This window comes from Sphingomonas azotifigens NBRC 15497, from assembly GCF_002091475.1.
GTDB classification, from domain to species: domain Bacteria; phylum Pseudomonadota; class Alphaproteobacteria; order Sphingomonadales; family Sphingomonadaceae; genus Sphingomonas; species Sphingomonas azotifigens.
In genome coordinates this window covers 1-55,966 of the sequence record NZ_BCTR01000051.1, presented here as the reverse complement: position 1 = coordinate 55,966, position 55,966 = coordinate 1, and the positions used below count along the sequence as shown (strand labels likewise).

At 67.9% G+C, this 55,966-nt stretch carries 50 protein-coding genes (1 of these 50 cut by a window edge); 26 read left to right on the top strand and 24 right to left on the bottom strand.

Annotated elements, in window-relative coordinates:
• Both recO and SAZ01S_RS16375 read right to left on the bottom strand, forming a co-directional pair.
• Positions 1 to 702 carry the 5' portion of a DNA repair protein RecO gene (gene recO, locus SAZ01S_RS16380; RefSeq protein ID WP_084583353.1) on the bottom strand. 30 nt of this gene lie to the left of the window's left edge, so only the first 702 of its 732 coding nucleotides appear in the window; it begins with the start codon at positions 700 to 702; the stop codon falls past the left edge of the window.
• Between the two features lie 71 nt (positions 703 to 773).
• Positions 774 to 1,823 (bottom strand): NAD(P)-dependent alcohol dehydrogenase, encoded by a 1,050-nt coding sequence (locus SAZ01S_RS16375; RefSeq protein ID WP_084583352.1) that lies wholly within the window; start codon positions 1,821 to 1,823, stop codon positions 774 to 776.
• Positions 1,824 to 1,947: 124 nt separating this feature from the next.
• On the opposite strand from SAZ01S_RS16375, the gene SAZ01S_RS16370 reads away from it, so the two are divergent.
• Entirely contained in the window at positions 1,948 to 2,841 is an 894-nt protein-coding gene (locus SAZ01S_RS16370; protein ID WP_084583351.1) for a LysR family transcriptional regulator, read from the top strand.
• Between the two features lie 66 nt (positions 2,842 to 2,907).
• On the top strand, positions 2,908 to 3,396 hold the full coding sequence (locus SAZ01S_RS16365) for a cupin domain-containing protein (protein WP_174596136.1): 489 nt from the start codon (positions 2,908 to 2,910) through the stop codon (positions 3,394 to 3,396).
• Between the two features lie 237 nt (positions 3,397 to 3,633).
• Here the strand turns inward: SAZ01S_RS16365 and SAZ01S_RS16360 are convergent, their stop codons facing one another.
• The 3 genes from SAZ01S_RS16360 to purB form a co-directional block, all read right to left on the bottom strand.
• The gene (locus SAZ01S_RS16360; RefSeq protein ID WP_084583350.1) at positions 3,634 to 6,204 is read right to left on the bottom strand and encodes an HWE histidine kinase domain-containing protein; all 2,571 of its coding nucleotides are present in this window, start codon (positions 6,202 to 6,204) and stop codon (positions 3,634 to 3,636) included.
• Entirely contained in the window at positions 6,205 to 6,750 is a 546-nt protein-coding gene (locus SAZ01S_RS16355) for a biliverdin-producing heme oxygenase (protein ID WP_084583349.1), read from the bottom strand. It lies immediately after the preceding gene.
• A gap of 89 nt (positions 6,751 to 6,839) precedes the next feature.
• Positions 6,840 to 8,156: an adenylosuccinate lyase gene (gene purB / locus SAZ01S_RS16350; protein ID WP_084583348.1), complete on the bottom strand. Its 1,317-nt coding sequence runs from the start codon at positions 8,154 to 8,156 to the stop codon at positions 6,840 to 6,842.
• Positions 8,157 to 8,288: 132 nt separating this feature from the next.
• Between purB and SAZ01S_RS16345 the strand changes: the two genes are divergently transcribed.
• The 4 genes from SAZ01S_RS16345 to SAZ01S_RS16330 all read left to right on the top strand — a co-directional run bounded on the left by SAZ01S_RS16345 (position 8,289) and on the right by SAZ01S_RS16330 (position 10,646).
• Positions 8,289 to 8,756: an EF-hand domain-containing protein gene (locus tag SAZ01S_RS16345; protein WP_084583347.1), complete on the top strand. Its 468-nt coding sequence runs from the start codon at positions 8,289 to 8,291 to the stop codon at positions 8,754 to 8,756.
• 43 nt (positions 8,757 to 8,799) lie between these two features.
• Complete coding sequence (locus tag SAZ01S_RS16340; RefSeq protein WP_174596135.1) at positions 8,800 to 9,249, top strand: PH domain-containing protein; 450 nt, start codon at positions 8,800 to 8,802, stop codon at positions 9,247 to 9,249.
• Between the two features lie 93 nt (positions 9,250 to 9,342).
• Complete coding sequence (locus SAZ01S_RS16335; protein WP_084583346.1) at positions 9,343 to 9,798, top strand: carboxymuconolactone decarboxylase family protein; 456 nt, start codon at positions 9,343 to 9,345, stop codon at positions 9,796 to 9,798.
• Positions 9,795 to 10,646, top strand: a complete 852-nt coding sequence (locus SAZ01S_RS16330; RefSeq protein WP_084583345.1) for a sigma-70 family RNA polymerase sigma factor — start codon at positions 9,795 to 9,797, stop codon at positions 10,644 to 10,646. Before SAZ01S_RS16335 ends, SAZ01S_RS16330 begins: the two co-directional genes overlap by 4 nt.
• Before the next feature lie 8 nt (positions 10,647 to 10,654).
• On the opposite strand, the gene SAZ01S_RS16325 is transcribed toward SAZ01S_RS16330, so the two are convergent.
• The 9 genes from SAZ01S_RS16325 to SAZ01S_RS16285 all read right to left on the bottom strand — a co-directional run bounded on the left by SAZ01S_RS16325 (position 10,655) and on the right by SAZ01S_RS16285 (position 20,680).
• On the bottom strand, positions 10,655 to 10,975 hold the full coding sequence (locus SAZ01S_RS16325; RefSeq protein WP_084583344.1) for a 2Fe-2S iron-sulfur cluster-binding protein: 321 nt from the start codon (positions 10,973 to 10,975) through the stop codon (positions 10,655 to 10,657).
• An 83-nt stretch (positions 10,976 to 11,058) separates the two neighbouring features.
• A complete protein-coding gene (locus SAZ01S_RS16320; RefSeq protein WP_084583343.1) occupies positions 11,059 to 13,494 on the bottom strand; it encodes a TonB-dependent receptor in 2,436 nt (811 codons plus the stop codon).
• Between the two features lie 195 nt (positions 13,495 to 13,689).
• Complete coding sequence (locus SAZ01S_RS16315) at positions 13,690 to 14,622, bottom strand: YncE family protein (protein WP_139810113.1); 933 nt, start codon at positions 14,620 to 14,622, stop codon at positions 13,690 to 13,692.
• A gap of 3 nt (positions 14,623 to 14,625) precedes the next feature.
• Positions 14,626 to 15,510, bottom strand: a complete 885-nt coding sequence (locus tag SAZ01S_RS16310; RefSeq protein WP_084583341.1) for a sterol desaturase family protein — start codon at positions 15,508 to 15,510, stop codon at positions 14,626 to 14,628.
• 180 nt (positions 15,511 to 15,690) lie between these two features.
• Entirely contained in the window at positions 15,691 to 16,023 is a 333-nt protein-coding gene (locus SAZ01S_RS16305; RefSeq protein WP_084583340.1) for a UrcA family protein, read from the bottom strand.
• A 208-nt stretch (positions 16,024 to 16,231) separates the two neighbouring features.
• Complete coding sequence (locus SAZ01S_RS16300) at positions 16,232 to 16,606, bottom strand: hypothetical protein (protein WP_084583339.1); 375 nt, start codon at positions 16,604 to 16,606, stop codon at positions 16,232 to 16,234.
• A gap of 60 nt (positions 16,607 to 16,666) precedes the next feature.
• Positions 16,667 to 18,211 (bottom strand): tetratricopeptide repeat-containing sulfotransferase family protein, encoded by a 1,545-nt coding sequence (locus SAZ01S_RS16295; protein ID WP_084583338.1) that lies wholly within the window; start codon positions 18,209 to 18,211, stop codon positions 16,667 to 16,669.
• Positions 18,208 to 19,125: a response regulator transcription factor gene (locus SAZ01S_RS16290; protein ID WP_084583337.1), complete on the bottom strand. Its 918-nt coding sequence runs from the start codon at positions 19,123 to 19,125 to the stop codon at positions 18,208 to 18,210. The genes SAZ01S_RS16295 and SAZ01S_RS16290 overlap by 4 nt, the downstream gene beginning before the upstream one ends.
• Positions 19,112 to 20,680, bottom strand: coding sequence for an ATP-binding response regulator (locus SAZ01S_RS16285; RefSeq protein ID WP_084583336.1), 1,569 nt, complete (start codon positions 20,678 to 20,680; stop codon positions 19,112 to 19,114). The genes SAZ01S_RS16290 and SAZ01S_RS16285 overlap by 14 nt, the downstream gene beginning before the upstream one ends.
• 353 nt (positions 20,681 to 21,033) lie before the next feature.
• Between SAZ01S_RS16285 and SAZ01S_RS16280 the strand changes: the two genes are divergently transcribed.
• The 10 genes from SAZ01S_RS16280 to SAZ01S_RS16235 all read left to right on the top strand — a co-directional run bounded on the left by SAZ01S_RS16280 (position 21,034) and on the right by SAZ01S_RS16235 (position 32,589).
• Positions 21,034 to 22,113 carry a putative urea ABC transporter substrate-binding protein gene (locus SAZ01S_RS16280; protein ID WP_139810112.1) on the top strand — a complete coding sequence of 360 codons (1,080 nt, stop codon included), beginning with the start codon at positions 21,034 to 21,036 and terminating at the stop codon, positions 22,111 to 22,113.
• A gap of 13 nt (positions 22,114 to 22,126) precedes the next feature.
• A complete protein-coding gene (locus tag SAZ01S_RS16275; RefSeq protein WP_084583335.1) occupies positions 22,127 to 22,942 on the top strand; it encodes an ABC transporter permease in 816 nt (271 codons plus the stop codon).
• On the top strand, positions 22,939 to 23,745 hold the full coding sequence (locus SAZ01S_RS16270; protein WP_084583334.1) for an ATP-binding cassette domain-containing protein: 807 nt from the start codon (positions 22,939 to 22,941) through the stop codon (positions 23,743 to 23,745). Before SAZ01S_RS16275 ends, SAZ01S_RS16270 begins: the two co-directional genes overlap by 4 nt.
• A 32-nt stretch (positions 23,746 to 23,777) precedes the next feature.
• Positions 23,778 to 24,221, top strand: a complete 444-nt coding sequence (locus SAZ01S_RS16265; protein WP_439951233.1) for a CopG family ribbon-helix-helix protein — start codon at positions 23,778 to 23,780, stop codon at positions 24,219 to 24,221.
• Entirely contained in the window at positions 24,218 to 25,036 is an 819-nt protein-coding gene (locus SAZ01S_RS16260; RefSeq protein ID WP_084583332.1) for an urea amidolyase associated protein UAAP1, read from the top strand. Before SAZ01S_RS16265 ends, SAZ01S_RS16260 begins: the two co-directional genes overlap by 4 nt.
• Positions 25,036 to 25,671 (top strand): urea amidolyase associated protein UAAP2, encoded by a 636-nt coding sequence (locus tag SAZ01S_RS16255; RefSeq protein ID WP_084583331.1) that lies wholly within the window; start codon positions 25,036 to 25,038, stop codon positions 25,669 to 25,671. Before SAZ01S_RS16260 ends, SAZ01S_RS16255 begins: the two co-directional genes overlap by 1 nt.
• Positions 25,668 to 29,267, top strand: a complete 3,600-nt coding sequence (gene uca / locus SAZ01S_RS16250; RefSeq protein WP_084583330.1) for an urea carboxylase — start codon at positions 25,668 to 25,670, stop codon at positions 29,265 to 29,267. The genes SAZ01S_RS16255 and uca overlap by 4 nt, the downstream gene beginning before the upstream one ends.
• A complete protein-coding gene (gene atzF, locus SAZ01S_RS16245) occupies positions 29,264 to 31,021 on the top strand; it encodes an allophanate hydrolase (RefSeq protein ID WP_084583329.1) in 1,758 nt (585 codons plus the stop codon). Before uca ends, atzF begins: the two co-directional genes overlap by 4 nt.
• A gap of 153 nt (positions 31,022 to 31,174) precedes the next feature.
• Positions 31,175 to 32,119, top strand: a complete 945-nt coding sequence (locus SAZ01S_RS16240) for a sterol desaturase family protein (protein WP_084583328.1) — start codon at positions 31,175 to 31,177, stop codon at positions 32,117 to 32,119.
• Positions 32,116 to 32,589, top strand: a complete 474-nt coding sequence (locus SAZ01S_RS16235; protein WP_084583327.1) for a hypothetical protein — start codon at positions 32,116 to 32,118, stop codon at positions 32,587 to 32,589. Before SAZ01S_RS16240 ends, SAZ01S_RS16235 begins: the two co-directional genes overlap by 4 nt.
• Positions 32,590 to 32,599: 10 nt before the next feature.
• Here the strand turns inward: SAZ01S_RS16235 and SAZ01S_RS16230 are convergent, their stop codons facing one another.
• Entirely contained in the window at positions 32,600 to 34,045 is a 1,446-nt protein-coding gene (locus tag SAZ01S_RS16230) for a family 43 glycosylhydrolase (protein ID WP_084583326.1), read from the bottom strand.
• An 8-nt stretch (positions 34,046 to 34,053) separates the two neighbouring features.
• Positions 34,054 to 34,767 (bottom strand): acetylxylan esterase, encoded by a 714-nt coding sequence (locus SAZ01S_RS16225; protein ID WP_084583369.1) that lies wholly within the window; start codon positions 34,765 to 34,767, stop codon positions 34,054 to 34,056.
• Between the two features lie 290 nt (positions 34,768 to 35,057).
• On the opposite strand from SAZ01S_RS16225, the gene SAZ01S_RS16220 reads away from it, so the two are divergent.
• Complete coding sequence (locus SAZ01S_RS16220; protein WP_084583325.1) at positions 35,058 to 36,254, top strand: alpha/beta hydrolase-fold protein; 1,197 nt, start codon at positions 35,058 to 35,060, stop codon at positions 36,252 to 36,254.
• 101 nt (positions 36,255 to 36,355) lie between these two features.
• On the opposite strand, the gene SAZ01S_RS16215 is transcribed toward SAZ01S_RS16220, so the two are convergent.
• The 3 genes from SAZ01S_RS16215 to SAZ01S_RS16205 form a co-directional block, all read right to left on the bottom strand.
• Positions 36,356 to 36,940, bottom strand: a complete 585-nt coding sequence (locus tag SAZ01S_RS16215) for a PEPxxWA-CTERM sorting domain-containing protein (protein WP_084583324.1) — start codon at positions 36,938 to 36,940, stop codon at positions 36,356 to 36,358.
• A 289-nt stretch (positions 36,941 to 37,229) separates the two neighbouring features.
• Positions 37,230 to 37,733: a GNAT family N-acetyltransferase gene (locus SAZ01S_RS16210; protein WP_084583323.1), complete on the bottom strand. Its 504-nt coding sequence runs from the start codon at positions 37,731 to 37,733 to the stop codon at positions 37,230 to 37,232.
• The gene (locus tag SAZ01S_RS16205; protein ID WP_084583322.1) at positions 37,733 to 39,346 is read right to left on the bottom strand and encodes a Na+/H+ antiporter; all 1,614 of its coding nucleotides are present in this window, start codon (positions 39,344 to 39,346) and stop codon (positions 37,733 to 37,735) included. Before SAZ01S_RS16205 ends, SAZ01S_RS16210 begins: the two co-directional genes overlap by 1 nt.
• Before the next feature lie 189 nt (positions 39,347 to 39,535).
• Here SAZ01S_RS16205 and SAZ01S_RS16200 point away from each other — a divergent pair, with 189 nt between their 5' ends.
• From SAZ01S_RS16200 to SAZ01S_RS16180, 5 genes are all read left to right on the top strand, one after another.
• A complete protein-coding gene (locus SAZ01S_RS16200; protein ID WP_218018102.1) occupies positions 39,536 to 41,572 on the top strand; it encodes a M3 family metallopeptidase in 2,037 nt (678 codons plus the stop codon).
• Positions 41,562 to 42,644 carry a PLP-dependent cysteine synthase family protein gene (locus SAZ01S_RS16195; RefSeq protein ID WP_084583320.1) on the top strand — a complete coding sequence of 361 codons (1,083 nt, stop codon included), beginning with the start codon at positions 41,562 to 41,564 and terminating at the stop codon, positions 42,642 to 42,644. The genes SAZ01S_RS16200 and SAZ01S_RS16195 overlap by 11 nt, the downstream gene beginning before the upstream one ends.
• A gap of 116 nt (positions 42,645 to 42,760) precedes the next feature.
• Positions 42,761 to 43,135 (top strand): winged helix-turn-helix domain-containing protein, encoded by a 375-nt coding sequence (locus tag SAZ01S_RS16190; RefSeq protein ID WP_084583319.1) that lies wholly within the window; start codon positions 42,761 to 42,763, stop codon positions 43,133 to 43,135.
• 89 nt (positions 43,136 to 43,224) lie between these two features.
• Entirely contained in the window at positions 43,225 to 45,627 is a 2,403-nt protein-coding gene (locus tag SAZ01S_RS16185; RefSeq protein WP_084583318.1) for a TonB-dependent receptor, read from the top strand.
• A gap of 6 nt (positions 45,628 to 45,633) precedes the next feature.
• Positions 45,634 to 45,828: a winged helix-turn-helix transcriptional regulator gene (locus SAZ01S_RS16180; RefSeq protein ID WP_084583317.1), complete on the top strand. Its 195-nt coding sequence runs from the start codon at positions 45,634 to 45,636 to the stop codon at positions 45,826 to 45,828.
• A gap of 3 nt (positions 45,829 to 45,831) precedes the next feature.
• Here the strand turns inward: SAZ01S_RS16180 and SAZ01S_RS16175 are convergent, their stop codons facing one another.
• From SAZ01S_RS16175 to SAZ01S_RS16165, 3 genes are read right to left on the bottom strand one after another with little or no spacing between them, the layout of a single operon-like run.
• On the bottom strand, positions 45,832 to 47,316 hold the full coding sequence (locus tag SAZ01S_RS16175) for a PepSY-associated TM helix domain-containing protein (RefSeq protein WP_084583316.1): 1,485 nt from the start codon (positions 47,314 to 47,316) through the stop codon (positions 45,832 to 45,834).
• Positions 47,313 to 47,897: a hypothetical protein gene (locus tag SAZ01S_RS16170; RefSeq protein WP_139810110.1), complete on the bottom strand. Its 585-nt coding sequence runs from the start codon at positions 47,895 to 47,897 to the stop codon at positions 47,313 to 47,315. The genes SAZ01S_RS16175 and SAZ01S_RS16170 overlap by 4 nt, the downstream gene beginning before the upstream one ends.
• Positions 47,894 to 50,152 carry a TonB-dependent receptor gene (locus tag SAZ01S_RS16165; RefSeq protein WP_084583315.1) on the bottom strand — a complete coding sequence of 753 codons (2,259 nt, stop codon included), beginning with the start codon at positions 50,150 to 50,152 and terminating at the stop codon, positions 47,894 to 47,896. Before SAZ01S_RS16165 ends, SAZ01S_RS16170 begins: the two co-directional genes overlap by 4 nt.
• Before the next feature lie 324 nt (positions 50,153 to 50,476).
• On the opposite strand from SAZ01S_RS16165, the gene SAZ01S_RS16160 reads away from it, so the two are divergent.
• Positions 50,477 to 51,052, top strand: a complete 576-nt coding sequence (locus SAZ01S_RS16160) for a pseudouridine synthase (protein ID WP_084583367.1) — start codon at positions 50,477 to 50,479, stop codon at positions 51,050 to 51,052.
• Between the two features lie 117 nt (positions 51,053 to 51,169).
• A complete protein-coding gene (locus tag SAZ01S_RS16155; RefSeq protein ID WP_084583314.1) occupies positions 51,170 to 52,000 on the top strand; it encodes a 23S rRNA (adenine(2030)-N(6))-methyltransferase RlmJ in 831 nt (276 codons plus the stop codon).
• 130 nt (positions 52,001 to 52,130) lie between these two features.
• On the opposite strand, the gene SAZ01S_RS16150 is transcribed toward SAZ01S_RS16155, so the two are convergent.
• The gene (locus SAZ01S_RS16150) at positions 52,131 to 53,033 is read right to left on the bottom strand and encodes an SDR family oxidoreductase (protein ID WP_084583313.1); all 903 of its coding nucleotides are present in this window, start codon (positions 53,031 to 53,033) and stop codon (positions 52,131 to 52,133) included.
• A gap of 95 nt (positions 53,034 to 53,128) precedes the next feature.
• Between SAZ01S_RS16150 and SAZ01S_RS16145 the strand changes: the two genes are divergently transcribed.
• Positions 53,129 to 53,965 (top strand): helix-turn-helix transcriptional regulator, encoded by an 837-nt coding sequence (locus SAZ01S_RS16145; protein WP_084583312.1) that lies wholly within the window; start codon positions 53,129 to 53,131, stop codon positions 53,963 to 53,965.
• Between the two features lie 64 nt (positions 53,966 to 54,029).
• Here SAZ01S_RS16145 and SAZ01S_RS16140 read toward each other — a convergent pair whose 3' ends face one another.
• The gene (locus SAZ01S_RS16140) at positions 54,030 to 54,857 is read right to left on the bottom strand and encodes an oxidoreductase (RefSeq protein ID WP_084583311.1); all 828 of its coding nucleotides are present in this window, start codon (positions 54,855 to 54,857) and stop codon (positions 54,030 to 54,032) included.
• A gap of 106 nt (positions 54,858 to 54,963) precedes the next feature.
• Between SAZ01S_RS16140 and SAZ01S_RS16135 the strand changes: the two genes are divergently transcribed.
• Positions 54,964 to 55,935, top strand: a complete 972-nt coding sequence (locus SAZ01S_RS16135) for a LysR family transcriptional regulator (RefSeq protein ID WP_084583310.1) — start codon at positions 54,964 to 54,966, stop codon at positions 55,933 to 55,935.
• The last annotated feature ends 31 nt before the right edge of the window (positions 55,936 to 55,966 follow it).

Sequence of the window (55,966 nt, the reverse complement as noted above, 5' to 3'; positions counted from 1 at the left end):
CAGCCGCGTGCGCGCCGCGAGCAAATCGGCACCACGGCCGATCAGCAGGTCGCGGGCGAGGAAATGGCCGGTGAGGCGCAGCCCGGCGACGATGTTCTCCCAGTCGGCCGCGCCGCCTTCGGTGAGAAACTGCGGCAGCACGAGCAGGCGGCTTTCATAGCCGGTCGCGCCCGCCCGGCTCACCGCGATGCCGCTCTTGGGGCTGACATAGGCGAGGTCCTCGCCCGTCCCAGTAGCAGCGCAGCGTTCGAGATCGAGCCCGAAGCCGAGTTCAGCGAGCAGCAGCAGCTCGTAGCGCACGAGTGCCACCGCCCAGCCGCGCGCCGCCGGCGCCGCCTCGATCGCATCGAGCACGCCGCCGAGTGCAGCATGCAGCCGGGGATAGGGCAGCCCTTCGGGCAGCGTCGCGGCGGTGAGCGCGGTCACCCAGGCGAGCGCGGCGGCGGGCAGCGGCTCGCCGAACAGGGGCGCGCGGCTGTGGAGCAGTTCGACCGTGAGGCCGGCGAGCTGCTCCTCGGTGCGCGCGCGCCATTCGCCGAGGATCAGGTTGGCAGGCTGCAGCACCGGCCGCAACGCGCGCGATCGGCCCCCGCGGACATAGCCGGGCTGGACGCCGTCGCGCTCGGTCAATGCCCGCACGATCGCGCCATGTTCGCCATGGTTGCGAACGCTGAGCAGGAGGGCTTCGGCGCGAAGATGCATCGCCGCGATGTAGGACGCGCGCGACGGAAAGGGAAATGCGGGGGCGACGCGAGCGCCGCCCCAGCGGGGCCTCAGCCCATCGACGCGATGTCGATGACGAAGCGGTACTTCACGTCGCTCTTGAGCATGCGCTCGTACGCGGTGTTGATCTCCTCGGCGCGGATCATCTCGATGTCCGCGACGATCCCGTGCTCGGCGCAGAAGTCGAGCATCTCCTGCGTCTCGGCGATGCCACCGATCAGCGAGCCGGCGATCGCGCGCCGCTTGAAGATCAGTGCCGCGACGGTGGGCGAGGGGTGCGCATGCTCGGGCACGCCGACCAGCGTCAGCGTGCCGTCGCGCTTCAGCAGCGTGGTGAAGGCATCGAGGTTGTGGCTGGCGGCGACGGTGTCGAGGATGAAGTCGAAGCTGTTGGCGTGCGCCGCCATCGCCTCGGCATCGCGCGAGACCACGACTTCGTCCGCGCCCAGCGCATGCGCGTCGGCGCGCTTGCTCTCCGAGGTGGTGAAGGCGACGACATGGGCGCCCAGCGCGTGCGCCAGCTTCACGCCCATGTGACCGAGCCCGCCGATGCCGACGATGCCGACCTTCTTGCCCGGGCCGACCTGCCAGTGACGGAGGGGCGACCAGGTGGTGATGCCCGCGCAGAGCAGCGGGGCGACGGCGGCAAGATGCTCCTCGCCATGCCCGACCTTGAGCACGAACTTGTCGCTGACGACGATGCGTTGCGAATAGCCACCCAGCGTGTAGCCGGGGGCATCCGGAGTCGGGCCGTTATAGGTGCCGACGAAACCGTTCTCGCAATATTGCTCGAGTCCCTCGTCGCACGAGGCGCAATGCTGGCAGCTGTCGACCATGCAGCCGACGCCGACGACATCGCCCACGGCGAACTTCGAGACATGCCCGCCGACCGCGCTCACCCGGCCGACGATCTCGTGGCCCGGCACGCACGGGTAGAGCGTGCCGTCCCATTCGGAACGGACCTGGTGCAGGTCGGAATGGCAGACGCCGCAATAGAGGATGTCGATCTGCACGTCGTGATCGCCGGGCGCGCGGCGTTCGATGTCGATCGGTTCGAGCGGCTTGTCGGCGGCATAGGCGCCATAGGCTTTGGTGGCCATGGTTGGGGTCCCCTTGGAGATGTGAAGCGGCGGAGCCAGACGACTCCTCGCTCGAAAGATGAGCGCTCGCGACACCCACGATTAGACGCTGGTATCTGCATGCAGTGCTGAATAGGATTCAACAATGAATCGCCAGCAGCTCTCCGAACTTACCGCCTTCCTCGCCGTGGCCCGCCAGAAGAGCTTCACCCGCGCCGCCGCGCAGAGCGGGGTTACGCCCTCGGCACTCAGCCATGCGATGCGGGCGCTGGAAGAACGGCTGGGGGTGCGGCTGCTCCACCGAACCACGCGTAGCGTCAGCCTCACCGAGGCGGGCGAGCGGCTGTTCGCCACGCTCGCGCCGCGGCTCGACGAGATCGAGGCCGAACTGGCGGCGCTCACCGCGCTGCGTGACAAGCCGGCCGGGCTGGTGCGGATCAGCGCCGACGAGCATTCGCTGAAGACGCTGCTCTGGCCGCGGCTCGCCCCGATCCTGCGCGAATTCCCCGACATCCGGGTCGAGATCGATACCGACTATCGGCTGAAGGACATCGTCGCCGAGCGGTTCGATGCGGGGGTGCGCTTCGGCGACATCATCGCCAAGGACATGGTGGCAGTGCCGATCGGTCCCGAGGCGCGGATGCTGGCGGTAGCCTCGCCCACCTATTTCGATCGCGCGGGGCGACCGCAAATGGTCGAGGATCTGACCGCGCACGCCTGCATCAACCTGCGCCTGCCCACCTATGGCGGGCTTTACGCCTGGGAGTTCGAGGAAGACGGCCGCGAGCGCAAGGTGTGGGTAGATGGGGCCCTTACCTTCTCCTCGGTTTTCCCGATCCTCCGCGCGGCGCTCGACGGGTTCGGCATTGCCTGCCTGCCCGATGCGATGCTGGCGCCGCATCTGGCGAGCGGCGCGCTGGAGGCGGTGCTGACGCGCTTCTCCCCGCCCTTTGCCGGCTACCATCTCTATTACCCGAGCCGCCGCCAACCGACGCCGGCCTTCGCGCTGCTGGTCGAGCGGTTGCGCTGGCGGGGCTGAGGCGGCTGTGGCAGGGTGCCGACAAACACGCCCCAGCGTTCTCAGATACCTACAGGGAGAGATGTCGTGAAGATCCTGCCCAGCGCCCTTGCCGCGGCCGCTCTGCTGCTCGCCGCCGCCAGCCCCGCAGTGGCGCAGACCGCCGCCGACCCAACATCCTTTGCGGGCGCCAAGGACGTGCAAGCGCAGCTCAAGGCGATGCTGGCGGAGATGAAGCCGGGCCAAGGCTTCGCCTGGAAGCCGCTGGTGCGCGACGGCAGCAACATCGCCGCGATCGAGATCTGGAAGAAGCCGGGCAAGCCTGCCGTCCATCCCGACCAGGCCGAATATGCGATCGTGCTCGAAGGCGCCGGCACGCTGGTCTCCGGCGGCGCGATGCCGGACCGCGAGGTCCGCAACGCCACGCTGGTGGAGGGCAGCCGGATCGAGGGCGGCAGCACCCGCACGCTTGCGGCCGGCGACGTGATCCTGGTGCCGGCCGGGGTGCCGCACTGGTTCGGCATCACCGGCGAGCGGCTGGTGCTGCTGGGGATCAAGCTGCCCAAGGGGGAGTAAGTCCGTTTCGTCCCCGGACGGAGGGCAATCGCATATGGATTCTGGGGCAAACGGCATCACTAGAAACCTTTGTCATTCCCGCGAAGGCGGGAATCCATTGCCCTGAGCGCTCGGGGAAAGAACCGCGGCATCAGCGCCAATGGATCCCCGCCTCCGCGGGGGTGACGACGCATTTTAGCCCTATGCGATTACCCTGCCCGCCAGGGGAAGATACGCTATTTGCCGGTCTAGAAGCTTTTACCGCCCGAGCAGCCCTTCCAGCATCCGCGCCATGTTGACCGCGGTATAGGGCTTCTGCAGCACCGGCACGCCGGCATGCTCCTCGCCGAGCTGGAGCTGTTCGCCATATCCCGTGGCGAACGCATAGGGCACGCCGTCCGCGCGGAGCCGGTCGGCGATCGGCAGGCTGGTCTCCGCCCCGAGATTGACGTCGAGAATCGCAACGTCGAACTGCTCCATCGCGATCTCGTCCATCGCGCCGCCGATCGAGGCGGCCGTCGCCACCCGCTCCGCCCCGAGGCGCAGCAGGATGTCCTCTGCGTCCATCGCGATGATCAGGCTGTCCTCGACCAGCAGCACCGGCCCCCGCAGCATCGGCCGCAGCGGATCGCCGGACGGCGCGGCCACCGGCTCTTCCACGTCCCGGGCGTGCTTGGCTGCCGCCTCGCCGTCGAGCACCACATGCCGCGCCGGGATGCAGAACTCCGCCTCAAGGCCGGTCAGCGGGTAGCGGACCGTCGCCTTGCCGCCCAGGTCATAGGGCACCGAGCGCTGGATGATGGTGGTCCCGAAGCCCTGGCGCGTCGGCGGCTGCACCGCCGGGCCGCCGCGCTCACGCCACTCGACCCGGCAATCGCCCTCGGCATCGAGCCACCAGCGCACCGAAACGGTGCCGCTGTCGGACAGCGCGCCATATTTGGCCGAGTTGGTCATCAGCTCATGGAAGACCAGCGCGAGCGTCGAGAAGGCGGCCGGGCGCAGCAGCACCATCGGCCCGTCCTGCTCCAGCCGTCCCGAACGCCCGCCGAGATAGGCCGCGGCCTCGGTGCGCAGCAGCCGGCCGAGCGGTGCCGGCGCCCAATTGTCCTCGGTGATCTGGTCGTGCGCGCGGGCGAGTGCCTCGATCCGCCCTTCGAGCAGCCGGATATAGGCACTGGCATCCATGCCGGGCGCACGCGACTGGCGCACCAGCCCGCGGATCAGGCCCAGGATGTTGCGCACGCGGTGGTTGAGTTCGGCGATCAGCAGTTCCTGCCGTTCGGAGGCACGCTGGCGCTCCTCCTGCGCATCGTCGGACAGGCGCAACACCACTTCGATCAGCGAGGCGCGCAGCACCTCGGCGATGCGCAGTTCCACCTCGGTGAAGGGCAGCGAGCGGCCGCGTACCTCCTGGCTCCACAGCTCGAAGCTCTGCCGCGGCGTGAGGCGTGCGCCATGGGGGCCGAGTTCGACGGGCTTGTGCGGATCGCCGCCCCAGTTGACCGTGCGCACCAGTTCCTGGCGGAACAGCAGCACGTAATCGCGTGGGCTACGGCTGATCGGGATCGCCAGCAGCCCGGCCCCGACATCGGCATAGTCCGCCGCCTGCGGCAGCACCTCGGCAAGGTGATCGGTCGCGAACACGCGGCCCGCCGCCATCGCGTTCAGGCGGCGGGTGATCGAGGCGAAGGAGGAAGGCGGCGGGGTGATGCCGCTGAACGCCACCTTGCCGCCGATCCAGATCGCGATACCGTCGCACGGCACCACTTCGCGCAACATGCTGCCGAGCCATTCGGGATCGTCGAGCAGCCCGCCATCGCTGGCCACCGCCGCGAGCAGCCGGTCGCTGGTCGCGCGCGCCGCAGCCTCATAGGCCGAGAGCTCCTTGCGCTCGCGGCTCTCCAGCTTGAGCGCGAACATCTGGCCGAACAGCTCCGCCATCGAGCGCCGCTCGAAGCCCGGGCAGCGCGGGCCACCATAATGGTGGCAGGCGAACAGGCCCCATAGCTTGCCCTCGACGATGATCGAGATCGACAGCGAGGCCTTCACCCCCATGTTCTTCAGATATTCGATATGGATCGGTGAGACCGAGCGCAGCACCGACAGCGACAGGTCGAGCGGCGCACCGAATTCGTCGCGTCCCGGCACGATCGGCACCGGCTCGGCATGGACATCGGCGATGATCCGGAAGGGCGTGCGCAGATAGAGCTTGCGCGCCTGCTGCGGGATGTCGCTCGCCGGATAGCGCAGGTCCATGAAGCTGCCGATGCCGCTGCGCGCCGCCTCCGCCACCACCACGCCCGACCCGTCGCGCTCGAAGCGATAGACCATCACCCGGTCGAAGCCGGTCAGCGCCCGCACCTGGCGCGCGCCTTCCCGGAAGAAGTCGGCCAGCTTCTCCTTCTCGTCGAGCCGGCCCATCATCGCGCGCAGCGTGCTGGCGGTGTCGCCCGCCGAATCGGCGGTGCAGGGCTCGCCTTCGACGACGATCGTGTCGCCGATCATGTGGAGCGCGAGATCGTAGGTGCGGTCGCGCGTGCGCAGCGCCTTGATCCCGAAGATCCGCTCCAGCGCATCGTCGCCGCGCAGCAGCGTCAGTCGGTTGCGCAGGGCGTGGATCGCGTCGTCCTCGAGATAGTCGCTCGCATGGGTGCCGAGCATGTCCTCGGCCGGCAGGTCGAAGTGCGCGGCGACATTCGTGGAAGCGCGCTTGATCAGCCAGTCGCTCGAAAAGGCGATCAGGAAGCCGAAAGGCTGGATGGCCCCCAGCTGATGGATCGGCTCGCGATCACAGTTGGTCAGATCGACCTGAAAAACGCCATCGTCCACTTAACCAACCTTCGCCAGCCACTTCGTGCCGGCGGCCTCGAACCGCCCGAAGGTCTGGTTGGCGGCGGTTACGGCAGTCTCCAATGCTTCGGGGGCATATAGGAGCGCATCCAGTTTTTCCAACAATTCCGGCCACATATGCGGCGGCTGGTGGCTACCCAGATAGGCGCGCGGCCAGCTGTCCGGCACATTGCGCGCAAGGAAGCGCCCGCCCAGCCGTGAGCCTTCGAGCACGTAGAGCATGCCCGCCATCGCCGCTTGGGACGTTACGGCATCCTCGGCTTCATGCGCCGGCAGCGCGATGCCGAGCGCGTCCAGATCGACCTGGATCACGCCTGCGCGACGGCGCTGCGGCCAGTCCTGGGTGATCGCCTCCGCCCCGCCCTGGTCGAGCAATGCCTCTACCGGTAGCAGCGCTTCGGCATGCGCCGCGAGCAGCCCGGCATAGTCGTCGCGGCGGGCGAGATCGAAGCGACCGAACAGCGCGTCGACCCGTGCATGCGCGGCGCCCGTGGCCTCGCGCAATCGGCGATGGGCGGCGTTCATGCGGATAGCGATGTCAAGAAGGGAAGATCCACGGCAGGCAAAAACCGCCTGCCGCGGATCCGTTCCATTATGGCCGAAGCGGCCCCAACTTACGCCGCGCCGAAGACTCGCGCGAAGATCGTGTCGACGTGGCGATAGTGATAGCCGAGGTCGAACTTTTCCTCGATCACGTCCGGGCTCAGCGCCGCGGTGACTTCGGGATCGGCCTTGAGCAGTTCCATCAGCGACAGTTCGCCGTCGGATTCCCACACCTTCATCGCGTTGCGCTGGACGAGGCGATAGGCGTCCTCGCGGCTCACGCCCGCCTGGGTGAGGGCCAGCAGCACGCGCTGCGAGTGGACCAGCCCGCCCATGCGGTCGAGATTCTTCTGCATCCGCACCGGGTAGACGAGCAGCTTGTCGACCACGCCGGTGAGGCGGGCGAGCGCGAAGTCGAGCGTGATCGTCGCGTCCGGGCCGATATAGCGCTCGACCGAGGAGTGGCTGATGTCGCGCTCGTGCCACAGCGCGACATTCTCCAGCGCCGGGGTGACATAGCCGCGCACCATGCGGGCGAGGCCGGTCAGGTTCTCGGTCAGCACCGGGTTGCGCTTGTGCGGCATCGCCGAGCTGCCCTTCTGGCCCGGCGAGAAATATTCCTCGGCTTCCAGCACTTCGGTGCGCTGGAGGTGGCGGATTTCCACCGCGAGGCGCTCGATCGACGAGGCGATCACGCCCAGCGTGGCGAAGAACATCGCATGGCGGTCACGCGGGATCACCTGGGTCGACACCGGCTCGACCGACAGGCCGAGCTTGGCCGCGACATGTTCTTCCACACGGGGGTCGATGTTCGCGAAGGTGCCGACCGCGCCCGAGATCGCGCAAGTGGCGATGTCCGCGCGCGCGGCGAGCAGACGCGCCTTGTTGCGCTGGAACTCGGCGTGCGCTTCCGCCAGCTTGAGGCCGAAGGTGACCGGCTCGGCATGGATGCCGTGGCTGCGGCCGATCGTCGGCGTCATCTTGTACTCGCGGGCGCGACGCTCGAGCACTTCCAGCAGCGCGTCGATATCCGCCAGCAGCAGGTCGCTGGCGCGGGCGAGCTGCACTGCCAGGCAGGTGTCGAGCACGTCGGAGCTGGTCATGCCCTGGTGCATGAAGCGGGCTTCCTCGCCCACCTGCTCGGCCACCCAGGTGAGGAAGGCGATCACGTCATGCTTGGTCACCGCCTCGATCGCGTCGATCGCGGCGACGTCGATCGCCGGCTTGGTCGCCCACCAGTCCCACAGCGCCTTGGCGGCGCTCTGCGGCACCACGCCGAGGTCGGCGAGCGCCTGGGTGGCGTGCGCCTCGATCTCGAACCAGATGGCGAAGCGCGTCTCGGGCGACCAGATGTCGGTCATCGCGGCGCGGGCATAACGGGGGACCATGGCGTTCCTTCGTGTGCGGAAAATGGGGAGCCCGGCAGCCCGGGCGGGTCGCCGCCGCGCCTAGCAAGAACCGGCCGGAGCGGCAACCGAACCCGCGGCTCGGCCGTTGTTCACACCGCAAGGAGATTGCGCATGCTGACGCCCCTGTTGTTCGCCGCCGCCCTCCAGCTCACCGCGCCCGCGCCGCAGACGCCGGCGCAACCCGCACGCGCCGGCCAGTCCCCTGCCCCGGCCGCCGACCAGGCGATGCCGGGCACGAGGTCGGTGCCGTCGGATCAGCCGATGCAACGCTCGGAAACCCCCGGCGCCCCGCCCCCGGCAACCGAGGCGATGCAACCGACGCCGCGGCCTGATCCCGCCAAGCTGCCGGTCGCGGCGCAGTTCGCCCGCTTCGATGCCAATGGCGACGGCATGCTCGACAAGGCGGAATATGGCAGCTGGCTGGTCGCGCTGCGCACCGCCAAGGAAGCCGCGTTCAAGGCCGACACACCCGAGGCGATGGACTGGATCGACAGCAGCTTCACCGCCACCGATGCCGACCGGGACCAGAAGGTGAGCCGCGACGAGTGGATGGCGTTCCTGACCCCGAAAGCCGGGTGACATCCCCTTTGCGGCGATCCGCGCCGCCGCTATGATGGCAGGCATGGCGCAGCTGATCGATCGCTTCCAATCCTCCACTACGGGCTGGCTGAAGGGCTCGTTCGCCGGCTGGGGCACGCTGCTGCTGTGCCTGGTCGGCGTAGGCTTCGTGATCCTCGCGGTGCGCTGGATCGGCAACAAGTCGACGCTGTACGAGGTTACCGACGACCGGATGATCCTCTATCGCGGCATCGTCCGCAAATCGATCGACGAGGTCGAGCTCTATCGGGTCAAGGACGTGCGGCTCGACTATTCCATCGTCAACCAGATCTCGGGCATCGGCACGCTCACCATCACCTCGTCCGACGAGACGACGCGCGGCGGCCCGCTGGTGATCCGCGACGTCGAATATGCCAAGGAACGCCGCGAGAAGCTGCGCGAACTGGTCAGCAACGCGCGGCGCCTGCGCGGCGTGCGCGAGTTCGACATGGTGCAGGAGGACGTGCGGGACTGACGCCCGCCGCCTTTTTTTTTTGCGGCGGCATGTCACACGCCGGCACGCTCGCTCGTCAGGTCCGCGAACCCCGCAAGACAAGGACCTGCGACGATGACCGAACGCACCAACCCCCATGCCGCCGCGCCCGAGCTCATGAAGGCGTGGCTCGATTTCTCCGTCCATGTGGCGAAGAGCGGGCTGGAACCCTCGCTACTCGAACTGGTGAAGCTGCGCGCCTCGCAGATCAACGCCTGCGCCAACTGCCTCAACATGCACAGCTACGAAGCGCGCTGGGCAGGCGAGACCGAGCAGCGCGTCGCGCTGCTGGCGGCATGGGAGGAAGCCCCCTGCTACACGCCCCGCGAGCGGGCCGCGCTCGCCTGGGTCGACCATCTCACCCTGGTGGCGGACAAGCGCGCGCCGCAGCCGGTATATGACACGCTCGCGGCCCATTTCAGCGCGGAGGAACAGGTGCAGTTGTCGCTGGCGATCAGCGTGATCAATGGCTGGAACCGCATCGCGATCGGCTTCAACCTGTTCATGCCGGAGCTCGGCTGGAAGGCATGAGCGACGCCGCCGCCTTCGATCCGCTGCGGCCGGTGCTGGTGCGCCTCGCCTACCGCATGCTCGGCTCGCTCGCCGATGCCGAGGATGTGGTGCAGGAGGCATGGCTGCGCTGGAGCGCCGAGGATCGCGCCGCGGTGCGGGTGCCCGAGGCGTTCCTGCGCCGCATCGTCACGCGCCTGTGCCTCGACCAGCTCAAATCGGCGCGGGTGCGGCGGGAGACCTATGTCGGCCCGTGGCTGCCCGACCCGGTGGTCGAGCCGGAACTGGCCGAGGACGTCACCTTGCCGCTGTTGCTGGCGCTCGAGCGGCTCTCCCCGCTCGAGCGCGCCGCCTTCCTGCTCCACGACGTGTTCGACGAGAGTTTCGAGACGGTCGCGGAGAGCCTGGGCCGGGAACCCGCCGCCTGCCGCCAGCTCGCCGCGCGGGCCCGCGACCATCTCCGCGCCGAGCGGCCGCGCTTCCCGGTGGAGCGCGGCCACGGCATGGCGATTGCCGAGGCATTCTTCGCCGCTTCGCGGGGCGGCGACGTCGCCCGGCTGGGCGCGATGCTCGCGGCAGACGCCAGCCTGCATTCCGATGGCGGCGGCAAGCGACCCGCGGCCGGCCGGGTGATGCGCGGCGCCAGCGAAGTCACCCGCAGCTTCGCCGCCATCGCGCGGCTGATGCGGGGACAAACGGGCACGCTGCTCCGCTATGCCTATGTCAACGGCCTGCCCGGCTTCGTCACCCGCGAGCCGGACGGGCTGCTGCAGACGACCGCGCTGCTGATCGACGGCGGCAAGATCCGCGCGATCTATGTGATGCGCAACCCGGACAAGCTGCGCCATCTCGAGACCGCGCTGCACTGAGGTCGCGCTCAGCCCAGGTCCGGCGCGATCTCCACCGCCAGCCCGTCGAGCGCGGCGCTGAACGGAAGCTGGCACGACAGCCGCGAGCCGGGGCGCCGCTGCTCGGCGCTGTCGAGCAGCGCGTCCTCGTCGTCGCTCAGGGGCGGCAGGCGATCGGCGAAGGCGGGATCGACATAGACGTGGCAGGTAGCACACGAGCAGCAGCCGCCGCAGAACGCCGGCAGCGATTCGAAACCGGCGTCACGGAGTATCTCCATCACGCTCAGCCCTTCCTGCGCCTCGACGACGGTCTGGGCGCCGGCGGGCGGGGTCACCAACAATTTCAGCATGTCTTCACCGTGAACAAAGGGGAGCGAGAGGCGCCAGAGCACCTCCCGCGAAGGAATGAAGGGACGCGGCGCGGCGCCGCCGGTCAGTAATGGATGCGGAAGTCGATCCCGACGCGCCGCGGCGTCAGCACCGATCGGGCATAGTAGCGCTCGACCACGCCGGTGCGCGCCTGATTGTACGAGCTGATGTCGTTGCTGATCGCGGTATAGGCGTATTTGTTGAAGATGTTGTCCGCAAACAACCCGACCTCGAACATCTTGCCGCGAAAGGTGACCGAGGCGCGGTGCGTCATGTAATCGGGGATCACCTCGCCATTGCCGCGCAGGCCGACCCGCGAATAGATGTCGCCCATATAGGTTGTCGCCCAGGTCGCCTCGATCTCGCCGCCCTGCGGCAGCGGGTAGGTGTAGGCGACCTGCGCGCTGCCCGAATGCTTGGCCGAGCCCGGCAGCCGGTCGCCGTCCTTCGCATCATAGCGGACGCCCTGGCTGACGACGAGATTGGCGACATCCTCGGTCAGGTGTGCGTCGGTATAGGAATAGGTGGCCTGCAGGTTCACCCGCGGCACGACCTTGAACGAACCGGTGAACTCGACACCCTTCGATTCGGCCGCGCCCGCATTGGTGGTGATGCCCACCGCACCGTTCACGGTCTGGCTGGGCACCTGCACGTCGCTCCACTTCACCCGGAACACATCGAGGGTGAACTGCAACCGCTTCTCCAGCAGCGAGCCACGCACGCCGACTTCGATGTTGCGCGTCTTGTCGGGCCCGTAGACCAGCTCGTTCGGCAGCGCGCAGACATTCTGCCCCGGCGGCAGCGGCACCACGCAGGGCGCAACGCGGTTGACCCCGCCGATGCGGTAGCCGGTGCTGTAGGTGGCATAGGCCATCAGCTCGGGACTGAACTTGTACGAGGTGTTCGCCTTCCATACGAAGCCGTCGTCGCCGGTGCTGCCGGAGCGCACGCGGCTCGGCGCAAACTGGATCAACGGATAGGGCGTGCGGGTCAGCCCGCCGCCGAACAGCGGCGTGTCCGTGCCGCCGGTCGCGGTGGCGTCATATTTGAAGTAGCGCAGGCCGCCGGTCACCTGCCAGGCGGAGGTGAAATGGACCGACGCCTCGCCATAGACTGCCTTTTCCACCGTCTTGGTGTTGACGAAGGAGATATATTCGAGGTCGTCGGGCCGGTTGATGCCCGCAAAGGCGGCGAAACCCGGCGTGTATTCCTGGCGGTCGCTGGAATATTTCAGCCGGTTGTAGAAGCCCCCGATCACCCAGTTGACTGGTCCGCCATGCGAGGAGACGAGACGCACCTCCTGGTTGAACTGCTTGTACTTGCGATGGTTGTTGGCGAACGAGGAAAAGGCCGGGAACGCCTCATAGCCATAGTTCAGGTCGAGCAGCAGATCGGTATTGTCGTCGACATTCACGATCTTCTGTTCGGTATAGGCGGTGGTGCTGACCAGCTGGGCGATGTTGAACAGGTTGATGTTGAACTCGGCCGAATAGAGATCGGCATTGCGGCTATACGGCTCGAGATAGCGCCACGGCCCCTCATATTCGCCGGTGCCGAACACGCCCGCGCCATTGGCCTGACGGCCGTTGGTCTTGGTGTTCTGGTGGGCATAGGTGAGGAACAGCTTCAGGTTCGGATTGTATTCGAGCAGCAGCGTGTTGCGGGTGGTGAAGGTGTGCTCGAAATTGACGTCGTCGGCGCGCTTGAAGTTCGCCGCATAGTCCTTGAGCGTGCCGAGCGAGCCCTGCGCCGCCGTCGTCCCGCGCACCGGCTGGGGATCGGAGATGCCCGGCTTTTGCAGCAGGTAGTTGTAATCGATGAAACCCGCATTGTCGTAATAGCCGACCACCGATCGCAGCGCGACGTGATCGCTCACGATCGGCACGTTGACGGTCACGTCACCGATCCGGCCGAAGTCGCTGCTGTGCGACTGGGCATAGCCGCGGCCGTGGAGATCCACCGAGAAGCGGCTGGTATCCGGCCGGTTGGGGATGTAGCGGATCGCGCCCGCCAGCGTGCCGAGGCCGTAGAGCGTGCCCTGCGGCCCGAGCAGCGTCTCGACCCGCGCGATGTCGAGCAGCTTGAAGTCGAGATAAAGCGGTACCTCGCCCAGATAGACGCCGACCGCGTTGTTGTCGTTCGAACCGGTGACGCTGGTATCCCCGGATTCGATGCCGCGCAGGACGATGTTTCCGGTGCTCGCCGGCCCGGTATCGACGATCGTCAGGCCGGGCGTGAAGGCGGCGAGGCCGCGAACATCGTCGATCCGCTGCCGGGTGAGCGTCTCCTCCGAAACGGCGCTGATATTGATCGGCGCATCCTGCAGCGTCACGCTGCGCCGGCTGCCGGTGACGACGATTTCGTTGCCGCCCCCGGCCTGGTCCTGCGCCTGGAGCGTGGCGGTGCCGGCGCCGTCGGTCTGCGCCGCCGCGCGGGTCGCACCCAGGCTTGCAAGAATGGTTGCACCCAACAACGCCGCGCGGGAAATCGATCGTGCCACCCTGACCCCCTTGTCTTTGTCTGATCCCTGGCCGCCGACTTTTGCGGCGGGCTATGCCATGCAGACTTTGGGCAAATGGAATGCTCCGCTATGGGGCGTTTGACGTACCGCACCGCAGCATTCCCGAACGGGGACGCGCGCAAAAACGCCGCGCACCTTGGGCAAGGCACGCGGCGTCGGGAGCAGCTCGGAAGACTATTGCGATGCGGCTGTCGATGCGGGCCCCAGGCTCCACCAGGACAGGGTTTGGACGTCATGGGCGCTGGTCCACAGGCCCGTGCCGGTAAAGCGGAGCGCACCGCTGCCGCTCGGCTTGCCCAGCCGTCCGCGGATGGCGAGCGACACGGGGTCGATGGTGACGAAGGTCTGGTCGGCGGTGGTGCGCAGCCACACCGCACCGCCGCCGGTGTCGATGTCGCCATAGAGCAGATCGGCGCCCACCTTCACCCGCCCGGAGACCTGCACCGTCGCGGGATCGATCCGCGCGAGCGTGCCGTCGCCCTGCTCCTGCACCCACACCGCGCCCTCGCCCGCCGCGAGGAAGCCGGGCTGCTTGCCGAGCGTGGTCCGCCCGGTCACCTGGTTGGTCGCCGGGTCGATCCGCTGGAGCGACTGCTCGCCGCTGCTGACCGCCCACAATGCCCCCAAGCCGAAGGCGAGATAGTGCGTGCCGGGGTCGACTGCGACCGACGCGACCACCCGATTGTCGGCCGGATCGACCCGAGCGATCTTCCCGGCATTGTCGCTCGCCACCCATACCGAGCCGGCACCGGCGACGACGTTCAGTTCGCCGAGCGGATTGGCGATACCGGTCGGAATCGCCGCCACCAGCTTGGCGGTCGCGAGGTCGATGCGGTTGAGCGTCCCCTCCTTGCAGTCGGCAACCCACAGCGACCCGGCGGCGATCGCCATAGCGCCGCACGGATGGGTCATCACCACTTCGGCCAGCTTGCCGCCGCGCGACCAGCGCTCGACGCGCCCCTTGTTGGTTGCCCAGACGCTGTCGCCGTCCACCGCGAGGAAATCGGCAAAGCCAGGGACCGAGAGCACCTGTTCCTCGTGCGGTTGCGGATCGGCAGGCGCGGGCGCGGCGGCGAGCAGCATGGCGAGCATCGGCATCCAGGCCATGGCTCAGCCCGCCGCGACGTCAGTGGTGGCCGCCGGGCGCGCCTTCAGCCGGGTGAGGATCGGCTGGAACGGGAACAGCCATTGCTCCCGGATCGACAGCCGCCGCCGCGCGTCCTGGCCGACGACCGACGCCTCGCCCTCCTTGTAGGTGCCGAAGATGCGGTCGAGCAGGATCAGCGAGTTGCCATAGTTGCAGCGCGTGTCTTCGTACGGCACCGAGTGGTGCAGGCTATGGTGGCGGATCGTGGTGAACACGAAGCTGTACCAGATCGGCGGATCGGACCGCACATTGGCATGCGCGAAGCCGGAGACGACGCCCATCACGCTGACCGCGCAGAAGATCGCCGTCAGGGATACGTCGAACAGCGCGACGACGCTGAGGCTGATCAGGAACAGCTCGATCGGGTTGCCGACATAGCCCTTGGCGGCGTTTAGCTGGGTGAGGTGGTGGTGCGGCGCATGCGTCAGCCAGAACGGCGCCGAATTGTGCATCAGCCGGTGCATCCAATATTGGCCGAACTCGATCAGGAAGATCACCAGCGCGACCTGCGCCAGGAAGGGCCAGTGCATCAGCCACGGCGTGGCGATCCCCAGCGACTGCTTGAGCGCGAGCAGCGGCGTGTCCGCCAGCGTGCGCGAAACCCAGGAAATCGCCGTCGCGCCGAGCACGACATAGAACAGATCGGTCCAGAACTCGCGCCAGTTCATCCGCCAGCCGGCATGCCGCTCGAACACGAATTCGAGGCCCTGGATGTACAAGGTGATCAGCGACGACACGATCACGATCGTCCAGGGATTGGCCAGCACGGCGGCGGGCGCGAGGGCCCAGAAGCAGACGACGGCCACCACGGTCATCGGCGGAATGAGGTTCACGAGCGCTTTGGTCATGCGTCTTTCGTCCCGGTCGGTCGCGGGCGAGGCGATGCCTCCCCTTTCTGACCGGGAGCCTAGCCATGCAAACGATGCGCGCGCAGGTGGCCGAATGACGTAGCGGCCCCTAAAGCATTACGGCCGCGCGCGTCTTTTCAGGACGCACGCGACCGCAAGACGCCGTCTAAGGGCGCGGGCTCAGCGCAGCGACGCGACCTGCACGCCGCGACCCTTGTTCGCCTGAGCGACGCGCGCCTCGATCTGGCTGCGGACCTGCTCGGCGACGTCGGCGCGGCAGGCGCGCGCGCGGGCTTCGAGATCGGGGTGGATGGTGGCGAGGCTCTCGCCGCACACGGTACGCGCCGCCTGATCGATGCGGGTGGCGAGGCGCTGCTGGCCGTCGGCGGTTGCGAGATCGAGCCCGGCGAGCGTCAGGGTCGCCGAAGCCTTGCCGAAGCCGGTGTCGGTCGTGCCGGCGAAAGCGGCGGTGCTGATCGAAAGGGCGGCGGCGGCCGCGACGAGCATCTTCATGGCAATCTCCTGCAACCAAGGTTCGCCTCAGCCGGGCGGTCGAGGCGCACCTAGTCGGAAGACCGGGAAATTGCAATACAGAAGCAGAGCAAACGACAAATACCTTCAGCAGCACCAAGGCGTCCGAAGTTTTGCAACGCAGCAATACGGTATTACGCAGCAAGCTCCAAAATAATACTCGTCAGCAGGACTCCCCTGTTATTACGAATTACCGCGCCCGTACCACCAGCGCGGCAAGTTCGGTGTTGTACCCCAGCAGGCCGACCGGCAGCCGAACCGGCTCGCGTTGCTCTACCCGGCCGGCGGAATCGACCACTGCAACCGAGAGCGTGCGCGCGAATGGCGACGCCAAACTTTTTACGTTCGCGAGCGAAATCCGGGCTTTCCAGTTTCGCCCGCCACTCGCCGGCACAACGCGATCGTTGATCGTGATCGTCGCGTCAGCAGCACTGCGCGCGCCGCGAACGAGCAGGCATTCCTCGGCACCGCAGCGCACCAGTTTGGCCGTCGGGCGGGCCGCTGCATGCGCGGCGGGGGCGATCAGAAGCGAGGCAGTGAGGACAAAACGAGCGAAACTTGCCATGGGGACGAGGCTGCCGGAGCGCGCCGCGGCGCACCATGCGCCGTTTGACGTACCCCGTGGTCAGTCGATGGCGATCCCGCGCTCGGCGAAATAGGTGGCGACGGGCGCCATCGCGGCTTCGTGCCGACGCCAGCGGGCGACCGAGTCGCGGTAGATCGGGCGGCGGACCTGGGCGGCGCTGGGGGTGGACACCGCCCCGCCCTGCGCATGGAAGTCGAGGCAGCGGTCTGACCAGGCGAGCCCGCAATGGGCTAGCAGGCGGCGGGTCGCGCCTTCCTGATCGGCGACGATGTCCTCGTAGCGAAGCTCCAGGATGCGGCCGGGCAACGCCGTGCGCCAGAGCGCCATCAGCCGCTCGAACCCGGCGACGTACTCGGCGATGTCGAGCAGGTCGTAGCTATAGTCGTAATAGCGCGAGCTGATCGCGAACAGATTGCGGAAATTGGCGAGCACCGTGTCCATCGGGTTGCGGCGCAGGCAGACGATCGCGGCGTTCGGCAGCGCGCGGGCGGCGATGCCGGCATAGTGGAAATTGCCGGGGAATTTGTCGACGAAGCGCCGCCCGGGCATCCGCCGGTGGTGCGCCGCACGCGCCAGATAGTCGCGGCCGATCGCGCCGAGATCGGCGGTCGCCGCGGCATGCAGCGTTTCGGGATCGAGTACCGTGCGGCTGCGCGTGCCCGACGCGGCCTTTACCGCCAGCGGCAACGCCTGGAGTTCGCCGACGCTCTCGATCGCCGGATGCGCGGCAAGGATGCGGTCGACCAAGGTGGTGCCCGTGCGCGGCATGCCGATGATCAGGATGGGTGCCTCGGCGGGTGCATCCGTCACAGGCGCGGCGGCGAAGGCCGGCCAGCTTCCCGCCACGGCATCGACGATCGCCGCGTCACGCGCCGGATCATAGCCGAGCGCGGCGCGATGCTCGGCGTTCACCTCCAGCAGGCAGGCCAGCGCCGCTTCGCCCTGCCCGATATCCTCCAGCTCCTTGGCGAGTGCGTAGCCGGTGAGCAGCCGGTCCGCCCCCCGCGCGCGTTGCTTCGCCGCCTCTAGCCGAGCGACATGGTTACGCTCGGGCCCCTGCTTGCGCAGCCCGGCGAGCAGATGGTGCGCGCGGGCATCGTCGGGGCTGCGCGCGAGCAAGGTCTCCAGCACCGCCTCGGCGTCGTCCACCCGACCGAGAAAGCTGAGCGTCGCCGCGTGATTGTAAAGGAACTGGTCGTTCTCGGGCCCCAGCGCCACCGCCACCTCAAAATGCGGCAGCGCTGCTTCGTGGTCGCCGAGCCGCGCATAGACGCAGCCGATCGTGTCGCGCGACAGCGCATCGGCGGGCGGGTCCGCCTCCGCCGCGGCGAGCTGGGCGGCCGCATCGCCGTCGCGCCGCACCAGCGTGTAGAGCCGGGCGAGCTGCGCGCGATATTCGCCGCGCGGCGCCTCCGCCACCGCCGCCTCGACCTGCCGGATGGCCTCGCCGATCCGGCCCCGCTCCGCCGCGATCACGCCCAGCAGGAAAGCGCCCTCGGCGGAAGGCAGCGCCGCCGAGGCCAGCCGCGCCGCCGTATCGAAATCCCCCCGCTCCAGCGCCACCCGCGCCGCCGCCGCGCTCATCCGGCGAGCGTCGCCACGGCGATGGCTGTCGCCGAAGCGCGGTTCTCGACGCCCATCTTCTGGAAGATCTGCTCGAGATGCTTGTTCACGGTGCGGGGGCTGATCTCCAGAATCTCGCTGATCTCGCGGTTCTGCTTGCCGCGACTGAGCCACACCAGCACCTCCGCTTCGCGCGAGGTGAGACCATGGCGCTCGGCGAGGATGCGTTCGGCATCGCCCTCGCGCTTCTCGATCAACCGGAACAGCCATTCGCGCGCGCTGGTCTGGCGGAGGAAGCTGCACTGGAGCGCGCTGTCGCCGATTTGCAGCGTTGCCTGTGCCCCGCCCGGCACGCCCGGCTCCTGCAGCCGCCGCACGATCGCGGCGAGTTCGTCGGGAAGGTGCAGCGCGCGCGGCGACCATGCGGGGAACAGCCGCTCGATCGTCTCGGCGGCGAGCGGAGTCAGCCAGCTGGTCTGCCCCTCGCCATCCACCGCGAAGGAGGGGCGCCCGGCAGTGTCCAGCGCCAACTGGCTGCTCTGCGCGATCCGCGCATTGGCGAGGTGCACCGAAACGCGCGCCAGCAGCTCGTCGACCACGATCGGCTTGTGGACATAGTCCACCGCACCGGCATCGAGCCCGCGCACGACATGCTCGCTCTCTGTCAGCCCGGTCATGAAGATCACAGGCACATGGCGGAAGCGGCCGTCCTGCTTGATCCGCCGCGTGGTGCTGAACCCGTCGAGCCCCGGCATCACCGCGTCCATCAGGATCAGATCGGGCGTGCCATGCTCGAGCAGTTCCAGCGCCGCGAGGCCGTCGACCGCGATCAGCACGGTCATCCCGGCCTGCTCCAGCGTCGCGGTGAGGAAGCGGAGCGATTCGGGGGTGTCGTCCACCACCAGGATCGTGGCGCCGGGATCAGCGGACATCATCGAGCGTCCTTGCCAGCCCGCGCAGGTCGAACGCCTCCAGCTGCGGCCGCAGCCGTGCGACGAGATCGGCGCTTTCGGGAACGTTCCTCTCCAGGGTCACGAGGGTGGTTTCGATGCCACGGACATGCCCGATCTTCGTAAAGCGCCGCAGCTCAACAAGATAGGGGACCGCTGCATCCGGCAGCGGCAGCGGCAGCGGCGGACGCAGGGATGCCGGCTTGGCTTCCGCAGCCTCGACGATCCAGTCGAGCCCGAGCTGGCGCGCGATCATGTCGAGCAGCGCATCGAGATCGACCGGCTTGGTGAGGAAGGCATCGTGCGCGCGGCGACCGTCGCGGCCGGCATGGAATTCATGCGCATTGGCGGAGACCATCACGATGCGCAGCCCCGCACCGAACCGCGCACGCAGCTGCTCGGCGATGTCCCAGCCGCTGGTGCCCGGCATCTGGATGTCGAGCAGCACGAGATCGGGCGAACAATGCTCGGCGAGCGCGAGCCCGGCGGTGCCGCCGCTCGCCTCGAAGACGGAGAAGCCGAGCGGGCGCAGCAGATGGTTGACCACGGTGATCTGCGCCGGGCTGTCGTCGATCACCAGGATCGTTCTGCGCGGCCCCTGATAGCCGGTGACGCGGCGATAGGCGGCCGCCCCCGCCGGTGCCTCGATCGGCTCGGGGAGCAGCAGGCGGAGCAGGAAGCGGCTGCCCTTGCCGAGTTCGCTGGCGACCGTCACCTCGCCGCCGAGGATGCGCGCCAGCACGCGGGTGATGGCCAGGCCTAGCCCAATGCCCGGCTGCAACACGGTATCGGGTTCGCGGCCGCGCTCGAAGGGCTCGAAGATGCGCTCCAGATCCTCGGGTGGAATGCCGGGACCGGTATCGCGAACTTCGATCGCGGCGCTCTGGCTGCGGTAGCGCACGGTGAGCGTCGCGCCGCCCGTGTCGGTATATTTGATCGCGTTGGACAGCAGGTTGATCAGGATCTGCCGCAGCCTTTTCTCGTCCGTCCGGACATAAGCTGGCAGCCGCCCCTCGACGACATAGTCGAGCGACAATCCCTTGGCGGCCGCCTGGACGCGGAACATCTCCACCACCTGGTCGAGCAATGCGGGCAGCCGCACCAGTTCCTGCCGAACCTGGAGCACGCCGCTTTCGACGCGCGAAATATCGAGCAGGCCCTCGACGAGGTTGGTAAGATGCTCGGCCGAGCGACGGATCACCCCGCCCGCTTCCTGCGGCGGGATCGAGTCGCCGCGTTCGAGCAATTGGGCATAGCCATAGATGGCGTTGAGCGGTGAGCGGATCTCGTGGCTGACCGCGACGAGGTAGCGCGTCTTGGCGGCGTTGGCGGCTTCAGCGGTTTCCTTGGCCTTGGCGAGCGCCGCCTCGGTTTCCTGGTGCGCGGCGATCTCGGCATGGAGCCGTTCGGTCTGCGCCTGATTCGCGTCTTCGGCGGCGCGATGGCGGTCGCGCGCCTTCAGGAACAGCCGGGCAAAGGTCGCGGCAACGGCCAGCACGAGCCCCAGGCAGATCGTCCCGAGAATGCGCGCCATTGCCATGGGATTAGCCGCCTCGCCTTGAGAGTGCGACGGTATCCATCTGCGCTCCCCTCCCGCTTGCGGGAGGGGTCGGGGGAGGGGCAGAGACGGCACGGCGCTTCTTACACGTCATTCCCTCCCCCAGCCCCTCCCGCAAGCGGGAGGGGAGCGAGAGAGAAAGGCACGACGACCGCCCCCGAAACCGGGGTTGACCAGTGCCTGAATGACGCATTGCAGCATCACGATTTGGGGTGACACATGCCATGCGACATGCCTATAAGTCGTATTACTGGATTGAGCAAACGTAATATCGGATGCGACCGTCCGGCGGCTGAAATTCGCGCTTTCTCGCGCTGCGAAGATGGGGGTCGATCATGACAAAATGGGGTTCCAAGGCGCGGATCGCGATCGCGGCGGTAGCGATGCTGGCGACGGCGTCGTGCGGCGGTAGCGGCACTGCACCCAAGGCGCGGACAGAGTTCAACATCGGCTGGTCGATCTATGCGGGCTGGATGCCCTGGCCCTATGCCGAACAGGCCGGCATCGTGAAGAAATGGGCCGACAAATATGGGCTCAAGATCCACTTCACCCAGGTCAATGATTACGTCGAGTCGGTGAACCAGTTCAACGCGGGCAAGCTGGACGGCGTCACCGTCACCAACATGGACGCGCTCACCATCCCCGCCGCGGGCGGCAAGGATACCAGCGCAATTATCCTCGGCGATTACTCCAACGGCAATGACGGCATCGTCCTCAAGAACGCCAAGAGTCTGGCCGACATCAAGGGCCGCACGGTCTATCTGGTCGAGCTGTCGGTCTCGCATTATCTGCTCGCGCGCGGGCTCTCCACGGTGGGCCTCCAGCTCTCCGACGTGAAGACGGTCAACACCTCGGACGCAGACATCGTGGGTGCCTTCGCCAATCCGGCTGCCACTGCCGTCGTCACCTGGAACCCGCAGCTGACCGAAGTGGCCAAGCTGCCCGGCGCGACCAAGGTGTTCGATTCGAGCCAGGTGCCCGCCGAGATCCTCGACCTGCTCGCCGTCGACACCGCGACGCTCAAGGCCAACCCGAACCTCGGCAAAGCGCTGGCGGGCATCTGGTACGAGACGATCCAGCTGATGCAGAAGAAGGACGCCGCCGGCGCCGCCGCCCGCGCGGCGATGGCCAAGCTCGCCGGGGCCACCCCGCAGGCGTTCGACGCGCAGCTTACCACCACGCACCTCTACGGCACCCCGCAGGATGCGGTCGCGGCGGTGAAGTCCCCGGCGATCGGCGCGACCATGGTGAAGGTGCGCGATTTCAGCTTCTCCAAGGGGCTGTTCGGCCAGGGCGCCAAGTCGGCCGACGCGATCGGCATTTCGGTGCCGGGCAAGACGATCGGCGACGCCAACAACGTCAAGCTGCGCTTCGACCCGACCTATATGGAGCTGGCCGCGGCCGGCAAGCTCTGAGGCCGGCTCGCATATGCGCTGGGTGAACATCCGACCCCGCCGCCGCACCGGCTGGCTGCTGGGAAGCCTGCCGCTGCTGCTGGTGGCGCTCGTCTACCTCTTCGCCTCGGCAGCGCGGCATGCCGAGAATCCCTCGGACAAGCTGCTGCCGACGCCCGGTACCATGGTCGAGGCGATGCACGGCCTGCTCGCCCAGGCCGATCCCTTGAGCGGCCGGCTGATCTTCTGGGCGGACACGGTGGCGAGCCTCGAGCGGCTGGGGCTGGCACTCGGCATTTGCGCGCTTTCGGCGCTGCTGGTCGGCATGGTGCTGGGCGTGCTCCCCGCCGCCCGCGCCACCTTCGGGGCGCTGGTCACCACGATCGCGGTGATCCCGCCGATCGCGCTGCTGCCGATCCTCTTCATCGTCTTCGGGCTGGGCGACACCGCCAAGGTCGCGCTGATCGTGATCGGCGTCACCCCCTTCCTGATCCGCGACCTGGCCGACCACATCACCGCCATCCCGCAGGAACAGCTGATCAAGGCGCAGACGCTGGGCGCGAGCAGCTGGCAACTCGCGCTGCGCGTCGCGCTGCCGCAGGCGCTGCCCCGGCTGATCGCCGGCATCCGCCTCTCGCTCGGGCCCGCCTGGGTCTACCTGATCTCGGCCGAGGCGATCGCGTCGGACATCGGCCTCGGCTACCGGATCTTCCTCGTCCGCCGCTACCTCTCGATGGACATCATCATCCCCTATGTCGCCTGGATCTCGATCCTCGCCATCCTGATGGACGTGGCACTGGCCCAGTTGAGCAAGCGCGCCTTTGCCTGGGCGCATGGAGCCGGCCGATGAGCGCGCTCCTGTCCTTCCAGAATGTCTGGCTCGAATATGGCGACAAGGTCGTGCTGGAGCGCGTCGAGCTAGACATCGCCGAGCGCAGCTTCGTCTCGATCATCGGGCCCTCGGGGGCGGGCAAGAGCAGCTTCCTGCGGCTGGCGCTTGGCCAGGAGCGGCCGACGCGCGGCAAGATCCTGCTCGACGGCACGCCGCTCCCCGGCGAATGCGGGCCCGATCGCGGCGTGGTGTTCCAGCGCTATTCGGTGTTTCCGCACCTGACCGCGCTTCGGAACGTGATGTTCGAGCGCGAGTGTGTCGGCGCCCCGCTCACCGCCCGACTGTTCGGCGCCACCCGCCGCCGCGCCCGCGACGAGGCCGCCGCGATGCTCGCCGAGGTCGGGCTGGGCGACGCGCTCGACCTCTACCCCGCCCAGCTTTCGGGCGGCATGCAGCAGCGGCTCGCGATCGCCCAGGCGCTGATCGCCCGGCCGCGCGTGCTGCTGCTCGACGAGCCGTTCGGCGCGCTCGATCCCGGCATCCGCCAGGACATGCACCGGCTGATCCTCAAGCTGTGGGAGGAGCACGCACTCACCGTGCTGATGGTCACCCACGACATCTCCGAGGCGTTCAACCTCGGCACCCGGGTGCTCACCTTCGACAAGCGCCGCGTCGATCCGCACGCCCCGCACCGCTTCGGCGCGACCGCCGTCTACGACCTCCACCTCACCCGCAAGCGGCGCGAGGCGATCGTCGAGGCGCAGCAGGAAGTATTACGATTGACAGAATCAGTAATAACAGGGAAAGAGGAATCACTGTGAAGGAACCGTCCTCCTCCCTCGCCCGGCTCAGCATGAGCCTGCCCGCCGAACTCTTCCGCCAGCTCGATGAAATGGTGGAGGACCGCGGGCTTCCCTCGCGCTCGCAGCTGATCGCCGAGCTGATCCGCGACGAACTCGCCGAGCAGAGCGCCGCCTCGCGCCCCGAGGAGATGCTCGCGGGCACGATCACGCTGGTCTACCGCGCCGATCTCGGCCGGGTGCGCCACCAGCTGGCGCAGACGCAGAGCGAGTATCTGAAGGAGGTCATCTCCTCGCAGCACGTGTTTCTGGAGGACGACCAGTCGCTCGAGGTGCTGCTGGTGCAGGGGCCCGCGCGGCGCCTGCGCGACCTGTGCGATGCGCTGCGCAAGGTGCGCGGCGTGCAGCAATTGCGCCTCTTCACCACCACCGCGCTGCTGCCCCCGCTCCACGAGCAGGACGAGTCCGCAGCCCCTACCGGGAGCAAGGCGGCATGAGCATTCTCGCCGACCCCAATGCCGCGCGCGACCATGCGCGCGCGATGGCCGGCACCGTCGTCGAGGCGATGCCGATCCTGCCGCCACGCGCGGACGACCTGCCAGCAGGCGTCTCGGCCGACGATCTCGTCTGGGAAGAGACGATCGCCGCGGGCGGCTATGCCAGCCGCGTGCTGGCGCGCGGCACCCGGCTGCGGCTGACCGACCTGCAGGGCGATGCGTGTGTGTCGCTCCAGCTGTTCAACGCCGCGATGCCGACCGAGCGGCTCAACGTCGCCGACACGGTGAAGGTGCAGTGGAACGCCTATCTCGGTGCGGGAAGCCTGTTCCTCTCGGACATGGGCCGGGTGCTCGCCAGCATCGAGCAGGACGGCGCGGGCACGCACGACGCCTTCTGCGGCGCCTCCAACGCCGCGTCGAACGAACGCCGCTATGGCGACGGCAGCAATTCCGGGCCGTATCCGAACGCCCGCGACCGGCTGCTGCTTGGCGCCGCCAAGCACGGCCTCACCCGCCGCGACGTCCATCCGTGCGTGAACCTGTTCAAGGGCGTCCGCATCGCCGCCGACGGCACCACCGAACCGCAGCTCGGGCCCTTCACGCCCGGCCGCGCCCTCCTGCTGCGCGCCGAGATGGACCTTATCGTCGTGCTGGCCAACTGCCCGCACGTGCTCGATCCGCGCCCCTGGACGGTCACGCCCTTGCGCGCCACCGCCTGGCGCGGCCCATTGACGGCGGCGGACGATCCGATCCGCAACGCGACGCCCGAGCGGCAGCGCGCCTTCCTCAACACCGAAGACTGGGTCCGCCGCTGATGGAACAGGATATGGCGCTTGCCGGCCTCACCGGCCGGGTGATCCATGACGAGATCGTCCCCGCCCGCGCGCCCTGGCTGCACCGGGTGAAGGCCGGCGAGACGCTCCGCGTCGTCGACCTCGAAGGCAACCAGGCGGTCGATTTCCTCCTCTACGCCACCCACGACGATGCCGAGCGCTACAGCGCGCAGGACACGATCGCCGCGCAGGCCAACATCTTCCTGCGCACCGGCAGCGTGCTGCGCTCGAACGAGGGCCGGCCGATGATGACGATCACCGCGACGGCGGTCGAGTATCACGACACGATCGGCGGCGCCTGTTCGTGCGAGTCCAACACGCTGCGCTACGGCCATTTCACCAAGGCGCAGCACGCCTGTGTCGATAATTTCCTCGAGGCCAATCTCCGCGACGGTCGCGGCAAGCGCGACATCGTGTCGAACGTCAACTTCTTCATGAACGTGCCGGTCGAGGCCGATGGTGCGCTGGGCATCGTCGACGGCATCTCGGCGCCCGGCTTGACCGTGGACCTTCGCGCAGAAATGGATGTGACCGTGGTCGTTTCGAATTGCCCGCAGATCAACAATCCCTGCAACGGCTTCAACCCCACCCCCGTCCGCATGATCGTCACCGCATGAGCGTGCGCACCGTCCTGATCGCCAATCGCGGGGCGATCGCCTGCCGGATCATCCGCACGCTCAAGAAGATGGGCATCCGCTCGGTCGCGGTCTTCTCCGATGCCGACGAGGCCTCGCGCCATGTGGCGCTCGCCGACATCGCGGTGCGGATCGGCCCCGGCCCGGCAGCGGAAAGCTATCTCGACGTCGCTCGCATCCTCGCCGCCGCCAAGGAAACCGGCGCCGACGCGATCCACCCCGGCTATGGCTTCCTCTCCGAGAACGCCGCCTTTGCCGAAGCCTGCGAGGCCGTCGGTATCGCCTTTATCGGCCCGACTGCGGACAGCATCCGCGCCTTCGGCCTCAAGCACAGCGCCCGCGCGCTCGCCGAGGCGGAGAAGGTCCCCCTCGCCCCCGGCACCGGCCTGCTCGACAGCGTCGAGGCAGCGCTCGAAGCAGCCGACCGCATCGGCTATCCGGTGATGCTCAAGGCGACCGCCGGCGGCGGCGGTATCGGTATGCGCGTGTGCACCGATGCCCAAGCGGTGCGCGACGGCTATGCCGCGGTGGCGCGGCTGGGTGCGGGTAACTTCGGCGATGCCGGGCTGTTCCTCGAACGCTTTGTGCCGCGCGCCCGCCATGTCGAAGTGCAGATTTTCGGCGACGGCCAGGGCCGCGTCGTGGCGCTCGGCGAGCGCGACTGTTCGCTCCAGCGCCGCAACCAGAAGGTGGTGGAAGAGGCCCCCGCCCCACACCTGCCCGAGCGCGTCCGCGCGGCGCTGATCGAGGCGGCGGTGCGGCTGGGCCAGGCGGCCAACTACCGCTCCGCCGGCACCGTCGAGTTTCTCTATGATCCGGCGCGCGAGGACTGGTTCTTCCTCGAAGTGAACACGCGCCTCCAGGTCGAGCACGGCGTCACCGAGGAAGTGACCGGCGTCGACCTGGTCGAGTGGATGGTCCGCGGCGCGGGCGGCGACTATAGCTTCCTCGACACCCCCGTGCCTGCGCCGAAGGGCTGGTCGATCCAGGCGCGGCTCTATGCCGAGGACCCGGCGGTCGACTTCCGCCCCGCTTCGGGCACGCTGACCGACGTCGCCTTTCCCGAAGGCTTCCGCGTCGAGAGCTGGGTGGAATCGGGCAGCGCCGTCTCGTCCTTCTACGATCCGATGCTCGCCAAGCTGATCGTCCACGGCGAGGACCGCGAGTCCGCCGTCGCAGCGATGCAGGCGGCGCTCGACCGCACCCGCTTTGCTGGGATCGAGACCAATGTCCGCTGGCTGCGCGACGTGGCGCGCAGCGAGGATTTCGTGACCGGCGACGTCTCGACGCGCTCGCTGGAGACGGTGGTCCACCGCCCGCAGAGCATCGTCGTCCGCTCGGCCGGCACCGCGACCAGCGTGCAGGATTATCCCGGCCGCGTCGGGCTGTGGGATATCGGCGTGCCGCCCTCGGGCCCGATGGACGCGCGCGCCTTCCGCCTCGGCAACATGCTGCTCGGCAACGACAGCACCGCGCCCGGCCTGGAAGTGACCGCCACCGGCCCGACGCTTCAGTTCAACACCGCGACCCGCATCGTCCTCACCGGCGCCGATTTCGCCGCGACGCTCGACGGCAAGCCGGTCGAGCGCAACAAGCCGGTCGCCATCGCCGAGGGCCAGACGCTCGCGCTGGGCCGCGTCACCGGCGGCGGCATGCGCGGCTATATCCTGTTCGCCGGCGGGCTCGACGTGCCGAGCTATCTCGGCAGCGCCAGCACCTTCGATCTCGGCGAGTTCGGCGGCCATGGCGGGCGCGTGCTCCGCGTCGGCGACACGCTGCACCTGACCGACCATGCGCCTGCGGTGATCCCCGGCCCGCGCGCGATTCCGCAGGAGCAGCTCGGTCCAGACTGGACGATCCGCGTCCTCTACGGTCCGCACGGCGCGCCCGATTTCTTCGCGCCGGAGGATGTCGATACGATCCTCTCCGCCGAGTGGAAGGTCCATTACAACAGCAACCGCACCGGCGTGCGGCTGGTCGGCCCCAAGCCGCACTGGGCGCGCAAGGATGGCGGCGAGGCGGGGCTGCACCCGTCGAACATTCACGACAATCCGTACGCGATCGGCGCGCTGGATTTCACCGGCGACATGCCGATCATCCTCGGGCCCGACGGCCCCTCGCTCGGCGGCTTCGTCTGCCCGTTCGTGGTGATCGCGGCGGATCTGTGGAAGGTCGGCCAACTCGCCCCCGGCGATCGCATCCAGTTCGAGCAGGTCAGCCTCGACGAGGCCGATGCCGCCGCGCAGGCCGAGGAAGCCTGGATCGAGGGCCGCGCCACGACCGCGACCAGCCCCGCCAAGGGCGGCGGGCGCGATGCGATCCTGGTCGACCTGCCCGCCAAGGGTCGCCGGCCGCGCGTACTCTTTCGCCGCCAGGGCGACCGCAACCTGCTGGTCGAATATGGCCCGATCACGCTCGACCTCGAGCTGCGCCTGCGCGTCCATGCCGCGACCACCGCGCTGGCCGAATTGGCGCTGCCGGGCATTCTCGACATCGTGCCGGGCATCCGCTCCTTCCAGGTGCATATCGACGGCATCCGCCTGAAAGAGGCGGCGCTGATCGAGCGGCTGACGCAAATCGAGGACGCGCTCGGCGATCTCGAGGATTTCGTCATCCCCTCGCGCATCGTCCATCTGCCGCTCAGCTGGAACGACCCCGCGATCCACGAGACGATTCAGCGCTATATGCGCGTGGTCCGCGACGACGCGCCCTGGTGCCCGGACAATATCGAGTTCATCCGCCGCGCCAATGGGCTCGCAAGCGCCGAGGAGGTCCACCGGATCATCTTCGACGCCAGCTACCTCGTCTATGGCCTGGGCGACGTGTATCTCGGCGCGCCGGTCGCCACCCCGATCGATCCGCGCCACCGGCTGGTCACCACCAAGTACAATCCGGCCCGCACCTGGACGCCGCCCAACGTGGTCGGCATCGGCGGCGCCTATATGTGCATCTATGGCATGGAGGGTCCGGGCGGCTATCAGCTGTTCGGCCGCACCATCCAGGTGTGGAACACCTATCGCCAGACCGGCGCCTTCGCAGAGGGCAAGCCCTGGCTGCTCCGCTTCTTCGACCAGATCCGCTTCTTCCCCGTCAGCCATGAAGAGCTGACCGAATGGCGGCGCGACTTCCCACTGGGCCGGCGCGAGATCAAGATCGAGGAGACCGAGTTCCGTCTCTCCGAGTATCGGGAATTCCTCGCCGAGAATGCGCGCTCGATCGCGGCGTTCGAGAAGCAGCGCAACGCCGCCTTCGCGGCGGAGCGCGCCGATTGGGAGCGCAAGGGCGAGTTCGACCGCGTCGCCAGCCTCACCGAGAGCGCGGACGACAGCGCCGATGAAGCAGTGACGGTGCCCGACGGCGCCGAGCTGGTTGAAGCGCCCTTCGGCGGCTCCGTGTGGAAGCTGCTCAAGGAGGTCGGCGATCCGATCGACGCGGGCGAGACCATCGCGGTGCTCGAAGCAATGAAGATGGAGTTCCCGGTGACCAGCCCGGCAGCGGGTACCGTCGCGGCACTCTATGTCGCCGAGCGGCAGACCGTCACGCCGGGCTCGCCGGTGCTGGCGCTGGTGCGGGCATGATCGCGCTCGACCGGCTTTCGGTGACGGGCATCGCCTCCGAGGTTCAGGCTGGCACCCGCAGCGCGGTCGCGGTGATCGAGGACGTGCTGGCGCGGCTCGATGCCTATGATGGGATCCAGCCGGCGGTGTGGATCTCGCGTCTCGAGCCCGATGCACTCCGGGCCGCTGCGGCTGCGGTCGATGCCCGGGTCGCCGCCGGTGAGACACTGCCGCTCGCGGGCGTGCCGTTCGCGGTGAAGGACAATATCGATCTCGCGGGCCTCGCCACTACCGCCGCGTGCCCGGCCTTCTCGTACGAACCTGAACAGTCAGCTACCGTGGTCGCGAAACTGGTGGCTGCCGGGGCGATCCCGGTCGGCAAGGCCAATCTCGACCAGTTCGCCACCGGCCTCAACGGCACGCGCAGCCCCTATGGCATTCCGCGCAATGCCTATAACCGCGCCTGGGTCAGCGGCGGGTCGAGCTCGGGCTCGGCCGTGGCGGTCGCCGCCGGACTGGTCGCCTTCGCACTGGGCACCGACACCGCGGGCTCGGGCCGGGTGCCCGCCGCGTTCAATCATCTCGTCGGACTCAAGCCCAGCAAGGGCCGCTGGAGCAGCACCGGCCTCGTCCCCGCCTGCCGCACGCTCGATTGCATCACGGTGTTCGCCAGCAACACCGAGGATGCTGCGTTGGTCGACACCATCGCTGCAGGCTTCGACGCGACCGACTCGCTTTCCCGCGCGCTGCCGGACGTTCCCCGCGCGCGCCGCCGCATCGGCGTGCCTCGCGCCGAGCAATGCCGCTGGTTCGGCGACATCGAGTCCGAGTATCTCTACCGCCAAGCGCTGGCCGGCCTCGACGCCGAGCTGGTCGAGATCGACCTCGCCCCGCTCGATGAAGCCGCCCGGCTGCTCTATGATGGCCCCTGGGTCGCCGAGCGCACCGCGGCGCTGCAGGAGCTGCTGCTGGAGAACCCGAACGCCATCCACCCGGTGGTGCGCGAGATCGTCGGAGGCGGCTTCGGCTACAGCGCGATCGATGCGTTCAACGGCGCCTATCGCCTCGCCGAACTCGCCCGCATCGCCGAGGCCATGTGGGAACAGGTCGACCTGCTTGCCCTCCCCACTGCGCCGACCAGCTATCGCGTGGCGGAGGTGCTCGCGGCACCGATCGCGCTCAACGCGAGCCTGGGCGCCTATACCAATTTCGTGAACCTGCTCGACATGGCCGCCATCGCCGTGCCGACCGGCAGCTATGGCAGCGCAGTCGGCTTCGGCGTGACGCTGATGGGCCCGGCGGGCACCGATCGCGCGCTGCTCGACGCGGCCAACGCACTTTTCCCCGCGCCGGCATCCCCGCCGCCGCTGGACCTGGAGGGACGGATGGAAACGGTGAAGCTCGCGGTCGTAGGCGCCCATCTTGAAGGCATGCCGCTCCACTGGCAGCTGACCTCGCGCGCGGCGAAGTTCGTCACCGCCACCACCACCGCCCCCACCTACAAGCTCTACGCCATGGCCGAGAGCGTGCCGCCCAAGCCCGCGCTGGTTTACAACGAGGACGGCGGTGCGGCGATCGCGCTGGAGGTATACGAACTCGACCTGGCCGCGTTCGGCAGCTTCGTGGCGGAAGTGCCGCCGCCGCTCGCGATCGGCACGGTAACGCTGGCGGATGGCAGCATGGTCAAGGGCTTCGTCGCCGAACCGCGGGCGTTGGCCGGCGCCGAGGACATCACCGCGCTCGGCGGCTGGCGCGCCTATATCGCGCGGGGCTGAGCGGCCACCCGGCAGTCAGCCGCCCGCAAACCGGGGGCTCCAAACGGACCGGCAACGCACAGAATCGCCTGCTACGTCAAACGACTTACGGCGCAGGGTAAAGCTTTCGGTCATCCTCCCAGCATCGGAATCACGGCGAGGACCGCGCGCGCGATGGATGCAGCTGTTTTGAACGCGAACGATGTGGCGGGCGTGGAAGGCGGGCCGGTCAAGCGATTCATCTTCACCTGGTTCCAGCCCGTCGTGCTGCTGGCCATGGTGCTGTTCTGGACGCTCGCGCCGGATTCGATCGCCAAGGCCTCGGTCGCCGTGGGGATCGGCATCGTCTTCAAGTTGACCCTGCTCGGCATGGAGCGGATCAGCGAGCGTCATCGCCATTGGCGGCTGACCTGGAAGGAACTGGCCAGCGACCTGTTCTACGTGGCGCTCGGCTACACGGTGATCAAATATGCCGGGAAGCATTTCGGCGACGAGCCCGCCATCGATGCGATCAAGCACTACCTGCACATCAAGACCGCCTGGGCCGGTCATCTGCCGCTGCTCGTCCAAGCGCTGGCGATCCTGCTGATCTTCGACTTCTGCCAGTACTGGATGCATCGCGGCATGCACAACTGGACGCCCCTGTGGCTCACCCATGCGCCGCATCATCATATCACCCAGCTCAACGCGCTGAAGGGATCGGTGGGCAATCCGATCGAACTGTTCCTGATCGGCCTGAGCCTGGACGGCTTCTTCGATTTCCTGCCCCGCGCCGCGCTGCTCGCCGGCGGCATCGGCATGGCGATCGGCGCCTATACCCATGCCAATATCCGCTTCAACACGCCGCGCTGGTGGTCCTTCCTGTTCAACACGGTCGAACATCACAGCCTGCACCACTCGCCCGATTACGACAGCAGCCGGACCAACTACGCCAACACCTTCATCTTCATCGATCGCATCTTCGGCACCTGCGTGGATTCGCAGTCGGCCAAGGTCGGGCTGGACGATTGCCGCCGCCTCGGGATCCGCGAACAGATGGTCTATCCGTTCCGTCCGCTGATAGGCTGGGCGAAACGGTTGCGCGCACCGCGCCTGCCCGAAGCGGTGGCGGCGGAATGAACTGGAATCGCGCGATCGACTGGATCTGGCACGTCCGCGGATCGGTGCCCCTGGCGCACCGCAGTGCCCAAGCGGCGTTCGAGGCTCTGGCGCCGGTGTTCGAGGAACGCGGCACCACGCTGGACCATGGCACCGACACGCTGGTGTTCCACAAGGACAATCCGGACGCGCAAGACAGGCTGGCCAGTTTCGAGCAGGGCGTGCTGCGGATCGAAGACACGCCGGACGGCCCAGTGCTGCGCTACGACCTGACCAGCCACCCGCTGCTCTGGTGCTTCGTCGCCCCGGCGCCGTTCGCCGCGCTGGCCTTCGCCGTGCAGAGCCTGCGCATCCAGGGCTATAGCTTTGCCGGGATCTTCGCCGCGCTGTATCTGGCCGGCCGGTGGATCGAGCACCGCAACGCCCGCAGAGTGTTCGGCGAGCGACTGGCGGGACCCGGCGCCATCCCGGCCGAGACGGCACCCGCCTGAGCGCGCGGCGTCAAAGCCGCTGGAAAGTCCAGCGGCCCGCGTCGCTGGTGGGGTCGAACGGCACCATCGCAGGGGTGCTGCGACCGATCGCGACCAGCGCCCTGGGGTGCTTTGCGTCGCTCTGCGCCTTGGGCTGGATGCGGTAGGTGCCGTCGGTCAGCTGGTCGATCCGCCATAGCTGGTCGGCGGCACCGGTGAACGCCGGCACCGCCTGCACGCTGCCTTCCGGTCCCACCGCCAGCGCCCGCTGCGTGCCTGCGATCAGTATCTTGTAATAGGGCGCGCCGAATGCCCCGCCCGCGCCTTCGGCCGGCGCGATCGTCCATTGCTGGTGCGCGCGCATCATATAGTCGCCCAGATCGACCTCGATCGGCCCGGTGGGCCAGCTTGCCTGGTTTTCCGCCAGCGTCTGATTGGGGATCGGCCCGGTCGGGTCGCCGGGCTTGGCGAAGAAGCTGCGGCGTACGTCGAAGGGCATGCGCACGAAATCGACCGCGAGTTCGAGCGCGCCGCCGCTGCGTTCCGACTGCACCTCGTACGTACCGGCGGGGAGGTTTTCGCCCGCCACCGGCCAGCCATCCTTCCACAGCAGCGGCAGAATACCGAGCACACTGCGCCCGCCGCGATCGAGGTCGGATTCATAGTGCATCGAGAATTTCTCGACGCCGTCGCCCAAGTCGAGCAGCCCGAAATGGCCCGGCCCGTACTGCCGGCCGCGCCCGGCGACGACCAGCTTGCCGCCACCCTTGAGTAGCGGCACCCCCATATTGTCGACGAACGGCCCGGTGGGGCTGCGCGATCGCCCGACGCGGATGTTGTACGAGGAGTTCGGTCCGTCGCAGCAGGTGCCATGGGTGCCGAGCAGATAATACCAGCCGTCGCGGTACATCAGCGCGGTGGCCTCCATGTCGATCGCGACGTCGACCGGCTGGCTGCCCGGCATCTTGTCCCCGCTCTTGGGGTCGAGCTCGAGCATCCGGATATAGCCGAAATAGGTGCCGTAGCTCAGCCACAGCCGTCCCTCGGCATGAAGGAAGGCGGGATCGATCGCGTCGGCCGGCTCCAGCCCATTGGTGGAGGCGACCACGCCGACATCATGAAATCCGAAATCGGATGACTTGGAATCGAGCGACCCGGTCCACATCACCTTGACGTTGCTGGCATGGCCGCCGTTCATGCCGCCGCCGCCCACCGCATAGGCGATATAATAGCGGTCGCCGATCTTGATCACATCGGGCGCGACGCCGCCACCCGGCCGCTCGCCACCGCTCGCCCAGGTCCAGCCATCCTCGGAGACCAGCCCGCCGCCGCGCGTGCCGAAGGTCCACCAGCGGCCGTCGGAATAGGTGATCGTCGAGGGATCGTGGATGAACGGCTCCCCCGCCAGCTGGGCGGAGGCGGCCTGGGGCTCTGCGAGCAGGAACAGCGCGGCGAGCGGCAGGGTTGCGAACTTCATGGCGTTCCTCACTTCACATCGATCATGATGTCGCGGATCGGCTTGCCGGCCTCGTCGACGAAGCGGGCGCAGAAGTCGCTGAGGCCGGGGCCGTTGATCACCGCGCCGCGCAGCACGTTGCGGCCCTTGCGCAGCGTGATCGGGCGCGACAGCACATCGTCCATCACCATCCGCCGATCGCCATAGAGACCCGCCACCTCGCTGCCGTTCAGCCACCAGCGCGACGCCGAGTTGGAGCCCGTCGCCAGCCGCACACCGCGCATCTCCCGGGGCGCGTTGACCACCGTCACCGCCCAGAAGATCACACCATAGGTCGGCTTGCCGAGCCCCTGCGCCAGATAGAAGAGCTTGACGTCGAACAGGCCGGAATCGAGCGCGTGCCAGCGTAACGCACCCGGCGCCGTGTCGCCGTCGCGCGGCACGCCGTCGAACTTGCCGGGATAGGTGGCGGGCGCGATTGCCGCGCGGACATAGCTGGGCGTGAAGCCGGTGTTGGTCCGGTTCGGCTTCACCACCGGTTCGAGCAGCAACCAGCGCCGGAGAAAGCCATCGGCATCGGGCGCGATCGGATCGGCGGAAGCCGGGGTGAAATAGGGTGCAAGCCCGGTGGGCGGCGGCAGCTTCTCTTCCACCATCCCGGCGGTCTGCGCGTGCAGCACGCTCGGTGCGCCCAACGCCAATGCGATCGCACAACAACGCGCCGCCGACTGGGACCTGCCCATCGCCATCGTCTCCTCTCCCCGGCGACTCGAAACGGCCGCCCTTGTTATCGGTAACAGCATGGCTAGGCGGACCCACACTGCGCCGTCAACTGGCGAAACGATTGCCTAACCCCCTCCCGCCAACACAGGACCATTTATGGCATATTTATCAATGCTATATTGATGTCATGCAAGATACCAATACCGCTGCATCGCGGCTTGATTTTCTCCGACTAAACTGTCCTAATGTGCACGCTAATATCCAAGGCTTCCGGCCCGAGGCGCCGGCGGCACTTAGGGGAGGAACCGCCATGAAGATCGCTTATGCCGCCATGGCCGCGGCCATGCTCGCCGTGCAGCCCGCTCAGGCGCAGACTGCGCCGGCCGACCGCGCGCAGACCGCATCGAAACCGATCGCCGAGGACTTCAAACCCTCGACGCTCAATCAGCCGGGGCAGCAATATCCGCAGGTCAATTCGCAGGGCTATGTCCGCTTCCGCGTCGTCGCTCCGGACGCGACCGCGGTGAAGGTCAGCCTCGGCCTGGGTGGCCGTGGCGGCACCACGCTGGCCAAGGCATCCGACGGGAGCTGGACCGGCACCACGGAAGGGCCGCTCGACGAGGGCTTCCATTACTACCACCTGACGATCGACGGGGGCACGTTCAACGATCCGGGCACGCTCAACTTCTATGGTTCGACCCGGTGGGAGAGCGGCATCGAGATTCCCGCGCATGATGCCGATTTCTATGCGCTCAAGGACGTGCCGCACGGCCGGGTCGAACAGATCCTGTTTCCCTCGCCAAGCACCGGCAGCCAGCGCCGGGCGTTCGTCTACACGCCGCCCGGCTATGACAAGAACGCCGGCGCCCGCTATCCGGTGCTCTACCTCCAGCACGGCTGGGGCGAGGACGAGACCGCCTGGTCGAACCAGGGCCATGCCAACCTGATTCTCGACAACCTGCTCGCCGAGGGCAAGGCGCGGCCGTTCCTGATCGTGATGACCTATGGCATGACCAACGACGTGCGGCCCGGCCAGCCGGGCGGCCTGGCCAGCTTCGACATCAAGCCGTTCCAGACCGTGCTGCTCGACGAACTGATCCCCTATGTCGACAGCCACTATCGCACCCGCGCCGACCAGCCCCATCGGGCAATGGCGGGGCTATCGATGGGCGGGTTCGAGACCAAGCTGATCGCATTCAAGCATGTCGATCGCTTTGCCTATATCGGCCTGCTGAGCGGCGGGACGATCTCACCCGAGGACGTGGCAGCAGCGCCGGGCTATCGCGAAAAGGTGAAGCTCAGCTTCGTCAGCTTCGGCAGCCGCGAGCTGGAAGGAGGGCGGGCCGGCCCTCCGGGCGGCCCGAAGGTCGATCCACGGGCCAATGCGGCGGCGCTGCAGGCGGCTGGAATCAACAGCGCCTTCTATGTCTCGCCGAACACGGGCCACGAATTCCTGTCGTGGCGGCGCAGCCTGCGCGAACTGGCGCCGCTATTGTTCCGCGACTGACAGACCCGGCCGCGCCAACCCTTGCCAAGAATCGCGTACAGCAAGCGGCGCCATTGTTGCCAATGACGCCGCCCGCCCTGCAAAATCAATCGATCGCCGGCTCAGGCGGCGAATGCCACCTTCACCCGGCGACGGCGAAGCGCCGCGCCCGCAAGGCCTGCACCTGCGAGCATCATGCCCCAGGTAGCCGGTTCCGGAACCGAGCTGACCGCCGGAGACGAGAACGAAACCGTACCCGTCACCGAGCCGCTATAGCCCGATTGCCCGAAGGTGAAGACCGTAGAGCTCGGCGTTACGTCGTAGGACGCCAACACACCCGTCGGCGTGAATGTGCCGGAAGTGATCACGAGCAGCGAGAAAATCGAGCCCGCGCTGTTGTTTACCACCGAGTCCACGGTCCCCGAATAGGAACCGAACGCGCTGGTGAAAGACACGGCTGCGCCTTTCGTTGCGGTCACCGTGGGAAGCGTGATCGCCGTGAGCGGCGAGACGACCGAGAAATCTTTCGTGGAGTCGGTCACGAGGGTGGCCAGGTTGCCGAAGACAGAGTCGGGAGCGATGGTCGGCGTCGAGCTGGTGGCGCCGAACAACGCGGCACCGAACGTACCGAGGATCGTGGCAGCCGACGCACCCGACGGCGCCAGGAGCGCGGCCGAGGCGAGCAGAGATAAAGCAAGAGTGCGCATAATACCCCCATGCAAGGTTGAGCCCGTCACATGACCGGCGCCCCTTTGGTCGTCCAAAACCATATCTTCGTCAATTCTTAATTGCGCAGATATGAATGTTACAGGATTGCGTTTCGGCTATAGCGGCACTGGCTTTCCTTGTTGGCCAATGCTTTAGCAATCGGTAATGGGTGTTTACGGGACGCTGCGGCGCAACAACGCAGCGCAGCGAATTCGCTTTCATGCGCAAGCCGCCAGCCTCGGCTTCGCCGAATCGAACGACAGCCTCCTGCCTCCGGCCGCACCGATATTACAGGTCGAGCGTCATCTCGATCATGGTGCGGTGAAAGCCTGCCGCGGCGAAGAGCTGCTGCGCGGGCACGTTGCGCTCGGCGGTGAACAGCACCAGCCGCGGCACGCCCCGTGCAATGAGCGCGCTCGCGGCGGCATCGAGCAGGGCGCGGCCGATCCCCTGCCGCCGCCGGCCCGGCGCGACGATCAGATCGTAGATCACGCCCGCCGGCCCGCGCAGCGCCATATAGTCACTGCCCTCAACCCCGGCATAGACATAGCCGAGCACCGCAGGCCCGTGCGCCACCACGCGCAGGACAACGTGCGGCTTGCCGAGCTGCTGTACCAGAAAGGCGCCATAGATCGCGGGCGTCTCCGCAGTCGGTGCGATGAAGCGATGGGCATCAAAGCCATGGTGCACCGTCACCATCTGCGCCCCGAGCTGGCCCAGCTGCTCCCGGTCTGCCACCGTCGCGGGGCGGAGAACGAGGCCGTCGTGCAGCTTGTGCGTATCTTGCGCCATCACCGCGCCTCCCCGGGACCATGCACCTCTGCCTCCTCGCCGCCCTGGAACACGGCGCCGATCTCCTCCAGGTCGAGGTCCCGCTCAAGGTCGTGGAGCACCTCGTCCTCGATCAGCCCCTGGCGATGGAGCCGCAGCAGCTCCGCCCGCCCGGCGCCGACCGCCGCAAGCACGATCTCGAAATGCGCGCGGATGCCGGGCATATAGGCGCCCGCATCGCCGGCATAGCGTTCGGTCACCTGGTCGCGCTTGCGATACTCCTCGAGCAGGCGGGGGTGCACCAGCGCGCCGTTCTCGTCATAGGCGCGCAATTCGACGAGGGTCCGCTTCGCCCGCGCGATCGCCGCTTCCGCTTCGGCAAGGCTCACCCGGGGCGGCGGATCGCGGTCCTCCGGCCGCACACGGCGGATCAGCCATCCCAGGCTCGCGCCTTGCAGCACCACCGTCGCCAGGATCACCGCGAAGGCGCTGACCAGCATCAGGTCGCGCCCCGGCATCTGCGTGGGCAGCGACAGCGCCACCGCCAGGGTCACCACCCCGCGCATTCCGGCCCAGGAAAGCACCACCGCCTGCCGCCAGCCGAGCGGTCGCGGCTGGCGCAGCCCGGCGCGGTGCAGCACCCCCAGCAGCAGCTCGCTGCCGAAAACCCAGGCGAAGCGAGTAAGCAGCACCGCTACGACGATCCCTGCCACCGGCAGCGCCATCGCGGTGAACGCCCGCTCGAAGCCGACCCGGTCCAGCACGCCGCGCAGCGAGAAACCGATCAGGATGAACACCAGTGCCTCGAGGCTGAACACCAGCGTGCGCCAGAAGGCCGTTCCCTGCATGCGCACCCGCGCCGGCAGCACTTCATGCTGGTGCCAGCCGAAGATGATCCCGGCGACCACCGTCGCGATCACGCCCGAGACATGCGCCGCTTCCCCGGCGAGATAGGCTGCCCAGCTGAGCAGTGTGGCGGTGGCGACGATCAACGTCTGATCCGGCAACCGGCGCAGGATCGCGACGCCGGCAAAGCCGATCGCGGTGCCGACCAGCACGCCGCCAAGCGCCAACAGCAGGAAGCTCGTACCAGCGGCGAGGCCATCGAAGCTGCCGGTCAGCGTGGCGGCGACGGCGAAGCGGAACAGCACCAGCCCCGTCGCATCGTTGAGCAGGCTCTCCCCCTCGAGCAGCGCACTCAGGCGACGCGGCAACCGCACCCGCTGCAGCACCGAACGGGCGGCGATGGCGTCCGGCGGGGAAACGATCGCACCCAGCGCGAAGCAGGCGGCCCAGGGCAGCCCAGGCACCAGCGCATGGAGCACCGCGCCGACCACCAGGGTGGTGAACACCACCGCGCCCAAGGCCAGCGACAGGATGCCCGGCAAATGGCGACGCAGCCGCCCCAGCGCCGCGTAATAGGCGCCGTCCATCAGCAACGGCGGCAGGAACAGCACCAATGCCAGTTCGGGATCGAGCGAGATCTTGGGAATATGCGGCAGAAAGGCAAGCGCGCCGCCGCCCAGCAGCAGCGCCGCCGACGGCAGAAAGTCCAGTTTTGCTGCCGCCCAGTGCAACGCGATGACCGCCGCAAACAGGATCAGGATCAGTTCGAAGGTTTCGACCGGATGCATGTTTCTTCCCCCCGCGCCGGCATCGGCCCTGCCCTATAGTCGCACGAAGCCGATAGGTTCCACGACCCTGCGCTGCCTCAGACGGGATCTCGGCGCGCAAGCCCGCTGACATCGCCGCCGCGCCGGTATAGAGCCCCAGCCGCGGAGCGCCGCCGGGAGGCGGTGCCGACATCAAGAATGGACCCTGTGATGACCAATCCCCTGCTCGACACGCTGGCGCTGCCGCACTTCGACGCGATCCGGCCCGATCAGATCGGCCCCGCGCTCGACACCGTGATCGCCGAGCATCAGGCCGCGGTGCGCAGCGTCATCGCCGCCGAGTCCCGCAGCTTCGAAGACGTGTGGCTGCCGCTGGAGCGCGCCGAAACCGCCATCGACGCGCTGTGGTCGTCGGTATCGCACCTCCACGGCGTGGCCGACACGCCCGAGCTGCGCGCCGCCCATGCCGCCGGCCAGGCGCGACTGGTCGAGTACCAGATGCAGGTCCTTCAGGACGAGGCGCTGTACGCGGCGCTCGTCGCGCTGACCGAGACGCAAGCCTTTGCCGCGCGCCCGCAGGCCGATCGCGTCGCCGTCGAGCATATGATCCGCGATTTCCGCCTGTCGGGCGTCGCGCTCGATGCCGAGGCGCGGGCACGCTTCGCCGCCGTCTCGGTCGAGCTGTCCAACCTCTCCACCGCCTTCGGCAGCGCCGTGCTCGACGCGACCGACGCCTGGTTCGAGCATGTCGAGGACGTCGCCCTGCTTGCCGGCATTTCCGCGGCCGATCTGGCGATCTTCGCCGAAGCGGCAAAGGCGCGCGGGCTGTCCGGCTGGGTCGTCACGCTGCAGGCGCCCAGCGTCAACGCGGTGCTCACCTTCGCCGAGAACCGCGACCTGCGCGCGCGGGTCTACCGCGCCTATGGCACCCGCGCTTCGGACCAGGGGCCGAATGCCGGCCAGTTCGACAATTCGGCGCGCATCACCGCGCTGCTCGACCTGCGGCGCGAAGCGGCCCGGCTGCTCGGCTTCTCCGATCCGGTCGCCTGGTCGCTGTCGACCAAGATGGCGACCGACTCGGGTCAGGTGCTGGCATTCCTGCGGGACCTCGCCCGCCGGGCGAAGCCGGCCGCCGCGCGGGACTTCGCGGAGCTTTCCGCCTTCGCCGCCGAGAAACTGGGGATCGACACGCTCCAGCCCTGGGACGTGCCCTTTGCGTCGGACCGGCTGCGATCGGCGCGCTATGCCGTCGACGAGAAGGAGGTTCGCGCGCATTTCCCGGTCGAGCGGGTCGTCGCCGGGTGGCAGGCGCTGCTCGATCGGCTGTTCGGCATCCGGCTGGTCGCCCGTGACGATGTCGCCGTCTACCACCCCGATGCGCGCTATTACGACGTGGTCGGCGCGGACGGCGCGACCTTTGCCGGCGTCTATCTCGATCTCCACGCCCGCGCCGGCAAGCGCAGCGGCGCCTGGATGGCGCAGGCGCGACCACGGCTGAACGACGGCAATGTCCACCGTGTGCCGGTTGCCTATCTGGTCTGCAACTTCGCGCCGAAGACCGAAGGCACGCCGTCGCTGCTCAGCCATGACGAGGTGGTGACGCTGCTGCACGAGACCGGACACTGCCTGCACCATCTGTTTACCCGCGTCGATCGGCCCAACATCGCCGGCACCAGCGGCTTCGAATGGGACGCGGTGGAGCTGCCGAGCCAGCTGATGGAGGATTTCGCCTGGGACCGCGTGGTGCTGCAGGGCATGTCCGGCCACCACGAAACCGGCGCGCCGCTGCCAGACGCCCTGTTCGACAAGCTGCTCGCCGCCCGCCGCTTCCTCTCCGGCATGGCGCTGGTGCGGCAGATCGAGTTCGCACTGTTCGACCTGCTGCTGCACCTCGGCACGCTGGGCAGCGATCCGATCGAGGTGATCGAAGCGGTGCGCGACGAAGTGGCGGTGGTCCGCCCGCCCGCGTGGCACCGCTTCCCGCATGCGTTCAGCCACATCTTCGCGGGCGGCTATGCCTCGGGCTATTACAGCTATCTCTGGGCCGAGGTGCTGGCCGCCGACGGCTTCCAGCGCTTCGCCGAGGCCGGGCTGATCGACCGCGCGACCGCCGATCGCTTCCGCGACGAAGTGCTCGCCCGCGGCGCCAGCCGTCCGGCGGCGGAGAGCTTCCGGGCCTTTCGCGGTCGCGACGCCGATCCGCAGGCGATGCTGGTGCGGCACGGGCTGGTCGCCGATGCCGAGTGAGCATGACGATGCCGCCACCCGCGCATGGCGGGTGGAGGCGATCCGGCGGATCGAGGCAGACTATAACCGCTCCGCCGACACGCACCTTATCCGGCTGGACCTGCCCCGCTATCCCGGCATCCCGCTGTACCTGAAGGACGAAAGCAGCCACCCGACCGGCAGCCTGAAGCATCGGCTGGCGCGATCGCTGTTCCTCTATGCGCTGTGCAACGGCTGGATCGGCCCGGATACCGTGGTGATCGAAGCCTCCTCGGGCTCGACCGCGGTGAGCGAGGCCTATTTCGCCAAGATGCTGGGCCTGCGGTTCATCGCGGTGGTGCCCGCGACCACTGCCGTGCCCAAGCTCGACGCGATCCGCTTCCATGGCGGCGACATCCATGCCGTGGACGATCCGCGCACCGTTTACGATGTCGCGCAGCGGCTCGCCGCCGAAACCGGCGGCCATTATCTCGACCAGTTCACCTATGCCGAGCGCGCGACCGACTGGCGCGGCAACAACAACATCGCCGAGAGCATCTTCGCGCAGATGGCGGCGGAGGAGCATCCCGTCCCCGCCTGGATCGTGTGCGGCGCAGGCACCGGCGGCACCTCGGCAACGATCGGTCGCTACATCCGCTACCAGCGCCACGCGACGCGCCTCTGCGTAGCCGACCCGGTCCATTCGGTGTTTCACCGCCATTTCGCCGATCGCACCGCACAGTCGCTGCCGGGAGGTTGCGCGAGCTGCATCGAGGGCATCGGCCGGCCGCGTGTCGAACCCAGCTTCGTTCCCACCGTCATCGACCGGATGATCGCCGTGGACGATGCCGACAGTATCGGCGCGATGCGTGCGATCTCGACCCGGCTCGGTCGGCGCGTCGGCGGCTCGACCGGCACCAACATCGCCGCCTGCGTCCAGCTGATCGGCGAGATGGCGGCGCGCGGCGAGACCGGCTCGGTCGTCACCATCCTGTGCGATGGCGGCGAGCGCTATGGCTGCACCTATTATGACGATGGCTGGCTCGCCGAACGCGGCATCGCGTGGCAGGCGCAGGAGGCGAGCGCCGCCGCGCTGTTTGCGCCGGTGCGCTGAACCACCGCGGGGCGCGGCGCGTGGCGCAAGCTGCCGTGTCGGATTACAGCGCAAGCCTGCAACCAGCTTCCAGGAAGCGACCATGAACCGCAGCGACGTCCGGATCGGCCAGTGACATGAAGATAGGTCCCCTCTGGCTCAAGCTTCAGATCGCCTGTGGCGACGCGGTCGCGTTCGGCCCGGGCAAGGCCGATCTGGTGGAAGCGATCGCCGCGCACGGATCGATCTCCGCCGCCGCGCGCAGCATGGGCATGAGCTATCGCCGCGCCTGGCTGCTGGTCGACGAGATGAACCGCTGCTTCGATACGCCGCTGGTCGAGACGTTGCGCGGCGGCGGGCTCGAACGCGGCGCGCGTGTCACCGAGACGGGGCTCGCCCTCGTCGAGGCCTATCGCGAGATGGAGCGCGAGGCAGCGACCCTCGCCGAACGCCCAGCTTATGCGCGCCTGCGATCGCACCTGCGCACCACACCAAGAGATGCGGAGGCGTAATAGCGAAGTTGTATATCTGACTGGATACAGTCTTAATATACGATTGGACATAATGGTGGTACCCTTCGAGCGAAAAGGGGGGTCCATCCATGTCCAACTACGTCACGTTCCCGCTGGGCGTCCTCGCCCTGTTCACCGCCGCGGCCCCGGCCTGCGCGCAGTCCGATGATCCTCCGGCCAACGCGCCCTTGGTCGCGGGAGACGATGACGCCGGTGCAGCGGGACTGGCCGAAGTGGTGGTGACCGCCCGCCGGCGTGCGGAGGACGCGCAGCGCGTGCCCGCCGCGATGTCGGTGGTCGGCGGCGATCTGCTCGACCAGAGCTACACGGTGAACACGCAAGGGCTCACCACGCTGATCCCCAGCCTCAACTACAGCTCGGCCAATCCTCGCAACACCGCCTTCACCATCCGCGGCCTCGGATCGAGCGTGGTCGCGGTCAGCCAGGCCAATGACGGGCTGGAGCCGGGTGTCGGCTTCTATGTCGACCAAGTCTATCACGCCCGCCCCGCCACCGCCGCCTTCGACTTGGCCGACATTGCGCAGGTGGAGGAACTGCGGGGTCCGCAGGGCACCTTGTTCGGCAAGAACACCACCGCCGGCGCGCTCAACATCACGACGCGCGCGCCGAGTTTCACCCGCGAGGGGTTCGTCGAATTCTCCTATGGCGACTATAACTTCGTCCAGGCCAAGGGCTGGGCCTCGGGGCCGATCTCGGACGTGCTGGCCTATCGCATCTCGGGCGTTTCGACCCGGCGCGACGGCGTGCTCGACAATGTCCGCACCGGCGTTGCCGCCAACACGCTCGGCACGCAGGCGGCACGCGGGCAGTTGCTCTACAAGCCCGATGATCGGCTGCAGGTGCGGCTGATCGCCGACATCACCAACTTCCAGGCCTATTGCTGCACCCAGGTCTATCTGCGCACCGGCACCAGCCTGCGCGCCGCCAGCCGCCAGTTCGGCGGTCCGCTGGGTCTCGCCGCGCAGTTCGGCTATGCGCCGCCCAGCGCCAATCCCTATGACCGCAAGGTCGATATCGACGGCCCCCTGAATACCGATACCAATGAAGGCGGCGTCAGCGCGATCGTCGACTGGAACCTCGGACCGGCGACGCTCACCTCGGTCAGCGCGTGGCGCTTCTGGAACTGGGATGCGGAGAACGACCGCGACTATACCGGCATCCCGGTGCAGCTGTCGCAGCACATACCCTCGCGCCAGGACCAGTACAGTCAGGAATTGCGCCTCGCCTCGAACGGCGAGCGCGCGCTCTCCTATGTCGGCGGGCTTTATCTGTTCGGGCAGAAGATCGCCGGCCGGCCGATCAGTATCTACGGTCCGGCGGCGGCGCGCTATCTGATCGGCACCACCACCGGCACCAACGCAACCCCCGTGCCCGCCAACCTGCTGGACGGCTATGGCCAGGACGGCCGCACCGACTTTCATACGATGAGCTATGCCGCGTTCGGCGAGCTGAACTGGCGGATCGTGCCCGACCTGACCCTCACCGGCGGCCTGCGCTATACGCAGGAGGACAAGGACGGCAGCTACAATACCACCGTGTCCGGCGGCCCGGCGACCACCAGCGCGGCGCTGATCGCAGCCCGACTGGGCGTCCTGCGCCCGCAAAGCTACAAGGCGCACGACAATGACGGCAGCCTCTCGGGCCGCGCCAACATCGCCTGGCAGGTAATGCCGGAGACGATGGCCTATGCCAGCTATGCGCGCGGCTTCAAATCGGGCGGCATCAACATGTCGGGCCTGCCGCTGGACAACAACAACCAGCCGGTGCTCGCCACCGCTGTCGTCCGCCCGGAGCGGAACGAAACCTATGAGATCGGCCTCAAGAACAGCTTCTTCGGCCGGCGCCTGCTGCTCAACCTCGACGGCTTCTACACCAAGGTTCACAATTTCCAGGCGACGGTGGTCGAGAACTCGCTGACCCAGACGGTGCAGTTGCGCGGCTATCTCTCCAATATCCCCGAAGTGACCGTGAAGGGCATCGAAGCCGAGGCGACCGCGCTGCTGCTGCCGGGCCTGACCGTGCGCGGGAACCTTGCTTATTCGAACGGGCGCTACACCGATTATCCGGCTGGGCCGTGCCCCCTGGAAGTGCAGACCGCCGCCACCACCCAGTGCAGCCTCACCGGCAAGCGGCTCGCCTCGCTGCCGCGTTTCGCCTGGACCGCGGGGATCGACTATGTGCGGCGGCTGGGGGCTGGCGAGGTGCTGCTGCACGTCGATACCGCGTCGCGCAGCAGCTATAATGGCGACCCGGGCCTGTCGCGCTTCACGATGATCGACGGATACAACCTTACCAACGCAAACATCGGTTATCGACTGCCGAGCGGCATCGAGCTCATCGTGTTCGCGCGGAACCTGTTCGACGCCAACTATATCCAGAACCTGACGATCCAGGCGGGAAATTCAGGGCTGATCGTCGGCACCCCGAGCGATCCGCGGACGATCGGCGGCACCGTCCGGTTCAGGCTGTAAGCGCGGATGCCGTGCCCGCAGCCGGTGCGGCTCAACGCGATCAAGCGCCGGCTGGACGGCATCACCCACAAGTCGCTCGCCGACGCGCTGAAGCGCCTCGAACGCCGCGGCCTGATGACCCGCACCGTGATCCCGACGAGCCCGATCGGCGTCGACTATCGGATCACGGCGCTGGCACACGAGCAGGCGCGGGAGGAATGACCTTCAAGCGCCCGGGGGCCGGACGCTCGGTAGCGGCCTGACACGGAGCAGAAGCGCCACGCCGACCATGATCAGCACGAGATTGACGGTCGGCACCATCCAGTCGGCCGCACTCCATCCCCCCTGTGCCAGCGCGACCAGCACCAGCAGCAAGCCGGTGCCGCCTCGCCCGATCCGCGCGAGCAACCCGGCGGACAGCAACGCCGCGCCTGCCAGCATCGCAAGGCTCGCCCCCGCCCAGGCAAGCAACGGCACTGCCCCCGCTGCCGGCGCCACCACTGCGCCCAAGGCACCCGCCGACAGCGCCAGCGGCTGCCCCCAGGCGAAGGCGATCCAGATGCGCTCCCACCCCGGCACCGGCCGACCGCGGTCGCGCCGCCTAGCGATCCACAGCAGCACGCCGCCCGACGCCAGATAGGCGAGCCCCAGCCCCAGCAATCCGTACGCGACCTTCACCAGCGGCCCGGCGAACCAGCCGAAATGCAGCGGTCCCAGCGAGCCCAGGATCTGCCCGCCGAGATTGTTCTCCGCCGCGCGCTTGGCATGATAGAGCCGCCCGTCCCGGTCATAGCCATAGGCGTCGGTGCCCGCGATATGGTGCGACCCGTCCTCCACCTGCAGCTCGACGCTGCCGTCGCGGCGGGTGGGATGCTCGATCCGCAGATAGTCGATCCGCCCCCCCGGAACGCGGCGCATCACGTCCGCCAGCATCGGGCGCAGGTCGAGCGGCGGCGCCGGCCGCGCGTCTACCGCCAGGCGTGGGGTGCGGAACAGTGCATAGACCTTGGCGGTATCGCCCTGAAAGGCGACCATGCCGAGCACGGCGATGATCACGGTCGACAGCCCCAGCAGGGCACCGGTCAGCGAGACGATGATGTGGAAGGGCAGCGCCCACACCCCGATCCGGTTGTGCAGGTCCGCCTCCTGCAATCGCCGCGATCCGCCGAGGCGCAGATGGAAGGCGTCTCGGAAGATGCGCGGATGCGCAAGGATGCCGGAGATCAGCGAGGACAGCAGCGCCACCCCCGCCAGCCCGACGAGGAACCCGCCCCAGGCTCGCGGCAGATGCAGGCTGACATGCAGGCGAATGAGCAGTTCCGACCATCCCTTGCGCACCGGCGCAGCGAGATGCCCGTCGGCATCGGCAAGCCATTCGCGCTGCCCCGCACCGTGCGCCTCGGTGCGCACGCGCAGCAGCGGGTTGTCGGGCTCCGGCAGCACCATCAGGATGCGGTCCACCCGCCCGCCTGCGCGCGCCAGCGCCTCGGCATAGGCCCGGGGCAGCGCCTCGGGTGACAGCGTCGCGACACGCGGCGCGGCGGGATTTTCCCAACGGGTGAACTCGGCGACGAACACCGCGAGCGCGCCGGTGAGGCACACCAGATAGAGCATGGCGGCAAAGGCGAGCCCCAGGCTGCTGTGCCCCTTCAATATCGCGCGCACCAGGCCCGGCGCCAGCGCGAACCCGTTGCCCCGCAGACCGCTCATGCCACTCCTCCCAGCCGTGCCAGGCCGAAGCCGAGCAGCGCCGTGCCGATCAGCACCGCCGCGGCGCGAAGCACCTTGTCGTCGGCCAGCGTCCACGCCATCGCGCCGCCCCAGACGATCGGCACCAGCAGCCCGCCAGCGACCAGCCGCGTCTGTACCGCGCCTGCCCCCCAGACGGTGTAGCATACGCCGACCGCCATCGCCGCGACCATGCCGATCGGTCCGGCGAGCAGCCAGCGCAGCAGCCCGCGCCACGGCGCCGATGCGCGTTCCGCCGGCTCGGGCGCGGGACCATCGTCCCGCCCGGGCCGCGCCGCCTTGGCGCTTCGCCGCGTTCGCCCGGAGGCGACGACCACCAGCGCCGCAGCCGAAAACAAGGCCAGCGCCGCGAACGGCCCGCGGGCCGGGCCCAGCAGCCCGGCGGGGACGAGGAGGACCAGCGCCGCCAGCCCGAGCCCGGCAGCGCGCCAGGGCGCCTTGGTGGTTTTCGATCGCCACGCCTTTCGGAGCAGCCAGGCGGCAGCCGCAGCGGCGATCAGGATCGCGGCGCTGCCCGACGTCAGCAGGTGCGCGTCGCTCACAACGCAAAGCCCAGCATCGCGCCCACGGTGCGTGGCGTGCCGATGATCGCCTGGTTGGTCAATGCGTTGACATACTGGTCATACTTCTCGTTGAACAGGTTGTTGACGAACAGCGATGCACTCCAGCGCTCGACCCGGTAGCCGATCCGGCCGTTCACCAGCGTTCGCGGACCGACCCGATAGGCGCTCTGCGGCCGCGACACGTCGGTGAACACGCCGCTGCGGTAACTGGCGTTGAGGTTGGCCTCGAACCCGCCTGCCAGGCGCAGATTGGCGCCGCCCGCGAGCGTCCAGCGCGGGGCATAGGTGAACTGGTTGCCGGAAAGATTGGTGATGGATCCGATGCTGGTGACGAAGGCATCGAACTTGGTGCGGGTATGCCCGACACTCGCATACCAGTCGAACGCGCGCGACACGCGGTGGCTCAGCTCGACCTCGAAGCCATAGAGATGCGACTTGCCGGCATTGACCGTGTTGGTGTCGTAATTGCCGTTGCCGAAATTGGCGGTCGTCTGCTGGTTCTTCCAGTCGATATAGTAGATGTTGGCGTTGGCGGTCAGCTTCCCGTCGAGCCAGGCGGAGCGGAGCGAAAGCTCGTAATTCCAGGTATGTTCGGGATCATAGGCGAACAGCGTCGAGCGTGCGGTGTTGAAGCTGCTGCCGCCGGAGCGATAGCCGCGCTGCACGACGAACGCCGTCGAGAGGTCGGGCGTCCACGCCATTTCGATGCCGCCCTTGGGCAGGAACGCGTTGAAGGTGCGCGCGCCGAACGGGGCCGTGCCGTTGGCGTCGCTCACCAGCCCCAGCACCGCCCGGTTGATCGCGGTGATCACCGGCGCAAGCGATCCATAGCTGGCCGGCGTCGGCAGTGTGCCGGCAAAGGTGGCGCGAGTGATCCCCGACTTGCCGTTGCGCTCGCGATCGACGCGGAAGCCGCCGAGCAGCGACAGCCGATCGGTAAGGCGGTACCGCCCATCGGCGAACAGCGCATAGGTCTGCACCTGCTGCGGCAGGTCCGATGTATAGGCGACGGTGATAAAGGGCAGCGCCTGCGTGTAGGTCGACGCCACCTGCGTCGCCGCCGTCGCGCCGAGCGAGCCCTTGAGCAGATTGGCGATCGTCGCGGCCGGGGTCGGCACCAGCGTGGTCTGCTGCGAATTGGCCGTCTCGTCGCGATTGTAATAGAACAGCCCGACCAGGCCGCGCAGTCGCTCGCTGTCGTAATTGAGGCGGAGTTCCTGGGTGAAGGTCTTGGACGTGCCGGTCAGCTCGCTCGAAGCGCGGTCTGCGGCGCTTGCGTCGCCGTCGTAATGGCGCACGAACCCAGTATCAGTGTAGGTGCTGAGCGCCGTCAGCGAGAAGCCCTTGCCGAGCCGATAGCGGAGGTCCAGCGTTCCCTGATCGGAATCGACGTCGCTGTCGTTGGGGAAGTTGGAGCTGTTGGTCGGGTTGTCCAGGTAATCCGGACGGTTGCGGTCGACATAGGTGAAGCGGTAGCCGCCCTTGGTGTGGAAGTGGTGGTAGTTCAGCCGTGCCTCCAGGCCGGGCAGCGCCGACGGCGTCCAGAGCAGCTTGGCTCGCAGCGACAGCGAATTCACCGGATTTTCCGGCGCGCGGCGCGTGACATTGTAGATGAAGCCGTCCGAATCGCGCTTCTCGGCGGACACGCGGAACGCCAGTTGGTCGGCGATCAGCGGCCCGCCGCCGGCGACGGCGAACTGGGTGGTGTTGAACGACGCGACCATCGCCTGGCCCTTCACGCGCCAGTCGAAGCTCGGCTCCGCGGTGCGGATGTGCACCGCGCCTGCCAGTGCATTCAACCCCTGCAGCGTCGATTGCGGCCCGCGGAAGATCTCGACCTGCGCGACGTCCCAAAGATCGGTGGGGCCGTTCGACAGCAGGTCCTGCGGCACCGGCGCGCCATCGACGAATACCGTCGCGGTGGCGGCGCCGGTGCCGCCCGAGACACCGCGCTGGTCGATCCCGCGGATCGAGAAGCCGGATGCCCCATAGGTTTCGGCGACATTGGCGGTCCGCTGATAGATTTCCTGGATTGTTTGCAGATTCTCCTGCGCGATCCGCTTGGCCGTGGTTACCCCCACCGAGCTCGTCGTCTGCTGGAGCGTCCGGTCGCTTTTCTCCCCGGTGACGATGATCTCTTCGGATCCCGGAGGTGCAGCCTCTTGCGCCTGTACCGCGGAGAGCCAGCACGTCGACACCAAGGCCGACGTGAGCAGAAGCCGATATTGACGCATGCGATCCCCCAATTTTGTTGCGCATGCGCAGCTACCTTTCATAGGTATTGCGAGTCAATATCATTAGCGCCTTTGCGTCGTCGAGGCGGCATGATGCGATCCCAAACCGCACGGCCTGGCGGCGATGGCCTCACGATCGACGACGGCTGGGCGCTACCACGCTGCCGGATGCGACGGCGGGACCGTGTTGGGGGCCAAGCTTTCCACATGGCCTCGCGCCCGCGCTCGCTTTGATGGACCAGGATCGGGCCGATGGCCGATCAGCCTGGCCGGCGGGGAAATGCAGCCGGAGACATGGCCGCAGCCCAACGCTATGAGCGCAGCATGCCCCGGCTGCTACTGTTCAACAAACCCTACGGGGTCCTGTCGCAATTCACCGATCGCGGATCGCCGACGCTTCGGTCGACCTTGTCGGACTTCATCGCGGTGAAGGGAGTCTATCCCGCCGGACGGCTCGACCGGGACAGCGAAGGGCTGCTGCTGCTATGCGACGATGGGCGGCTGCAGGCGCGTATTGCCGATCCCCGCTTCAAGATGCCCAAGACCTATCTGGTGCAGGTCGAAGGCGATCCGCAGGCGCCGGAACTGGAGCGTCTGCGGCAGGGCGTCCGGCTCAAGGACGGCATGACCTTGCCGGCCGAGGTTGCGCGGATCGACGCGCCCGACCTGTGGCAGCGCGATCCGCCGATCCGCGAGCGCAAGTCCATCCTCGACAGCTGGCTGAAAATCACCATCCGCGAAGGGCGCAACCGGCAAGTGCGCCGCATGACTGCGGCGGTCGGGTTGCCCACCCTGCGGCTAGTCCGCTGGTCGATCGGCGACTGGTCGCTCGCCGGGATCGCGCCGGGCCAGTTCGAGGAGGTCTCCACCCTGGCCAAGGATCGCGGCGGCGGCACTTAGGCATGCGAGCGCCGATCGGGTGCTCGCCGGGATAACGGACGTGCGGCAGGAGGACTGCCTGTCAGCGCATGTTGGAATAATGCGTACAAAGGCAAATCGGCAGGTTTTGGATTTTCAATGAATTATCGCCACTCGTTCCACGCCGGCAACAGCGCCGATGTCGTCAAGCACAGCCTGCTGATTGCCCTTGTCCGGGCCCTGCAGCAAAAACCGGGCGCGTTGACCCTGATCGACACCCATGCCGGCTGCGGGCTCTACGACCTGGGCGGCCAGCAGGCCCAGCGCACCGGAGAGGCCGCCCACGGTGTGCTGCGGGCCTTTACCGATACCAACCCCTTGCTGAACGAATATCGCGCCGCCGTGCAGGCGGTGAATGACGGGGCAGCGCCGCACCTCTATCCCGGCTCGCCGCAGTTCCTGGCGCAACTGCTGCGCCCGCAGGACCTGCTGATCCTCAATGAGAAGCATCCCGAGGACGTCGATGTCCTGCGGGGCGCGATGCGCGGTACGCCTGCCGCCGTGCATGCGCGCGATGCCTATGAGCTTTGGCTGGCGATGCTTCCCACCCGGACGGCGCGCGGCGTGGTGGTGGTCGATCCGCCGTACGAGCAGACCGACGAGCGCGAGCGCATCACCGCCACGCTCGCCGCGGCACACCGCAAATGGGCGCATGGCGTGACGGTGATCTGGTATCCGCTCAAGGACCGCGCGCCCCATCAGCAGTGGAAGCACAAGCTGCGCAAGCTCGGCATCCCGAAATTCCTCTCGGTGGAGCATTGGTTGTATGATGCCGATCAGCCCGGCATCTATAACGGCGCAGGCCTTTTCATCGTCAATCCGCCTTATGCCTTCGTGCAGGCGCTGCCGCCGCTGCTGGAAGCGCTGCGCGCGGCACTGGCGCCGGAAGGGCATCGCGGCGAGATCACGGCAGACTGGTTGAACAATTGAGGCGGCTTGTGCGCCAGGCGGCAGGGTTGCGGATCAACGCACGCGGCGCGGTACCGCATTGCGCCGACAACGGGTAGGCGTCCGGCGCGCGGCGGACCGCCCCGCGCCGGCAAGGGCAAGCGGCCCTTGATCAAGCCTCGATGGCGTCCGCATGGCGCATGGCGGCAAGATCGGTGAGCAGGTCCGGCCCCTCCGGCTGCCAACCCAGCCGCGCACGCGTCCAGGCACTCGATGCGATCATGTCGAGTGCGGCGAAAGGCGCCATCCATCCGAAATAGTGCTCGACATCGTCTTCGGTGATCGCGCGGACCGGTAGCCCGGTACCCTTGCCGATCGCCTCCGCGATGGCGCGGGCGTCGACGCCCTCTTCCACCGAGGCATGGTATCGCGCGCCCGGCTCCCCCCGTTCCAGCGCCAGCACGTAGAGCTTGGCGACATCGCTGACATGCGCCGCGGCCCAGCGCGTCTTGCCCTCGCCCACATAGGCGATGGCGCCGGCGCGCAGCGCCTCGGCGATCAGCGGCGTGATCAGCCCCGCCCTGGTGGTGTCGTGCACCTGCGGCAGACGGATCGTGCGCACGTCGATGCGCCGCGCGAGCAGCGCCGCCCCGGCGAGTTCGGTGACGATGCGCGGATTGGCATGCAGGGGGTTGAGGATGTCCTCGGTCGCCAGCCCGCCTTGCCGTGGCGTGCCGCTGCCGACCCCCGAGGTGATCAGGATCGGCTTGGTCGTGCCCGCCAGCGCCTCGCCCATCGCGGCGATGTTGCGCTCGTCCTTCCTGGTATTTTCGAAGAAGGCCGCGAAATTATGGTCGAAGGCACAATGGATGACCGCGTCCGCCGCCGCCGCTCCAAGCGCCAGCGTTTCGGGTTCCTCGAGGCTACCCCGATGCACTTCGACTCCGGCCGCTTCCAGTTGCCGCGCGCCGGCATCGGAGCGCGTGAGGCCGAGCACGTGATGGCCGCGGCTGCGAAGTTCGGGGATGATATGGGAGCCGATAAAGCCGGTCGCCCCGGTCAGGAACACGCGCATGGGAAATCTCCTGCTGACCCGACGCCGTATCCCGCTCCCACCCAACGTGTTAAAGTAGTGAGGTTATCCTAGTATATCGTGCAACAGGATCGACCATGGCCACCAACGCGCCCAACCCGCTCGGGACCTATTTGCGGGATCGCCGTACCCGCCTCGATCCGGCGGCCTTCGGTTTCACCGGCGGGCGGCGCCGCACGCCGGGCCTCCGCCGGGAGGAGGTCGCCAGCCGCGCCAACATCAGCGCCACCTGGTACACCTGGCTGGAGCAGGGCCGTGGCGGCGCGCCGTCGGCCGACGTGCTCGATCGCATCGCCAAAGGGCTGATGCTCACCGAATCGGAGCGCGAACATATCTACATGCTCGGCCGCGGGCATCCGCCGGAAACGCGGTACCAGTTGGTCGACGGCATCTCGCCGCGATTGCAGCGCGTCCTCGACGGCATGGTGCTGAGCCCGGCGATCATCAAGACCGCGACCTGGGACGTCGTGGGGTGGAACCGGGCAGCATCGGTGCTGTTCACCGACTATGCGACGCTGCCGCGCGAGCAACGCAACATCCTTCGGCTGATCTTCGGCAGCGACCGCGTCCGTGCGCGGAATGCGGATTTCGACAGCATGGCCCGTTTCGTGGTCGGCGCCTTTCGCGCCGACGTGGCGCGCGCAGGTGCCAGCGGCAACGCCGAGGTCACGGCGCTGGTGACCGAACTGTGCGAGCGCAGCCCGGACTTTGCGGCGCTGTGGCAGGATAACAACGTGGTGTCGCACGGCGAAGGCGTGAAGCGCCTGCATCATCCCGATACGGGGCTTCTGGCGATGGAATTCTCCTCCTTCGCGGTCGAAGGGCGGCCCGAACTGGGGATGATCATCTACAACCCCGCCTCGGCGGACGACGCCGCGCGGCTGCGCGCGCTGCTCGACAAGCACAAGGACTGACCGTCGCGGCCCGTTCCCGCTTGCGAAAGGGCGCGGGACCGCAAAGCCGCCCGCGCCCGCGTCGTCAGGCGCCCCCCTGGTAATCGGTCGAGCGGGTCACCGTCTCCCAGCGATCGATCTCGTCGATCACGGTGTCGAGCTTCTCGCGCGCGCGCCGCAGCGCGTCGCTGCCGAGCAGCAGGTGCAGCGGGGGGTTCGCGGCATCGACCAGGGCGAGGATCGCCGCTGCGGCCTTGTCCGGGTCGCCGATCTGGCGTCCCGCCATCGCATCGAGGCGCGCCACCGCCGTGCCGACGCTTTGCGCATAGTGCTCGCCGCCCTGGCTGCGACGGATCGAATGGTCGCTGAGGAAGTCGGTGCGGAACGCGCCCGGCGCGATCGCGGTGGCCTTGAGGCCGAAGGGCGCGATTTCCTGGGCAAGGCTCTGCGTCAGTCCCTCGAGCGCCGATTTGGTCGCGGAGTAGAGGCCGGACGATCCCGCCGGCGCGCGGCCCGCGATCGAAGTGATGTTGAGGATATGGCCGCTACCCTGTCGGCGCAACGCGGGGAGCGCCGCACGGATGACGGCGAACGGCGCGAAGACATTGACCGCGAACAACCGCTCGAACTCCGCGTCGGTCGCGCCCTCGAGCGCGCCCAGCAGGCCGTACCCGGCATTGTTGACCAGCACGTCGATGTGCCCTACCCGCTCGAACGCGGCGCGCACGGCCGGGGCGATCGCCGCCTTGTCGGTTAGGTCGACGGTCAACACATGCAGCATACCCTGCCCCGCCACCAGGTCCGGTACACCCTCGCGCACGGTGCCGACGACGGTATCGCCGCGCGTCAGCGCCGCCTGCGCCAGTGCCTTGCCCAGACCGCGGGATATGCCCGTAATGAACCAGGTCGTCATAGCTGTTCTCCTTCGCGACCGATGTAGCCATGCGGCAGGAGATCATAATCACCGGACTTCTACCCGGGCTTGTAAGGCCAGCTTCACAATGCTTTGGACAGGCGGCATGATCCATCCGAGCGAGTTCGGTGCCCTGCGCGCCTTTGCCGCCGTCGCCGCGCAACGCAGCTTCAGCCGGGCGGCGGAGCGACTGGGCGTGTCGTCCTCGGCGCTGAGCCAGCTGATCCGCGGCCTTGAGGAACGGCTCGGCATCCGGCTGCTCCACCGCACCACCCGCAGCGTTTCGCTGACCGAGGCGGGCGAGACGCTGCTCGCGGAGATACGCCCGGCTATCGACAGCCTGACCGGCGCGCTGGAGCAGGCCCGCGACGCCGCGCGTCGGCCGGCAGGCACCGTGCGCCTCCACTGCTTCCATGCCGCGGCGGACAGCTTCGTGGTGCCGATCCTGCCGAGACTCGCCCGCGACTTTCCCGACATCACGCTCGATCTCACGATAGACGACACCGTGCTGGACATCGTCGGCAGTGGCTATGATGCAGCGATCCGCATCGGCGAAGTCATCGAACGCGACATGGTCGCGCTCCGGCTGGGCGGGGACATCCGCCAGCTCGCCGTGGCCGCGCCTGCCTATCTTGCCGAGCATGGCATTCCGCAGACGCCCAAGGATCTGCTCGAGCACCGCTGCATCCGCTGGCGCTGGCCGGGGCAGGCGAACCCCTATGCATGGGAGTTCTTCGAGGAGGACCGCTGGTTCTCGGTGGCGGTCGAGGGGCCGCTGATCACCAGCAGCCGCGCGGTAATGATGGATGCGGCGCTGGCCGGCGTCGGGATCGCGTTCCTGAAGGAGGAATCCGTTGTCGGCGCCTTCGCGCGGGGGGCGCTCATACCCCTTCTGGAAAACTGGTCGGTTCCCTTCCCCGGCAACTATCTATGCTACCCCCAACAGCGGCAGATGGCGCCGGCGCTGCGCGCGGTGATCGATACGATCCGGTCCCATACGGCTCGCAGCGATCGAGGCGCAGGTGAAGCGCCAAATCGGCCGATTTCGGACGATTCAGCTCAGCGCGGAAGTGCATAAAAGCCAGCATACGCGCGATACCGAGCACGCG

What these genes read in the sequence shown, in the direction of transcription:
- SAZ01S_RS16375 (WP_084583352.1), bottom strand. Translation starts at nt 1,823, where the DNA reads ATGGCCACCAAAGCCTATGGCGCCTATGCCGCCGACAAGCCGCTCGAA.
- SAZ01S_RS16370 (WP_084583351.1), top strand. Translation starts at nt 1,948, where the DNA reads ATGAATCGCCAGCAGCTCTCCGAACTTACCGCCTTCCTCGCCGTGGCC.
- SAZ01S_RS16355 (WP_084583349.1), bottom strand. Translation starts at nt 6,750, where the DNA reads ATGAACGCCGCCCATCGCCGATTGCGCGAGGCCACGGGCGCCGCGCAT.
- purB (WP_084583348.1), bottom strand. Translation starts at nt 8,156, where the DNA reads ATGGTCCCCCGTTATGCCCGCGCCGCGATGACCGACATCTGGTCGCCC.
- SAZ01S_RS16345 (WP_084583347.1), top strand. Translation starts at nt 8,289, where the DNA reads ATGCTGACGCCCCTGTTGTTCGCCGCCGCCCTCCAGCTCACCGCGCCC.
- SAZ01S_RS16340 (WP_174596135.1), top strand. Translation starts at nt 8,800, where the DNA reads ATGGCGCAGCTGATCGATCGCTTCCAATCCTCCACTACGGGCTGGCTG.
- SAZ01S_RS16335 (WP_084583346.1), top strand. Translation starts at nt 9,343, where the DNA reads ATGACCGAACGCACCAACCCCCATGCCGCCGCGCCCGAGCTCATGAAG.
- SAZ01S_RS16330 (WP_084583345.1), top strand. Translation starts at nt 9,795, where the DNA reads ATGAGCGACGCCGCCGCCTTCGATCCGCTGCGGCCGGTGCTGGTGCGC.
- SAZ01S_RS16325 (WP_084583344.1), bottom strand. Translation starts at nt 10,975, where the DNA reads ATGCTGAAATTGTTGGTGACCCCGCCCGCCGGCGCCCAGACCGTCGTC.
- SAZ01S_RS16315 (WP_139810113.1), bottom strand. Translation starts at nt 14,622, where the DNA reads ATGGCCTGGATGCCGATGCTCGCCATGCTGCTCGCCGCCGCGCCCGCG.
- SAZ01S_RS16310 (WP_084583341.1), bottom strand. Translation starts at nt 15,510, where the DNA reads ATGACCAAAGCGCTCGTGAACCTCATTCCGCCGATGACCGTGGTGGCC.
- SAZ01S_RS16305 (WP_084583340.1), bottom strand. Translation starts at nt 16,023, where the DNA reads ATGAAGATGCTCGTCGCGGCCGCCGCCGCCCTTTCGATCAGCACCGCC.
- SAZ01S_RS16300 (WP_084583339.1), bottom strand. Translation starts at nt 16,606, where the DNA reads ATGGCAAGTTTCGCTCGTTTTGTCCTCACTGCCTCGCTTCTGATCGCC.
- SAZ01S_RS16295 (WP_084583338.1), bottom strand. Translation starts at nt 18,211, where the DNA reads ATGAGCGCGGCGGCGGCGCGGGTGGCGCTGGAGCGGGGGGATTTCGAT.
- SAZ01S_RS16290 (WP_084583337.1), bottom strand. Translation starts at nt 19,125, where the DNA reads ATGATGTCCGCTGATCCCGGCGCCACGATCCTGGTGGTGGACGACACC.
- SAZ01S_RS16285 (WP_084583336.1), bottom strand. Translation starts at nt 20,680, where the DNA reads ATGGCAATGGCGCGCATTCTCGGGACGATCTGCCTGGGGCTCGTGCTG.
- SAZ01S_RS16280 (WP_139810112.1), top strand. Translation starts at nt 21,034, where the DNA reads ATGACAAAATGGGGTTCCAAGGCGCGGATCGCGATCGCGGCGGTAGCG.
- SAZ01S_RS16275 (WP_084583335.1), top strand. Translation starts at nt 22,127, where the DNA reads ATGCGCTGGGTGAACATCCGACCCCGCCGCCGCACCGGCTGGCTGCTG.
- SAZ01S_RS16270 (WP_084583334.1), top strand. Translation starts at nt 22,939, where the DNA reads ATGAGCGCGCTCCTGTCCTTCCAGAATGTCTGGCTCGAATATGGCGAC.
- SAZ01S_RS16265 (WP_439951233.1), top strand. Translation starts at nt 23,778, where the DNA reads ATGAGCCTGCCCGCCGAACTCTTCCGCCAGCTCGATGAAATGGTGGAG.
- SAZ01S_RS16260 (WP_084583332.1), top strand. Translation starts at nt 24,218, where the DNA reads ATGAGCATTCTCGCCGACCCCAATGCCGCGCGCGACCATGCGCGCGCG.
- SAZ01S_RS16255 (WP_084583331.1), top strand. Translation starts at nt 25,036, where the DNA reads ATGGAACAGGATATGGCGCTTGCCGGCCTCACCGGCCGGGTGATCCAT.
- uca (WP_084583330.1), top strand. Translation starts at nt 25,668, where the DNA reads ATGAGCGTGCGCACCGTCCTGATCGCCAATCGCGGGGCGATCGCCTGC.
- atzF (WP_084583329.1), top strand. Translation starts at nt 29,264, where the DNA reads ATGATCGCGCTCGACCGGCTTTCGGTGACGGGCATCGCCTCCGAGGTT.
- SAZ01S_RS16240 (WP_084583328.1), top strand. Translation starts at nt 31,175, where the DNA reads ATGGATGCAGCTGTTTTGAACGCGAACGATGTGGCGGGCGTGGAAGGC.
- SAZ01S_RS16235 (WP_084583327.1), top strand. Translation starts at nt 32,116, where the DNA reads ATGAACTGGAATCGCGCGATCGACTGGATCTGGCACGTCCGCGGATCG.
- SAZ01S_RS16230 (WP_084583326.1), bottom strand. Translation starts at nt 34,045, where the DNA reads ATGAAGTTCGCAACCCTGCCGCTCGCCGCGCTGTTCCTGCTCGCAGAG.
- SAZ01S_RS16225 (WP_084583369.1), bottom strand. Translation starts at nt 34,767, where the DNA reads ATGGGCAGGTCCCAGTCGGCGGCGCGTTGTTGTGCGATCGCATTGGCG.
- SAZ01S_RS16220 (WP_084583325.1), top strand. Translation starts at nt 35,058, where the DNA reads ATGAAGATCGCTTATGCCGCCATGGCCGCGGCCATGCTCGCCGTGCAG.
- SAZ01S_RS16215 (WP_084583324.1), bottom strand. Translation starts at nt 36,940, where the DNA reads ATGCGCACTCTTGCTTTATCTCTGCTCGCCTCGGCCGCGCTCCTGGCG.
- SAZ01S_RS16210 (WP_084583323.1), bottom strand. Translation starts at nt 37,733, where the DNA reads ATGGCGCAAGATACGCACAAGCTGCACGACGGCCTCGTTCTCCGCCCC.
- SAZ01S_RS16205 (WP_084583322.1), bottom strand. Translation starts at nt 39,346, where the DNA reads ATGCATCCGGTCGAAACCTTCGAACTGATCCTGATCCTGTTTGCGGCG.
- SAZ01S_RS16200 (WP_218018102.1), top strand. Translation starts at nt 39,536, where the DNA reads ATGACCAATCCCCTGCTCGACACGCTGGCGCTGCCGCACTTCGACGCG.
- SAZ01S_RS16195 (WP_084583320.1), top strand. Translation starts at nt 41,562, where the DNA reads ATGCCGAGTGAGCATGACGATGCCGCCACCCGCGCATGGCGGGTGGAG.
- SAZ01S_RS16190 (WP_084583319.1), top strand. Translation starts at nt 42,761, where the DNA reads ATGAAGATAGGTCCCCTCTGGCTCAAGCTTCAGATCGCCTGTGGCGAC.
- SAZ01S_RS16185 (WP_084583318.1), top strand. Translation starts at nt 43,225, where the DNA reads ATGTCCAACTACGTCACGTTCCCGCTGGGCGTCCTCGCCCTGTTCACC.
- SAZ01S_RS16180 (WP_084583317.1), top strand. Translation starts at nt 45,634, where the DNA reads ATGCCGTGCCCGCAGCCGGTGCGGCTCAACGCGATCAAGCGCCGGCTG.
- SAZ01S_RS16175 (WP_084583316.1), bottom strand. Translation starts at nt 47,316, where the DNA reads ATGAGCGGTCTGCGGGGCAACGGGTTCGCGCTGGCGCCGGGCCTGGTG.
- SAZ01S_RS16165 (WP_084583315.1), bottom strand. Translation starts at nt 50,152, where the DNA reads ATGCGTCAATATCGGCTTCTGCTCACGTCGGCCTTGGTGTCGACGTGC.
- SAZ01S_RS16160 (WP_084583367.1), top strand. Translation starts at nt 50,477, where the DNA reads ATGCCCCGGCTGCTACTGTTCAACAAACCCTACGGGGTCCTGTCGCAA.
- SAZ01S_RS16155 (WP_084583314.1), top strand. Translation starts at nt 51,170, where the DNA reads ATGAATTATCGCCACTCGTTCCACGCCGGCAACAGCGCCGATGTCGTC.
- SAZ01S_RS16150 (WP_084583313.1), bottom strand. Translation starts at nt 53,033, where the DNA reads ATGCGCGTGTTCCTGACCGGGGCGACCGGCTTTATCGGCTCCCATATC.
- SAZ01S_RS16145 (WP_084583312.1), top strand. Translation starts at nt 53,129, where the DNA reads ATGGCCACCAACGCGCCCAACCCGCTCGGGACCTATTTGCGGGATCGC.
- SAZ01S_RS16140 (WP_084583311.1), bottom strand. Translation starts at nt 54,857, where the DNA reads ATGACGACCTGGTTCATTACGGGCATATCCCGCGGTCTGGGCAAGGCA.
- SAZ01S_RS16135 (WP_084583310.1), top strand. Translation starts at nt 54,964, where the DNA reads ATGATCCATCCGAGCGAGTTCGGTGCCCTGCGCGCCTTTGCCGCCGTC.